The sequence below is a fragment of the Sphingomonas spermidinifaciens genome, from assembly GCF_002351485.1.
In the GTDB taxonomy this organism is placed as follows: Bacteria; Pseudomonadota; Alphaproteobacteria; order Sphingomonadales; family Sphingomonadaceae; genus Sphingomonas; species Sphingomonas spermidinifaciens.
On record NZ_NWMW01000002.1, the window covers coordinates 846,336 to 903,148 of the forward strand.

49 protein-coding genes and 1 other annotated feature (2 of these 50 cut by a window edge) are annotated in these 56,813 nt (G+C 68.3%); of the genes, 21 read left to right on the forward strand and 28 right to left on the reverse strand.

The window, feature by feature from the left end; genetic code table 11:
* Together COC42_RS14040 and COC42_RS14045 are read right to left on the reverse strand one after the other, a co-directional pair.
* Positions 1-86, reverse strand: partial view of a phosphopantetheine-binding protein gene (locus COC42_RS14040; RefSeq protein WP_096343905.1) — the start only. It extends 187 nt beyond the left edge of the window; the window shows 86 of its 273 coding nt (coding positions 1-86); it begins with the start codon at positions 84-86; the stop codon falls past the left edge of the window.
* Between the two features lie 30 nt (positions 87-116).
* Positions 117-1,097, reverse strand: coding sequence for a GNAT family N-acetyltransferase (locus COC42_RS14045; RefSeq protein ID WP_096343906.1), 981 nt, complete (start codon positions 1,095-1,097; stop codon positions 117-119).
* A 50-nt stretch (positions 1,098-1,147) separates the two neighbouring features.
* Between COC42_RS14045 and COC42_RS14050 the strand changes: the two genes are divergently transcribed.
* Positions 1,148-2,662 (forward strand): AMP-binding protein, encoded by a 1,515-nt coding sequence (locus tag COC42_RS14050; RefSeq protein ID WP_176484692.1) that lies wholly within the window; start codon positions 1,148-1,150, stop codon positions 2,660-2,662.
* Positions 2,659-3,873, forward strand: a complete 1,215-nt coding sequence (locus COC42_RS14055) for a pyridoxal-dependent decarboxylase, exosortase A system-associated (RefSeq protein WP_096343907.1) — start codon at positions 2,659-2,661, stop codon at positions 3,871-3,873. Before COC42_RS14050 ends, COC42_RS14055 begins: the two co-directional genes overlap by 4 nt.
* A 217-nt stretch (positions 3,874-4,090) precedes the next feature.
* Here COC42_RS14055 and COC42_RS14060 read toward each other — a convergent pair whose 3' ends face one another.
* Positions 4,091-5,938, reverse strand: a complete 1,848-nt coding sequence (locus COC42_RS14060; RefSeq protein ID WP_096344221.1) for an ABC transporter ATP-binding protein — start codon at positions 5,936-5,938, stop codon at positions 4,091-4,093.
* A 216-nt stretch (positions 5,939-6,154) separates the two neighbouring features.
* Between COC42_RS14060 and recA the strand changes: the two genes are divergently transcribed.
* Positions 6,155-7,228: a recombinase RecA gene (gene recA, locus COC42_RS14065; protein ID WP_096343908.1), complete on the forward strand. Its 1,074-nt coding sequence runs from the start codon at positions 6,155-6,157 to the stop codon at positions 7,226-7,228.
* A 490-nt stretch (positions 7,229-7,718) separates the two neighbouring features.
* A complete protein-coding gene (locus tag COC42_RS14070; RefSeq protein WP_096343909.1) occupies positions 7,719-8,390 on the forward strand; it encodes a YoaK family protein in 672 nt (223 codons plus the stop codon).
* Positions 8,391-8,491: 101 nt separating this feature from the next.
* Here the strand turns inward: COC42_RS14070 and lpdA are convergent, their stop codons facing one another.
* From lpdA to COC42_RS14120, 10 genes are all read right to left on the reverse strand, one after another.
* Positions 8,492-9,886: a dihydrolipoyl dehydrogenase gene (lpdA, locus tag COC42_RS14075; protein ID WP_096343910.1), complete on the reverse strand. Its 1,395-nt coding sequence runs from the start codon at positions 9,884-9,886 to the stop codon at positions 8,492-8,494.
* 124 nt (positions 9,887-10,010) lie between these two features.
* Positions 10,011-11,267, reverse strand: a complete 1,257-nt coding sequence (gene odhB, locus COC42_RS14080; RefSeq protein WP_096343911.1) for a 2-oxoglutarate dehydrogenase complex dihydrolipoyllysine-residue succinyltransferase — start codon at positions 11,265-11,267, stop codon at positions 10,011-10,013.
* Between the two features lie 27 nt (positions 11,268-11,294).
* Entirely contained in the window at positions 11,295-14,270 is a 2,976-nt protein-coding gene (locus COC42_RS14085) for a 2-oxoglutarate dehydrogenase E1 component (protein ID WP_096344222.1), read from the reverse strand.
* Between the two features lie 101 nt (positions 14,271-14,371).
* The gene (gene sucD, locus COC42_RS14090) at positions 14,372-15,256 is read right to left on the reverse strand and encodes a succinate--CoA ligase subunit alpha (RefSeq protein WP_096343912.1); all 885 of its coding nucleotides are present in this window, start codon (positions 15,254-15,256) and stop codon (positions 14,372-14,374) included.
* Between the two features lie 75 nt (positions 15,257-15,331).
* Positions 15,332-16,294 (reverse strand): malate dehydrogenase, encoded by a 963-nt coding sequence (gene mdh / locus COC42_RS14095; protein ID WP_096343913.1) that lies wholly within the window; start codon positions 16,292-16,294, stop codon positions 15,332-15,334.
* Between the two features lie 144 nt (positions 16,295-16,438).
* Positions 16,439-17,257: a shikimate 5-dehydrogenase gene (locus tag COC42_RS14100; protein WP_096343914.1), complete on the reverse strand. Its 819-nt coding sequence runs from the start codon at positions 17,255-17,257 to the stop codon at positions 16,439-16,441.
* Positions 17,254-18,372 (reverse strand): cell division protein ZapE, encoded by a 1,119-nt coding sequence (gene zapE, locus COC42_RS14105; RefSeq protein ID WP_096343915.1) that lies wholly within the window; start codon positions 18,370-18,372, stop codon positions 17,254-17,256. The genes COC42_RS14100 and zapE overlap by 4 nt, the downstream gene beginning before the upstream one ends.
* On the reverse strand, positions 18,369-18,809 hold the full coding sequence (locus COC42_RS14110; RefSeq protein ID WP_096343916.1) for a PaaI family thioesterase: 441 nt from the start codon (positions 18,807-18,809) through the stop codon (positions 18,369-18,371). Before COC42_RS14110 ends, zapE begins: the two co-directional genes overlap by 4 nt.
* Positions 18,810-18,944: 135 nt before the next feature.
* The gene (locus COC42_RS14115) at positions 18,945-19,730 is read right to left on the reverse strand and encodes a succinate dehydrogenase iron-sulfur subunit (RefSeq protein ID WP_096343917.1); all 786 of its coding nucleotides are present in this window, start codon (positions 19,728-19,730) and stop codon (positions 18,945-18,947) included.
* Between the two features lie 104 nt (positions 19,731-19,834).
* Positions 19,835-20,824, reverse strand: a complete 990-nt coding sequence (locus tag COC42_RS14120; protein WP_096343918.1) for a sugar kinase — start codon at positions 20,822-20,824, stop codon at positions 19,835-19,837.
* Positions 20,825-20,912: 88 nt separating this feature from the next.
* Here COC42_RS14120 and uxaC point away from each other — a divergent pair, with 88 nt between their 5' ends.
* Entirely contained in the window at positions 20,913-22,334 is a 1,422-nt protein-coding gene (gene uxaC / locus COC42_RS14125; RefSeq protein WP_096343919.1) for a glucuronate isomerase, read from the forward strand.
* The gene (locus COC42_RS14130; protein WP_096343920.1) at positions 22,331-23,701 is read left to right on the forward strand and encodes a mannitol dehydrogenase family protein; all 1,371 of its coding nucleotides are present in this window, start codon (positions 22,331-22,333) and stop codon (positions 23,699-23,701) included. Before uxaC ends, COC42_RS14130 begins: the two co-directional genes overlap by 4 nt.
* A gap of 85 nt (positions 23,702-23,786) precedes the next feature.
* On the opposite strand, the gene COC42_RS14135 is transcribed toward COC42_RS14130, so the two are convergent.
* Positions 23,787-24,797, reverse strand: a complete 1,011-nt coding sequence (locus COC42_RS14135) for a LacI family DNA-binding transcriptional regulator (protein WP_096343921.1) — start codon at positions 24,795-24,797, stop codon at positions 23,787-23,789.
* Positions 24,798-24,837: 40 nt separating this feature from the next.
* Positions 24,838-26,259: a sigma-54-dependent transcriptional regulator gene (locus COC42_RS14140; protein WP_096343922.1), complete on the reverse strand. Its 1,422-nt coding sequence runs from the start codon at positions 26,257-26,259 to the stop codon at positions 24,838-24,840.
* A 155-nt stretch (positions 26,260-26,414) separates the two neighbouring features.
* Here COC42_RS14140 and COC42_RS18115 point away from each other — a divergent pair, with 155 nt between their 5' ends.
* From COC42_RS18115 to COC42_RS14160, 5 genes are all read left to right on the forward strand, one after another.
* Positions 26,415-26,540, forward strand: coding sequence for a hypothetical protein (locus COC42_RS18115; RefSeq protein WP_281253103.1), 126 nt, complete (start codon positions 26,415-26,417; stop codon positions 26,538-26,540).
* Positions 26,541-26,544: 4 nt separating this feature from the next.
* On the forward strand, positions 26,545-27,663 hold the full coding sequence (locus COC42_RS14145) for an NAD(P) transhydrogenase subunit alpha (RefSeq protein ID WP_096343923.1): 1,119 nt from the start codon (positions 26,545-26,547) through the stop codon (positions 27,661-27,663).
* Positions 27,663-28,034 (forward strand): PH domain-containing protein, encoded by a 372-nt coding sequence (locus COC42_RS14150; RefSeq protein WP_096343924.1) that lies wholly within the window; start codon positions 27,663-27,665, stop codon positions 28,032-28,034. The genes COC42_RS14145 and COC42_RS14150 overlap by 1 nt, the downstream gene beginning before the upstream one ends.
* Positions 28,035-28,085: 51 nt before the next feature.
* The gene (locus COC42_RS14155) at positions 28,086-28,382 is read left to right on the forward strand and encodes a proton-translocating transhydrogenase family protein (RefSeq protein ID WP_096343925.1); all 297 of its coding nucleotides are present in this window, start codon (positions 28,086-28,088) and stop codon (positions 28,380-28,382) included.
* Between the two features lie 64 nt (positions 28,383-28,446).
* Positions 28,447-29,964, forward strand: a complete 1,518-nt coding sequence (locus COC42_RS14160; protein WP_096343926.1) for an NAD(P)(+) transhydrogenase (Re/Si-specific) subunit beta — start codon at positions 28,447-28,449, stop codon at positions 29,962-29,964.
* A 7-nt stretch (positions 29,965-29,971) separates the two neighbouring features.
* On the opposite strand, the gene COC42_RS14165 is transcribed toward COC42_RS14160, so the two are convergent.
* A complete protein-coding gene (locus COC42_RS14165) occupies positions 29,972-31,459 on the reverse strand; it encodes a SulP family inorganic anion transporter (protein ID WP_096343927.1) in 1,488 nt (495 codons plus the stop codon).
* Between the two features lie 58 nt (positions 31,460-31,517).
* Positions 31,518-31,573 (reverse strand) — a sequence feature (sul1 is cis-regulatory element that is thought to sense ions involved in sulfur or methionine metabolism; They are found in Alphaproteobacteria).
* A 100-nt stretch (positions 31,574-31,673) separates the two neighbouring features.
* Between COC42_RS14165 and COC42_RS14170 the strand changes: the two genes are divergently transcribed.
* From COC42_RS14170 to COC42_RS14185, 4 genes are all read left to right on the forward strand, one after another.
* On the forward strand, positions 31,674-32,858 hold the full coding sequence (locus tag COC42_RS14170) for an acyl-CoA dehydrogenase (RefSeq protein WP_096344223.1): 1,185 nt from the start codon (positions 31,674-31,676) through the stop codon (positions 32,856-32,858).
* Positions 32,858-33,997, forward strand: a complete 1,140-nt coding sequence (locus COC42_RS14175; RefSeq protein WP_096343928.1) for a CaiB/BaiF CoA transferase family protein — start codon at positions 32,858-32,860, stop codon at positions 33,995-33,997. The genes COC42_RS14170 and COC42_RS14175 overlap by 1 nt, the downstream gene beginning before the upstream one ends.
* Positions 33,998-34,120: 123 nt before the next feature.
* The gene (locus tag COC42_RS14180; RefSeq protein WP_096343929.1) at positions 34,121-34,534 is read left to right on the forward strand and encodes a TadE/TadG family type IV pilus assembly protein; all 414 of its coding nucleotides are present in this window, start codon (positions 34,121-34,123) and stop codon (positions 34,532-34,534) included.
* Positions 34,531-36,147: a pilus assembly protein TadG-related protein gene (locus COC42_RS14185; protein WP_096343930.1), complete on the forward strand. Its 1,617-nt coding sequence runs from the start codon at positions 34,531-34,533 to the stop codon at positions 36,145-36,147. The genes COC42_RS14180 and COC42_RS14185 overlap by 4 nt, the downstream gene beginning before the upstream one ends.
* Before the next feature lie 67 nt (positions 36,148-36,214).
* On the opposite strand, the gene COC42_RS14190 is transcribed toward COC42_RS14185, so the two are convergent.
* On the reverse strand, positions 36,215-37,063 hold the full coding sequence (locus tag COC42_RS14190) for an outer membrane protein (protein WP_096343931.1): 849 nt from the start codon (positions 37,061-37,063) through the stop codon (positions 36,215-36,217).
* A gap of 171 nt (positions 37,064-37,234) precedes the next feature.
* Here COC42_RS14190 and parE point away from each other — a divergent pair, with 171 nt between their 5' ends.
* Positions 37,235-39,214 (forward strand): DNA topoisomerase IV subunit B, encoded by a 1,980-nt coding sequence (parE, locus tag COC42_RS14195; protein ID WP_096344224.1) that lies wholly within the window; start codon positions 37,235-37,237, stop codon positions 39,212-39,214.
* 458 nt (positions 39,215-39,672) lie between these two features.
* Entirely contained in the window at positions 39,673-39,885 is a 213-nt protein-coding gene (locus COC42_RS14200; protein WP_096343932.1) for a hypothetical protein, read from the forward strand.
* Positions 39,886-39,891: 6 nt separating this feature from the next.
* Here COC42_RS14200 and COC42_RS14205 read toward each other — a convergent pair whose 3' ends face one another.
* The 7 genes from COC42_RS14205 to COC42_RS14235 form a co-directional block, all read right to left on the reverse strand.
* A complete protein-coding gene (locus tag COC42_RS14205; protein WP_096343933.1) occupies positions 39,892-40,722 on the reverse strand; it encodes a TIGR00266 family protein in 831 nt (276 codons plus the stop codon).
* Positions 40,723-40,736: 14 nt separating this feature from the next.
* Positions 40,737-41,546, reverse strand: coding sequence for an ATP-binding protein (locus tag COC42_RS14210; RefSeq protein WP_096343934.1), 810 nt, complete (start codon positions 41,544-41,546; stop codon positions 40,737-40,739).
* Positions 41,547-41,692: 146 nt separating this feature from the next.
* Positions 41,693-42,652 (reverse strand): CDF family Co(II)/Ni(II) efflux transporter DmeF, encoded by a 960-nt coding sequence (gene dmeF / locus COC42_RS14215; protein ID WP_096343935.1) that lies wholly within the window; start codon positions 42,650-42,652, stop codon positions 41,693-41,695.
* An 11-nt stretch (positions 42,653-42,663) separates the two neighbouring features.
* A complete protein-coding gene (locus COC42_RS14220) occupies positions 42,664-42,939 on the reverse strand; it encodes a metal/formaldehyde-sensitive transcriptional repressor (protein WP_096343936.1) in 276 nt (91 codons plus the stop codon).
* Between the two features lie 33 nt (positions 42,940-42,972).
* Positions 42,973-43,431: a vgr related protein gene (locus tag COC42_RS14225; RefSeq protein ID WP_096343937.1), complete on the reverse strand. Its 459-nt coding sequence runs from the start codon at positions 43,429-43,431 to the stop codon at positions 42,973-42,975.
* Positions 43,428-44,318: a hypothetical protein gene (locus tag COC42_RS14230; protein WP_096343938.1), complete on the reverse strand. Its 891-nt coding sequence runs from the start codon at positions 44,316-44,318 to the stop codon at positions 43,428-43,430. The genes COC42_RS14225 and COC42_RS14230 overlap by 4 nt, the downstream gene beginning before the upstream one ends.
* Positions 44,315-44,767, reverse strand: coding sequence for a copper chaperone PCu(A)C (locus tag COC42_RS14235; RefSeq protein ID WP_176484693.1), 453 nt, complete (start codon positions 44,765-44,767; stop codon positions 44,315-44,317). Before COC42_RS14235 ends, COC42_RS14230 begins: the two co-directional genes overlap by 4 nt.
* A 175-nt stretch (positions 44,768-44,942) precedes the next feature.
* On the opposite strand from COC42_RS14235, the gene dnaK reads away from it, so the two are divergent.
* The gene (dnaK, locus tag COC42_RS14240; protein ID WP_096343940.1) at positions 44,943-46,844 is read left to right on the forward strand and encodes a molecular chaperone DnaK; all 1,902 of its coding nucleotides are present in this window, start codon (positions 44,943-44,945) and stop codon (positions 46,842-46,844) included.
* Between the two features lie 102 nt (positions 46,845-46,946).
* A complete protein-coding gene (dnaJ, locus tag COC42_RS14245; protein WP_096343941.1) occupies positions 46,947-48,062 on the forward strand; it encodes a molecular chaperone DnaJ in 1,116 nt (371 codons plus the stop codon).
* Between the two features lie 21 nt (positions 48,063-48,083).
* Here dnaJ and COC42_RS14250 read toward each other — a convergent pair whose 3' ends face one another.
* From COC42_RS14250 to purB, 3 genes are read right to left on the reverse strand one after another with little or no spacing between them, the layout of a single operon-like run.
* Positions 48,084-50,651 (reverse strand): HWE histidine kinase domain-containing protein, encoded by a 2,568-nt coding sequence (locus tag COC42_RS14250; protein ID WP_096343942.1) that lies wholly within the window; start codon positions 50,649-50,651, stop codon positions 48,084-48,086.
* The gene (locus COC42_RS14255; RefSeq protein WP_096343943.1) at positions 50,652-51,188 is read right to left on the reverse strand and encodes a biliverdin-producing heme oxygenase; all 537 of its coding nucleotides are present in this window, start codon (positions 51,186-51,188) and stop codon (positions 50,652-50,654) included. It lies immediately after the preceding gene.
* A complete protein-coding gene (gene purB, locus COC42_RS14260) occupies positions 51,185-52,525 on the reverse strand; it encodes an adenylosuccinate lyase (RefSeq protein WP_096343944.1) in 1,341 nt (446 codons plus the stop codon). Before purB ends, COC42_RS14255 begins: the two co-directional genes overlap by 4 nt.
* A 282-nt stretch (positions 52,526-52,807) precedes the next feature.
* On the opposite strand from purB, the gene COC42_RS14265 reads away from it, so the two are divergent.
* Positions 52,808-53,242 (forward strand): EF-hand domain-containing protein, encoded by a 435-nt coding sequence (locus tag COC42_RS14265; RefSeq protein ID WP_245844150.1) that lies wholly within the window; start codon positions 52,808-52,810, stop codon positions 53,240-53,242.
* 134 nt (positions 53,243-53,376) lie between these two features.
* Here the strand turns inward: COC42_RS14265 and radC are convergent, their stop codons facing one another.
* On the reverse strand, positions 53,377-54,060 hold the full coding sequence (radC, locus tag COC42_RS14270; RefSeq protein ID WP_096343946.1) for a RadC family protein: 684 nt from the start codon (positions 54,058-54,060) through the stop codon (positions 53,377-53,379).
* Positions 54,061-54,160: 100 nt separating this feature from the next.
* On the opposite strand from radC, the gene COC42_RS14275 reads away from it, so the two are divergent.
* Positions 54,161-56,813 carry the 5' portion of an intermembrane phospholipid transport YdbH family protein gene (locus tag COC42_RS14275; protein WP_245844152.1) on the forward strand. It continues 488 nt past the right edge of the window, so the window shows 2,653 of its 3,141 coding nt (coding positions 1-2,653); the start codon lies at positions 54,161-54,163; its stop codon lies beyond the right edge, outside the window.

Below are 56,813 nucleotides of genomic sequence, written 5' to 3' on the forward strand. Positions count from 1 at the left end.
TCGACCTGTGCGTCCGACAAGCCGAGCACGTCGCGCAGGACCGCGCGGACGGTCGCCTCGATCTCGCCATGCTGTTCCGAAATCATCGTCTATCCCCAAGATGTTTTGCCGCGCGCCTAGCGGCCCACCGCGCGCCGGACAAGCGTCGCGGCGATCATCGCGAGCCCGACGGGGTGGCGCGGGTTCGACGCCTCGATCCGCCAGAGCGTGTGCGCGGTGTCCATCCAGTCGGCCTTGTAGGGCTGGTCGCCGGTGCCATAGTCGATGAGCGCGGGGCGATCGCGCTCGATCACATGCGCGAACATCGCGTGGCTCAGGATCGAGCCCGGCGACAGCGCCCTCGCATCCTCGCGATAGGCGAGCTTGTGGATCGTCGCGCGGCCATGCTCGACGGTCCAGAGCTGCGCGGCGAGCGGCTGGCCATTCTTCGATGCGATGCCGAGGCGCAGCGTGCCCGCTGCGCCCTCCGCCTCAGCCATGGCGCGCAGGAACGGCCAGCTGCCTTCCTCGCCCTTCCAGCTCGCGGCATAGATCGCCTCGTAAGCTTTCCAGGCTTCCGACGAGAACGACCGGTGGATGGCGATGTCGAGCTTCGCCTTCTTGCCCTTGCGCTCGACGGTCGAGCGCAGCTTGCCGGGGCGCGCGGCCCAGAACGCGGCGAAGTCGGTGCCCGGGGCGATGCGCCAGTTGACGCTCATCGGCGTGACCGACACGCGCCAGCCCGCGGCGCGAAAGGCATCGGCCAGCGCCTCGGGCTCCTCGACGGGGGAGAGTTCGACATGGCCGATTGCGCCCAGGCAATCGGGCAGCGCGGCGAGTGGGGCGTCCCCGATCGTTACTGCGTCGAAGGCCAGCGTATACCAGTTCGCCAGCGCGCGTGCCCGCGCGCCGCGGCGCATCAGGAACAGCCACGCGGTCCCACCACCGCGCCGGGCACGGGCAATCAGCGGGCGCCCCGACGGGGGGCAATTGCCGAGCGTCCGCTCGAACCATTCGAGCCGGTCGTAAAGCCGCGGTTGGCGCGCCCGGTCGAGCGCACCCGCAGCATCGCGCGCGACCGCGTCCAGATCGGTGAAAAGAGCGCAATCGGCGCGCACAAGGGCCTCGTAATCGGCTTGTTTACCGTGCACGCTTATGGCCGGCAGCGATGAGCATCCCGTTAAATCCCGATCCGCGACCGCTCGACCATCTGACGACGATGGGTGCGGCCGATGCACCCGCGCTGCACGACAAGGGCGGCAGCTGGACCTATGCCGAGCTGGAGGGTGCGGTCGGATCGGCAGCGGCGTGGCTGGCGGAACAGGGACTCAAGCCCGGCGATCGGGTGGCGAGCTGGCTTGCCAAGACGCGAGCGGCCTGCGTGCTGCCGTTGGCGGCAGTGCGCGCGGGGCTGGTGCATGTGCCGGTCAACCCGCTGCTCAAGCGCGGGCAGGTGGCGCATATCCTTGCCGACAGCGGCGCGCGCCTCCTGATCGCGGGCGGGCCGCGGCTGGCGACGCTGGAGGCGGGCGATGTGCCGGGCGGATGCCGGACGGTCGAGGAGGGCGAGTTGTCGCTGGTGGGCGGCGGACTGCCGCCGTCCGATGCCGATCCGCAATCGCTGGCGGCGATCCTCTATACCTCGGGCTCTACCGGGCGGCCCAAGGGGGTTATGCTGAGCCACGCGAACCTGTGGCTCGGTGCGATCAGCGTGGCGCATTATCTGGACGTGACGCCCGCCGACCGCGTGCTCGGCGTGCTGCCGCTGAGCTTCGACTATGGCCAGAACCAGCTGCTTTCGACCTGGGCGGCGGGAGCGAGCGTGGTGCCGCTCGACTATCTGACCGCGCGCGACGTCATCAAGGCGGTCGAGCGGTTCGGCGCGACCAGCCTTGCCGGGGTGCCGCCGCTCTGGGTCCAGCTGCTCGATGTCGAGTGGCCGGCGGAGACCGCCGCGCGATTGAGGCGGCTGACCAACTCGGGCGGTGCGCTGACGCCGCGACTGGTGCGCGCGCTCCGCGAGCGCTTTCCGGCCGCGCGGCTGTTCCCGATGTACGGCCTGACCGAGGCGTTCCGGTCGACCTATCTCGACCCCGATCTGGTCGATGCGCATCCCGATTCGATCGGCCGCGCCATTCCCTTCGCCGAAATCTCGGTCGTGCGCCCCGATGGCAGCCGCGCCGATGCGGACGAGCCGGGCGAGCTGGTCCATGCCGGGCCGCTCGTTGCGCAGGGCTATTGGCAGGACCCCGAGCGCACCGCGATCCGCTTCAAGCCTGCACCTTCCTTCTCCGCCTATCCCGGCATGGCGGTATGGTCGGGCGATACCGTCGTGGCGGATGCCGAAGGGCTGCTGCGCTTCGTCGGGCGCGACGACGAGATGATCAAGTCGAGCGGCAACCGCATCAGCCCGACCGAGGTCGAGGAAGTGGTGCTCGCCGGCGGCGAGGCGGGCGAGGCGGTGGCGCTGGGCGTGCCCGACGAGCGGCTGGGGCAGGCGATCGTCGTCGTCGCCAGCACGAAGGGCGATGCGGCGAATGCGGAGGCGCGGCTTCGCGAGCGGCTGAAGCGCGACCTGCCCGGCTTCATGCAGCCGCACCGCTATGTCTGGCGCGAGGCGCTGCCGCGCAACGCCAATGGGAAGCTCGATCGCTCTGGGCTGAAAGCGGAGGTGCTGTCGTGAAGCCGATGGGACCGATTCCGCCGCATTTCGCTGGGAGCGAGAAGCTGACGATCGCCGGGCACGACGCCGAGCATTGGATCGAACAGGCCGGCGACACGCCGCTGTTCGTCTACGACATGGGCGAGGTGCGCGCGCGGCTGGCGCGACTGCGTGCGGCGATGCCAGCGCGGCTCGACATCCATTACGCGATCAAGGCCAATCCGCACCCGCAAGTGCTCGCGGCGATCGCGCCGCTGGTCGACGGGCTCGACGTCGCGTCGGGGGGCGAGTTGGTCAAGGCGCTCGCAGTCAAGGACGAGAGAGTCATCAGCTTCGCCGGACCCGGCAAGCGCGACGACGAACTGGAACTCGGGATCCGTGAAGGCGCGACGCTCAACCTCGAATCGGAGGGGGAGGGTATCCGTGCGCTGGCGATCGGCGAGCGGCTGGGGCTGCGGCCGCGGCTGGCAATCCGGGTCAATCCCGATTTCGACCTCAAGGGATCGGGGATGAAGATGGGCGGGCGACCCTCGCCCTTCGGCATCGACGCCGTGCGCGTGCCGGCGTTGGTGCGCGAGTTGCTGGCCGCCGGCGCCGACTGGCGCGGCTTCCACATCTATGCCGGGTCGCAGGCGCTGTCGGCGGCGGCGATCATCGAGACGCAGGCGGCGACAGTGGCGCTCGCCCGGCGGCTGGCGGACGAGGCGGGAGCCGAGGCGCCGCACGTCAATCTCGGCGGCGGGTTCGGCATCCCCTATTTCGCGGGCGACGAAGCCCTCGATATCGAGGCGGTCGGCGGCGCGCTGGCCGAGACGCTCGATCGCGACGGGGCAGCGGAGACGCAGTACGCGATCGAACTCGGCCGCTGGATGGTCGGCGAGTGCGGCGTCTACCTGACCCGTGTGATCGACTTGAAGGAAAGCCAGGGCGAGCGCTTCGTCGTCGTCGATGGCGGCATGCATCACCAGCTGGCCGCGAGCGGCAATTTCGGGACGGTGGTGCGGCGCAATTATCCGATCGCGGTCGCCGGGCGGATGACGGGCGAACTCAGCGAGGTGTCGGTGGTCGGCAGCCTTTGCACCCCGCTCGACCGGCTGGGCGACAAGGTGGGCCTGCCCGAGGTGGCGGTGGGCGACGTAATCGCGGTGTTCCTGGCGGGCGCCTATGGGTTCACCGCAAGTCCGGGGCTGTTCCTGGGGCACCCGGCAGCGCGGGAGATCGTGGTGGGTTGAAGGCCGCTGTCGACAAAAGGGCCTTGTCACTCCGTTTGTCCTAAGTAGCGATCGAGCAGCTGCGAAGCGGCGTATCAAAGAATGTGGGAGTCCGTGGTGATTTCTCGATGCACGGCTTTCGCCGCTACTCAGTCTCTACTCAGCATGAAGCGGGGGAGGCGAAGCGCCACGGATAGTCATCGGTCACGGAACACTCCGCGGGTGACGGACACCGACTTCACCCTTTCCCCTGCGCCCGCCGCCACGCCGCCTGCACCCGGCCGTTGAAACCCATCACCGCGTTGCCGCCGATCAGCCGCAGCCGCGGTTCGGGCTTGTTGTTGAGCTCCAGCCCCTGCGCCTGCAGCATCCAGAGGCGGCGGAACTCGCCGTCCTCGCGCATCAGCAGGTGCTGTGGCGCGCCGTCCTCGACGATACGGCCGCGCTCGACCACCAGCACACGGTCGAAATCGGCGATCGTCGATAGTCGGTGCGCGATGGCGAGCACGGTGCGCCCGACCATCAGCCGCTCGAGCCCCGCCTGCACCGCCAGCTCCGACTCGGTGTCGAGCGCCGACGTCGCTTCGTCGAGGAGTACGATCCGCGCGTCTTTAAGGAAGGCGCGCGCGATGCCGATCCGCTGGCGCTGGCCCCCGGACAGCGAGGTGCCGCGCTCGCCGACGATGCTGTCATATCCCTCCGGCAGTTCGGCGATGAAGTCGGCGCAGCCCGCCGCCTCGGCCGCGCGGCGCACGTCCTCGTCGCTCGCATCGGGGCGGGCGAAGCGGATATTGTCCATCACGCTGCGGTGAAAGAGGAGCACTTCCTGCGGCACCATCGCGATCGCCTGGTTGAGGCTTTCCTGCGTCACCCCTGCCGCTGGCTGCCCGTCGATCAGCACGCGGCCGGCGTCGGCGTCATAGAAGCGCTGAACGAGCTGGAGGATCGACGACTTGCCCGCGCCCGAGGGGCCGACAATGCCCACCTTCTGCCCCGCGGGCACGTCGAAGCTCAGGTCGCGCAGGATCGGCCGCGCGGGGTCGTAGCCGAAGCTGACCCCCTCGAACCGCACCGTCCCCGCGCCCGGCACCAGCGCGGGCGCATCGGGTGCATCGGTCAGCGTATGCGGCACGCCGACGATCTCCAGCGTCTCGTCGAGATAGCTGAACTGCTGGCTGGTATCGATCAGCGCCATCGCCAGGTCGCGCGCGCCGTGGAGCATCCGGAAGGTAAGCGTCGTAATGACGACTACATCGCCCGTCGTCACCGCGCCTGCCGACCAGCGGCCGATCGCCCAGATGAGCGTGCCCGCGACCATCGCCGCCATCGCGATGTCGTAGAGGCCGCGGACACGCTCGACGAAGAACCAGCCCTTTCGCTGCGCCTTCGCCTCGTCCTCGAGAATGTCGCCCAGCCGGTCGAGCTCGCGCCGGCGCGCGGCGAACGCCTTTAGCACCCAGATATTCCCGATCAGATCGACCAGCTCGCCGCCGACGACGCCGGCCTTCTGCGCGAACGCCCGGTGATGGACATGGCCCTTGAGCCCGTGGCGCACCAGAATTGCGGTGACGATCAGGAACACCGCGCCCAGCACCGCCGCCATCCGCGCATCAATCGTGAAGAAGATGACGAGGGCACCCGCAAAGGCGACGATCGGCGGCGTCACCTCCATCACCAGCCGGTGGACGAGCGCGCCGAAATTGCCGGCGAGCGAGCCGATCCGGTGGCCCAGCGAACCGGCACGCTGCTGCTGAAAGAAGGGCATCTGGTGCCCGGTCAGATAATCGAACATGTCGAGCCGGATCTGGATGCCCGACCTGACGGTAAGATGGCCGAGCAGGAAGGCGGCGGCGCGCTGAGCCAGGCTCTCGGCGACAACGAGGCCGATGAACAGCGCGAGGCTGGCATAGACCGCGCTCAAGGCCCCACGCATCGTCATCGCATCGACGAGCAGCTTCATCGCATATTGCGTGCCGATCGACCCTGCGCTGCCTGCGACGACGATCAGCCCGAGAAGCAGGAAGCTCCACGGCCGCTCGGCCACATAATGAAACAGGAAGCGGGCTGGACTGCGCAGAAATCGCAACGGATCCGGTCCTTGTTTGATCTGCATCATGCTGCGATGCAGCGATTCCTAACTCGCAAAAGCGGTTTTGGCTGCATCGGGGCGAAACTGCGGGGAAGCGTTCGAGCCGCCGCGACTATCCACGAAGTTCGCGTCTTGTTCTCATCGAACGAATCGGGTACATGATCGGTGCGCGTTGAACGCCGCGCGCGGTTGCTCTAGCGAGGAAAGCGGAAAATGGCAGCGCAGCTCAAGGTGATCGGGAACGACATGGCAACCGCGAACGCAGATCGTCAAAAGGCGCTCGACGCCGCCCTGGCACAGATCGACCGTGCCTTCGGCAAGGGGTCGGCGATGCGGCTGGGCCAGAAGGAGGCGATGCAGGTCGAGGCGATCTCGACCGGCTCGCTCGGCCTCGACATTGCGCTCGGTGTCGGCGGGTTGCCGCGCGGCCGCGTGATCGAGGTCTATGGCCCCGAAAGCTCGGGCAAGACGACGCTGGCGCTCCACTGCATTGCCGAGGCGCAGAAGATGGGCGGTACCGCCGCCTTCGTCGATGCCGAGCATGCGCTTGACCCGGTCTATGCCAAGAAGCTGGGCGTCAACATCGACGAGCTGATCGTGTCGCAGCCCGACACCGGCGAGCAGGCGCTGGAGATCGTCGACACGCTCGTGCGGTCGAACGCCATCGACGTGCTGGTGGTCGATTCGGTCGCCGCGCTGGTGCCGCGTGCCGAGATCGAGGGCGAGATGGGCGACAGCCATGTCGGCCTGCAGGCGCGCCTTATGTCGCAGAGCCTGCGCAAGCTGACCGGCTCGATCAGCCGCTCGCGCTGCATGGTGATCTTCATCAACCAGCTGCGCATGAAGATCGGCGTGATGTACGGCAACCCCGAGACGACGACGGGCGGCAATGCGCTCAAATTCTATGCCTCGGTCCGTCTCGACATCCGCCGCACCGGCCAGATCAAGGACCGCGACGAGATCATCGGGAACGCGACTCGCGTGAAGGTGGTCAAGAACAAGGTTGCGCCGCCCTTCAAGCAGGTCGAGTTCGACATCATGTACGGCGAGGGCATCTCGAAGATCGGCGAGATCCTCGACCTTGGCGTCAAGGCGGGCCTCGTCGAGAAGGCGGGCGCGTGGTTCAGCTACGACAGCGTCCGCATCGGTCAGGGGCGCGAGAACTCGAAGAACTTCCTGCGCGACAATCCCGAGATCACCGCCCGCCTGGAAGCCGCGATCCGCGCGCGCACGGCGGAGGTCGCCGAGGAGCTGATGGTCGGCGAGGGGCCGGACGACGACGTCTGATCGGCGATCCGCACCGGGCATGAACAAGACCCCGCTGCGAGCGATCACGGCGGGGTTTCCCGTTGGGGGATGTTCGGTGGTGATCCGCAGCAGGAAAGATCAGGCGCCCCTGATTGTTGTCTGTAATCGTGAGCAAGTTTTTACCCCGGCGGGGAAGGGAAGGGACTGTCGAAGGCGACAAACGGGTGTTGCCCTCTCGCGTGAAACCGGAGCCAGGCCGCGCCCCACGGCTTTGTGATCCGAGTGGCTACACCTTCGATCCGAAGGGTCTCAGGCGCCGGCGAGCCCTCGCGGGCTCGTCCCTTGGCACCCACAATCTCGCGCGAAGCGCCGCGCTGGATGAGATCGCGCGGCAAGTTTTCTTGGCGCTTGCCGATCGCATCCGCTGGGTGCGCTCAGCGACCTCGACTGATTCCTCGACCCACCCCATCATCACCTTTGCCCTCGCGTACCCTTCAGCTTCGCGCAACAAGCGCCTAGATCGGCAGTCATGCAGCCGCCCCCTTTTCCGTTTCTGCCGCTCGCCGCGGCGATCGCCGCGCTCGCGGGGTTTGTCGATGCCTATGCGTTCGTCCGGCTCGGCAACTTCTTCGTCTCGTTCATGAGCGGAAATGCGACCCGGGGCGGCGTTGCGCTGGGTGGCGGCTATGGCGGAGGCGGGGTGCTCGCGCTGTCGCTGGTGCTGGCATTCCTCGCCGGCGTGATGCTCGCGGCGGTGGCGGCGCGCCGCTTCGAGCGCGTGGGCGCGGCGGCGGCAATGGGGCTCGCGACACTGCTCATGATCGGCGCCGCGGTCGCGGCGGGCGCGTCGGCTGCCCTGTCGATGCCGCTGCTCGCGGCGGCGACGGGCGCGATGAACGGCGTTCGAGCGCCGGACGGCGGGCTGTCAGCCGGCCTCACCTACATGACCGGTAATCTGGTGCGGCTGGGTCAGTCGCTTGCCGACGCCCTCATGGGTGGAGCGTCGCGCTGGGCTTGGCTGCCCTATCTCCTGCTCTGGTTGACCTTCGTCGGCGGTGCGGTCGCGGGGACGATCGTCGAGCGGGCGCTGGGTGACTTCACGCTCTGGTACGCGGCCCTGATCGCCGCGTGGCTCGCGCTGCTGCTGGCAGGCCGAATGGGCCGCGGTGCCGAGAACGCCGCACCATCATCCCGAATTTGACCGGGGATCCCGTTCACTTCCCACGGGTCGGCAGCAAGAACAAGCCGGACCCCGGATCAAATCCGGGGTGACGATGACATGGCGGCCCGCACGCCCCCCGGTCAGACGTGGATCGGCTTGCCCCGCACCGCCATCGCGGCTTCCTTCAGGGCCTCCGAATGCGTCGGATGCGCATGGCAGGTATAGGCGATGTCCTCTGCCGTCGCGCCGAACTCCATCGCCTGCGTCGCCTGTGCGATCATCGTGCCGGCAAGCGAGGTGATGATCCAGACACCCAGCACGCGGTCGGTTTCGGCGTCCGAGATGACCTTCACGAAGCCGTCCGGCTCGTGATTGGTCTTGGCGCGGCTGTTGCCGGCCATCGGGAACTTGCCGACCTTGACCTCGCCCTTTTCGCGCGCGGCCTCTTCGGTGAGGCCGATGCCCGCGATCTCGGGCATCGTGTAGACGACGCTCGGGATAAGGTCGTGGTTCACGATCCCCGTGTGGCCGGCGATGTTCTCGGCAACCGCAATCCCCTCGTCCTCCGCCTTGTGCGCGAGCATCGGGCCGGGGGTCACGTCGCCGATCGCCCAAATGCCGTCAACCTTGGTCGCGAAATCATGATCGACCTCGATCTGGCCGCGCCCATTGAGCGCGACGCCGGCGGCTTCAAGATTCAGCCCCTCGGTATTCGGACGGCGGCCGATCGCGACCAGGACGTTGTCCGCCTCGATCGTCTCGGCCGCGCCGCCGGCTGCGGGCTCGACAGTGATCGTCGCCTTGTCGCCATTCACCGCGACACCCGTGACCTTGGTACCGGTCCTGAATTCGATGCCCTGCTTCTTGAAGAGCTTGGCGCTTTCCTTGCGCACGTCGCCGTCAAAGCCCGGCAGGATCTGGTCGAGATACTCGATCACCGTCACCTTCGCGCCGAGCCGCTTCCAGACGCTGCCGAGTTCCAGGCCGATCACACCACCGCCGATGACGACGAGATGGCCGGGCACGCGGTCGAGCTCGAGCGCGCCGGTCGAATCGACGACGACCTTCTGGTCGACCTCGACACCGGGCAGCGGCGTGACCGACGACCCCGTCGCGATGACGATGTCGCGCGCGGTGACGGTGCGGTCGCCGACCTTGACCGTGCCCGAATCGACGAAGCTCGCGCGGCCCTTCAGCCACTCGACCTTGTTCTTCCTGAACAGATATTCGATGCCGCCTGTCAGGCCCTTCACCGCGTCGATCCGCTGCGCGTGCATCGCGTCGAGGTCCAGGCTGACGCTGTCGAACTTGACGCCGAGCTTCGCGAGGGCGCCACCGGCAGCTTCGGCATAAAGCTCGGAGGCGTGGAGCAGCGCCTTGGACGGAATGCAGCCGACATTGAGACAGGTGCCGCCCAGCGTCTCGCGCGCTTCGGCACAGGCGACGCGCTGGCCCAGCTGCGCCGCGCGGATCGCCGCGACGTAGCCGCCCGGACCGGCACCGATCACCAGCACGTCGAAGTCGTAGTCAGCCATTATCCAAACTCCGTTCGCCCCGAGCCTGTCGAAGGGCCGTACTTTACGCTCATCCGTTCGATGAAGAAGGGTGGTGCTTCGACAAGCTCAGCACGAACGGAAATTGGGGTTGTCTCGCTGAAACTTAAAGATCGATCAGCAGGCGCGTCGGGTCCTCGATCGCATTCTTGAGCGCGACGAGGAAGGTCACCGCCTCGCGGCCGTCGATCAGGCGATGATCATAGCTGAGCGCCAGATACATCATCGGGCGGACGACGACCTGGCCGTCGCGGACGACCGGACGGTCCTCGATCCGGTGGAGACCGAGCACCGCCGACTGCGGCGGGTTGATGATCGGGGTCGACATGAGCGAGCCGAACACACCGCCGTTGGAAATGGTGAAGGTGCCGCCCTTCATCTCTTCCATCTTGAGCGTGCCGTCCTTGGCGCGCTTGCCGAAATCGCCGATCGTCTTCTCGATCCCGGCGACCGACAGGCTCTCGGCATTGCGGATGACGGGGACGACGAGGCCCTGCGGCGCGGAGACGGCGACCGAGATGTCGGCATAGTCGCGATAGACGATCTCGTCGCCCTCGATCGAGGCATTGACGGCGGGGATATCCTTCAACGCCATGCACGCGGCCTTCACGAAGAAGCCCATGAAGCCGAGGCGAACGCCGTGCTTCTTCTCGAACAGGTCCTTGTACTTGGTCCGCGCCTCGATCACCGCGGTCATGTCGACGTCATTGAACGTCGTGAGCAGCGCGGCGGTGTCCTGCGCGTCCTTCAGGCGCTTGGCGATCGTCTGGCGCAGGCGCGTCATGCGGACGCGCTCCTCACGGCGATTGTCGCCGGCCGGGGCAGCAGCCGCAGCCGCGGGCGTGGGCACAGGCGCCGGCGCGGCGGGCGCGCTCGACTTGGCGGAAGCGGCGGCGACGACGTCCTCCTTGGTGATGCGGCCGTCCTTCCCCGAGCCCTTGATCGTCGCGGGATCGACGCCGTGCTCAAGGATAGCGCGGCGCACCGAAGGCGAGAGCGCGGCGGCGTCGACATGCTCGGCGGGAGCCGGTGCCTGCTGCGCCGCCTCGGCAGGCGCGGGGGCCGGGGCGGGCGTCGGTGCCGCCGCGGGAGCGGCCTCGGCCTTCGGCGCCGCCGCCGCACCGTCGCCGGCTTCGATCGTGCCGATCATCGCACCGACATTGACGGTATCGCCGGGCTTCACCGCATGCTGGCCCATCACGCCGGCGGCGGGGGCAGGCACTTCGACCGAGACCTTGTCGGTCTCGAGGCTGGCGACGGGCTCGTCGGCGGCGACCGCCTCACCCGGCTGCTTCAGCCATTCGCCGAGCGTCGCTTCGGTGATCGATTCGCCCAGCACGGGGACGAGGATTTCGGTGGCCATTTCGGTTCGTCCTTCTTCAGGCTTCGATCACGACGCGGCCTTGCCGGTCGCATTGTTGCTGTCGGATTGGCGCGTGCGGCGGATTTCCTCGCGCACGCTGTGGCCGAGCGCGTCGGCGACGAGCGCGCCCTGCTCGGTCTGGTGCCGCTTCATCAGGCCCGTGGCGGGCGAGGCCGAGGCGGCACGGCCCGCGTAGCGCGCACGCTCGACCGGCGAGCCGGCGGCGGCGAGTGCCTCCTCGATCAGCGGCTCGACGAAGAACCACGAGCCGTTGTTCTTGGGCTCTTCCTGCGCCCAGACCACGTCCTCGAGCTGCGGCATCCGCGACAGGCGCGCGGCCAGCGGCTCGCCGGGGAAGGGGTAGAGCTGTTCGACGCGGATGATCTGCGTGGCGGTGTCGCCGGCGGCGTCGCGCGCCTCGATCAGATCATAGGCGACCTTGCCCGAACAGAGCACGACGCGCTTCGTCGCCTCATCTGCCGGGGCCGAGGGGTCGGACAGTAGCCGCTGGAAATGGCTGGTGCCGACGAAATCCTCGGCCTTCGACACCGCCATCTTGTGGCGGAGCAGCGACTTGGGCGTGAAGACGACCAGCGGCTTGCGGAAGTTACGGTGCATCTGCCGGCGCAGCAGGTGGAAATAGTTGGCCGGCGTGGTGCAGTTCGCGACCTGCATGTTGTCCTGTGCGCACAGCTGCAGGAAGCGTTCGAGACGCGCCGACGAATGCTCCGGCCCCTGGCCCTCATAGCCGTGCGGCAGCAGCAGGACGAGGCCGTTGGCGCGCAGCCACTTGGCCTCACCCGACGCGATGAACTGGTCGATCATGATCTGCGCGCCGTTTGCGAAGTCGCCGAACTGCGCCTCCCACAGCACCAGCGTCTTGGGATCGGCGAGCGCAAAGCCGTATTCGAAACCCAGCACCCCATATTCAGACAGCGGGCTGTCGAGCACCTCGAACCGGCCGTGCGGGATTTCAGCGAGGGGCACGTAGCGCCGCTCGTCGTTCTGATCGACCCAGACGGCGTGCCGTTGGCTGAACGTGCCGCGGCCCGAATCCTGGCCCGACAGGCGGACGCCGTAACCCTCGGACAGGAGCGAGCCGAACGCCAGCGCCTCGCCCGTCGCCCAGTCGAAGCCGGAGCCCGAACGGAACATCTCGCGCTTCGCTTCGAGCACGCGGCCAAGCGTCTTGTGCAGCTCGTACCCCTCGGGCGTCTCGGTCAGCGTGCGGCCGAGCGAATCGAACAGCTTCTGCTCGATGCCGGTATCGACGCTCCGCCGCGCGGTTTCGGCATCGACCGGCGCGTGGAGACCCGACCAGCGACCGGCGAACCAGTCGGCCTTGTTGGGCTTGTACCCCTTCGCGCCGTCGAACGACTCTTCGAGAACCGCGGTGAACTCGTCGGTCTTGGCCTTGACGAAGCCGTCGTCGATCACGCCCTCGGCCACCAGCCGCTTGCCGTAGATCTCGCTGACCGGCGGGTGCTGGCGGATCGACTTGTACATGATCGGCTGGGTGAAGCTCGGCTCGTCGCCCTCGTTGTGCCCGAAACGGCGATAGCACCACATGTCGATGACGACGTCGCGCTTGAACGTCTGGCGGAATTCGGTCGCGACCTTGCAGGCGAAGGTCACGGCCTCGGGATCGTCGCCGTTGACGTGCAGGATCGGCGCCTGGACGCCCTTGGCGACATCTGACGGATAAGGCGACGAGCGCGCGAATTGCGGGCTGGTCGTGAAGCCGATCTGATTGTTGATGACGAAATGGACGCAGCCGCCGGTGTTGTAGCCGCGGATGCCCGAAAAGCCGAGGCATTCCCAGACGATGCCCTGGCCCGCGAACGCCGCGTCGCCGTGGATCAGCACGGGCAGCACCTGCTCATGCTTGTCGAGATCCTGGCGGAAGGTCTGCTGCGCGCGCACCTTGCCCAGGACGACGGGATTCACCGCCTCCAGGTGGCTGGGGTTGGCGACCAGCGACATGTGGACGTTGATCCCGTCGAACTCGCGGTCGGTCGAAGTGCCGAGGTGGTACTTCACGTCGCCCGACCCGCCGATGTCGTCGGGATTGGCCGATCCGCCCGCAAACTCGTGGAAGATCACACGATAGGGCTTGGCCATGACGTTGGCGAGGACGTTCAGGCGGCCGCGATGCGCCATGCCGTAGACGATCTCGCGCACGCCGAGCTGGCCGCCGTACTTGATGACCGCCTCCAGCGCGGGGATCATCGATTCGCCACCGTCGAGGCCGAAGCGCTTGGTGCCGACATACTTGCGGCCCAGGAACTTCTCCCACTGCTCGGCCTCGATCACCTTGGAAAGGATCGCCTTCTTGCCTTCGGTGGTGAACTCAATGGCCTTGTCCTGGCCTTCCATCCGATCCTGGAGGAAGCGGCGCTCCTCGACATCGGCGATGTGCATATATTCGAGGCCGACATTGCCGCAGTAGTTCTTCCGCAGCGTGTCGACGACCTGGCGGATCGTCGCGGTTTCGAAGCCGAGCGCGCCGCCGAGATAGACCGGGCGATCGATCTCGCTGTCGTGAAAGCCGTGATATTCGGTCTTCAGATCCTCGGGCATCTCACGCTTGGACAGGCCCAGCGGGTCGAGATTGGCGGCAAGATGCCCGCGCACACGATAGGTGCGGATGAGCATCATCGCGCGGATCGAATCCTGCGCCGCGCGCTGGATATCGGCGGTCGAGGGAACAGGGGTCGCGGCCTTGGGCGCGGGGGCCGGCGCGCCTGAGCCCTTGACCGGCTTGGGCGCAGGATCCATCTGCGTAGGGTCGAGCGCGGCGGTCAGCGCGTCGGTGTCGCTCAGGGGCCAGTTCTTGCGCGCCCAGCTGGGACCGCTAACGACATTCTCCAGCCCGTCGAAGAAGGCACGCCAGCCATCCTCGACCGAAGCCGGATCGGCCTTGTACCGGGCGTAGAGCGTGTCGATGAACGCGGGGCTCACGCCGCCCGCCACATCCGCGAAATCCTGACCTTCGTAACCCATCATGCACCTCGACCCCGCTCGATCGAGACGGGACTGTCAGTGGCCAGCGTTGGCAACGCCGGCCATTCGCCGCTCCCGAACGCCGGGAGCGGCCGAAAGGATCAACCCTTCAGAACCTCGACGAGCGTCTCGCCGAGCAGGCTGGGGCTGGCCGACACCTTGATGCCCGCCGCTTCCATCGCCGCGATCTTGCTCTCGGCGTCGCCCTTGCCGCCCGACACGATCGCGCCGGCATGGCCCATGCGGCGGCCCGGAGGCGCCGTGCGGCCCGCGATGAAGCCGGCCATCGGCTTCTTGCGACCACGCTTGGCCTCGTCGATCAGGAACTGCGCGGCCTGCTCCTCGGCGTCGCCGCCGATCTCGCCGATCATGATGATCGACTTGGTCTCGTCGTCGGCGAGGAACAACTCGAGCACGTCGATGAAGTTGGTACCGTTGACGGGATCGCCGCCAATGCCGACCGCGGTGGTCTGGCCAAGGCCCGCATTTGTCGTCTGGAACACCGCCTCATAGGTGAGGGTCCCCGAGCGCGAGACGACGCCGACCGACCCCTTGGAAAAGATCGAACCCGGCATGATGCCGATCTTGCACTCGCCCGGCGTCAGCACGCCGGGGCAGTTCGGGCCGATAAGCCGCGACTTCGAGCCCGACAGCGCGCGCTTGACCTTGACCATGTCGAGCACCGGGATGCCCTCGGTAATCGCGACGATCAGCGGGACCTCGGCGTCGATCGCCTCGAGGATGGAATCCGCGGCAAAGGCGGGCGGCACGTAGACGACGCTGGCGGTCGCGCCGGTCGTGTCCACCGCCTCGGCCACCGTGTTGAAGACGGGCAGGCCGATGTGCTCAGACCCGCCCTTGCCGGGCGTGACGCCGCCGACCATCTGCGTGCCGTAGGCCAGCGCCTGCTCGGTATGAAAGGTGCCGGTGGCGCCCGTCATGCCCTGAACGATGACCTTGGTGTTCTTGTCGACGAGGATGCTCATCGGAATTCCCTGAAAGTGGCGGCCGGAGGCCGAACGAAAACGAAAGCGGCGCCCGGCCTGGCCGGGCGCGCGGGATCAGTTCAGGCTCTCGTCGATGCCCTTGCACGCAACGAGCAGTTCCTTGACCGCATCGACGCTGACCTGGAGGTTGCCCTTGGCCTCGTCCGACAGGTTGATCTCGATGACCTTTTCGACGCCGCCGGCACCGATCACCACCGGCACGCCGACATAGAGGTCGTCGATGCCATACTGGCCGGTCAGGTGGGCCGCGGCGGGCAGGACACGCTTCTGGTCGTAGAGATAGGCCTCGGCCATCGCGATGCCGCTGGTCGCGGGGGCGTAATAGGCCGAGCCGGTCTTGAGCAGGCCGACGATCTCGCCGCCGCCCGAACGCGTGCGCTGGACGATCGCGTCGATGCGCTCCTGCGTCGAGAAGCCCATCGCGATCAGGTCGCTTACCGGGATGCCGCTGACGGTCGAATATTCGAGGACGGGGACCATCGTGTCGCCATGGCCGCCGAGGACGAAGCTGTTCACGTCCTTCACCGACACGTTGAACTCGTCGGCAAGGAAGTGGCTGAAGCGCGCCGAGTCGAGGACGCCCGCCATCCCGACAACCTTGTTGTGCGGCAGGCCCGAAAACTCGCGCAGTGCCCACACCATCGCGTCGAGCGGGTTGGTGATGCAGATGACGAACGCTTCGGGCGCATTGGCGGCGATGCCCTCGCCCACGGCCTTCATGACCTTGAGGTTGATGCCGAGCAGGTCGTCACGGCTCATGCCGGGCTTGCGGGCGACACCGGCGGTGACGATGATGACGTCGGCCCCGGCGATGTCCTTGTAATCATTGGAGCCGGTGATGGTCGCGTCGAAGCCCTCGACCGGGCCGCACTGGCTGAGGTCCAGCGCCTTGCCCTGGGGGATCCCCTCCGCCACGTCGAACAGGACGATGTCGCCCAGTCCCTTGAGCGCGGCGAGGTGCGCGAGCGTGCCGCCGATATTGCCGGCGCCGATCAGCGCGATCTTCTTGCGAGCCATGGATCCTCCCTAGACGGACCAGAAGTGGCGGACGCACGCAGGAGCGCCCGCGAGAACCGGGGCGACTTAAGCCTTTTGGCTGGACGCGACAACCGCCTATCGACACCAGCGGCAAACTATCTTTGCGACTTGTTCGCAAGTGCATTAAGGCGCGAGCGCGACCTTCGCGGCGGCCTCGACCTCGGCCTCGTCCGGCTGGACGCCGGTGTAGAGGACGAACTGCTCGCGCCCCTGCAGCACTAGCACGGCATCGCCGGTAATGACTTGGCGGCCCGAAGCGCGGGCGGCGCGGATGAGCGGCGTTTCGGGCGGAATGGCGACGACGTCGAAGACGAGCTCGGCTGCCGCGATCGCCTCCGGCGTGAAGGGCAGGGCGTCGGCCTCCGCCCCGCCGGCCATGCCGATCGGGGTGGCGTTGATGAGCATCTGCGTGTCCGCCGGCGCCTCGTCGGCGTCCGTGATTCCGAGCTTCTCGGCCAGCTCGCGGCGCTTTCCAGCATTTCGCGCGACGATGGCGCCATTCGCGTAGCCGTAATCAACAAGCGCCGAGGCGACCGCCTTCGCCATCCCGCCCGCGCCTGCCAGTGCCCAGCGCGTGTCGGTCGGCACCCGATGGCGCTGCATCAACTGGACGACCGCCAGATAGTCGGTGTTGTAGCCCTTCAGATGGCCGTCGGTGTTGACGATCGTATTGACCGCGCCGATCGACGCCGCGGACGGATCGAGTTCGTCGATCAGCGGGATCACCGCTTCCTTGAAGGGCATCGACACCGCGCAGCCGCGGATGCCGAGCGCGCGGATCCCGCGCACCGCCCCCTCGATATCGGTGGTCGTGAACGCCTTGTAGACATAGTCGAGGCCCAGCGCCTCGTAGAGGTGGTTCTGGAACCGCGTGCCGAAATTGCCCGGACGCGCCGACAGCGACATGCAGAGCTGGGTATTGCGATTGATGCGCGCGGTCATGCCGGCTCTCCTTTGCCATGACCGAGCGCCAGATAATCGTCGGACCGCATCTCGTTCAACCGACTGACCGTCCGCTCGAACTCGAATGCCCCGTCGCCGCGCTCGTAGAGCTGCTCGGGCACGGCGTCGGCGGCGGCGAGCAGCTTGACCTTGTGCTCGTAGAGCGCGTCGATCAGCGTGACGAAGCGCGCCGCCTCGTTGCGGTTGTCCGGCCCCAGCTTCGGAATGCCGACGAGGATCACGGTATGGAAGCGCCGGGCGACCGCCAGATAGTCGGGCGCCCCGCGCGCCTCGCCGCAGAGCCGCTTGAAGCTGAACACCGCGACGCCCTTCAGGCATTTGGGAACGTGCAGGCTGCGACCGCCCAGATCGAGGTCGCAGGTCGGCACATGCGCCTTGTCCTCGACCGGATAGTCGGTGAGGCGGAAAAAGGCGTCGGAGAGCTTTGCCGTCGCCTCCGGCCCGTTGGGGACGAGCCAGGTCTCCATGCTGCCCAGCCGGTCGCGGCGGTAATCGACCGGGCCGTTCAGCGACAGCACGTCCATCTTCTCGCGGATCAGGCTGATGAAGGGCAGGAAATGCTCGCGGTTGAGTCCGTCCTTGTAGAGGTCCTCGGGCACGCGGTTCGAGGTCGCGACGACGGTCAGGCCGTGCGCCATCATTGCCGTGAACAGCCGGGACAGGATCATCGCATCGGCCGAATTGTTGATGACCATCTCGTCGAAGGCGAGCAGCCGCGTCTCGCCCACCATCGCCTCGGCCACTGGCGGGATGGGGTCGCCGCTTTCCTTCGCCCGTTCCTTGTGGAGGCGGGCATGAACCTCGATCATGAAGGCGTGAAAGTGGACGCGGCGCTTTCGCCGGATGGGCAGCTGGTCGAAGAACAGGTCCATCAGCATCGACTTGCCACGCCCGACCCCGCCCCAGAGATAGACGCCCTTTGGCGGCGCTGGCGCGCGGCCGAGCATTTTCCAGAGCACGCTGCCGCGCTTGGGCACCGCGGTCAGTTCGGCGGCGAGAGTGTCGAGGCGGGCGGCGGCGGCTTCCTGATCGGCGTCGGGTTTCAGCTCGCCGCGCTGGACAAGGGCACGATAGGCGTCGAGCACTTCGGTCATTTGCGCGCCGTCGCGGTGAAGCTGACGCAGCGGCGGTCGTCTTGCACGATCAGTCCGCGGACGAAGAAGAGGCGGCCGGTCTCGCGCAGCAGCTCGACCTCTGCCTCGATCGGGGCACTCGCATCGGCGCCGTCGATGAATTGCGCGGAAAGATCGACCGTCGAGGCACCGCCCTCGTTCATGATCCCCAGCGCCCGCGCCGCGGCGAAGATCGCCACGTCGGCGAAGCCGAGCAGCGCGCCGCCATGGACGTGATCTCGGATATTCGAGTGGATTCGCTGCGGCACCATCCGCACGCGCACGCGGCCTTCACCCTCGACGCGCACCGACAAGGGCGCAAGAAAGGCGTTATAGCGGGTGGGATCAGTCAGTTCCCAGCGATGCCAGCCGGGCAGGTCCGGGTCGGAGAAGAAGCGGAAGGGGGCAGGGGCGGTCATCAGGTCCTTCGATACGCCATTTCGACAAGCTCAATGGCTACGCAAGACAAGCGGGGTGCAAAAGCTGCCGACCGTTCGTCCTGAGTAGCGACTGAGCGTAGGATAAGCGCGTATCGAAGGAAGGTCCGAGCGAATTCAGACGATCCGCTCGACCTCCATCTTCTTGATCTCGGCGATCGCCTTGGCGGGGTTCAGGCCCTTGGGGCAGACGTTCGCGCAGTTCATGATGGTGTGGCAGCGGTAGAGGCGGAACGGATCCTCGAGGTCGTCGAGCCGCTCGCCCGTCATCTCGTCGCGGCTGTCGGCAAGCCAGCGATACGCCTGGAGCAGGATCGCCGGGCCGAGGAACTTGTCGCTGTTCCACCAATAGCTGGGGCACGAGGTCGAGCAGCAGGCGCACAGGATGCACTCGTAGAGGCCGTCAAGCTTCGCCCGATCCTCCGGCGTCTGGAGCCGCTCCTTGCCCGAGGGCGGCGGCGTCACGGTCTGCAGCCACGGCTTGATCGAGGCGTACTGCGCATAGAAGTGCGTGAAGTCGGGGACGAGATCCTTGATCACGTCCATGTGCGGCAGGGGCGTGATGCGGATATCGCCCTTGATGTCCTCGATCGCCGTCGTGCAGGCGAGGCCGTTCTTGCCCGCGATGTTCATCGAGCACGATCCACAGATCCCCTCGCGGCACGAGCGGCGGAAGGTGAGCGAGGGATCCTGCTCCGACTTCATCTTGATGAGCGCGTCGAGCACCATCGGGCCGCAATCGTCGAGGTCGATCTCGAACGTGTCGTAGCGCGGGTTCGCACCGGCGTCGGGATCGTAGCGATAGATTTTGAAGCGTTTGATCCGCTTGGCACCCGCGGGCGCGCGGTGGACGTGCCCTTCCTTCTTGATGACGCTGTTCTTGGGGAGAGTGAAGGTCGCCATGATCCGTCTCAATCGCTGATGCCCACTGAGGTAGCGCCGCGGGCGCCGCCTTCAAGGCCGACCAAAGCCGATACAGGACCCGTGCTGCAATGCAACCCGCGGTCTCAGCGGCGAACGTCGCGCGCGCCCGACTGGAATGCGGCGAGGTCGGCGCGGGCGAAGCGCGAGAAGTCGCCGGGCAGGCTGTGCTTCAGCGCAGCAAGCGCGAGGCCCGCCTCGACCGTCGCCTGCGGGGACAGGTCGGCGTGCAGGCCGTGGAGGATCCCTGCCGCGAACGCGTCGCCGCCGCCGATGCGATCGACGATGCCGGTGACGGCGATCTCGTCGGCTTCATGTGCCGACTCGCGCATATCGAGCCGCGCCGCGAGGCGGTGGTGGTCGGCGTCGATAACGGTGCGCGATGTCGAGGCGATCGCCGTGAGGTTGGGGAAGGCGGCGAATGCCGCCTCGGCCGCTTCGCGCCCCTTGCCGGCATCGCGGCCGGTCAGCAATGCTACGTCGCGGTGGTTGCCGAAGAACAGGTCGGCCTGCGCGACCAGTTCGGTCAGGGTGGCACGTGGATCGCTGTCCCAGCTTTCCCAGAGGCGTGCGCGGTAATTGCCGTCGAACGACACGGGAACGCCGTCCGCGCGCGCGGCGCGTGCCGCTGCGATCGCATGCGCGGCGCTGGCGGGGCCGAGCGCCGGCGTGATGCCCGAGAGGTGGAGGCGCGCAGCGCCCTCCAGCAGCGTAGGCCAGTCGAAGGCGTTCGCCTGCACGAACGCCGATCCGGCGCGGTCATAGACGATATCGGCGGCGCGCACGCCGGCGCCGGGCGACAGGAAATAGAGGCCCATCCGGCCCGGCCCCGTCGCCACGCGGCTGGTATCGACGCCCGCCGCGCGCATCGCCGCCACGGCGCCGCGGCCGAGGGCGTTGTCGGGGACCACGCTGACGATCGCGGTCGGATGATCGAGCGCGGCGAGCCCCGCGGCGACGTTCGCCTCCGCTCCGCCCACCGCGATATCGAGCCGCGGCGACTGCATCAACAATTCGCGCCCCGGTGCCGACAGGCGCAGCAGCAGCTCGCCGAAGCAGATGATCGGTCCCGACATGCCCTCTTCCTACGCCGTGGCTGCGAACGGCGCTAGTACGTTGCCAGCGCTGGCACAAGCCGCTATCGCCACGCCCGAGGAGAGAAAGATGCGCCCGCTTACGCTCGATCCCGATCGGCTGTTTCCCGCCGAGCCGCGCGCCCGCGAGATCGCCCGCGCGCTCTATGCGGAGGTGGCAGGGCTGCCGATCGTCAGTCCGCACGGGCACACCGATCCCGCTTGGTTCGCGACGGACGCGCCCTTCGCCAACGCGACCGAACTGCTGCTGGCGCCAGACCATTATATCTTCCGGATGCTCTATTCGCAGGGCGTGCCGCTCGAGGCGCTCGGCGTGCCGAGCCGCGCGGGCGCGCCGGCGACCGACCCGCGCGAGGCATGGCGGACCTTTGCCACGCGTTATTACCTGTTCCGCGGTACGCCGTCGCGGCTCTGGCTCGACCACGTGTTCGCCGAGGTGTTCGGGATCGAGGTCGCGCTCGATGGCGAAAGCGCCGACCTCTATTTCGATGCGATCAACGAGGCGCTGGCGACTCCCGGCTTCCGCCCGCGCGCGCTGTTCGAGCGGTTCGGGATCGAGTTCCTCGCGACGACCGAGGGCGCGGACGATCCGCTGGCGCATCACCGCGCGATCCGCGCCTCGGGCTGGCGGGGGCGGGTGGTCAGCACCTATCGCCCCGACGCGGTGATCGATGCCGAGCATGAGGGGTTTCGACCCGCGCTCGAGCGGTTCGGCGACCTGACCGGCGAGGATGTGATGCGCTGGGACGGCTATCTCGCCGCGCATCGCCGCCGCCGCGCCGACTTCCGGGCGCTGGGCGCGACCGCGACCGACCACGGCCATGCCAGCGCGCGGACGGCGAACCTGTCAGCATCGGAAAGCGCGGCGCTGTTCGACCGGATCGTGTCGGGCCGGTTCGACCCCGCCGATGCCGAGCTGTTCCGCGCGCAGATGCTGACCGAGATGGCGAGGATGAGCGTCGAGGACGGTATGGTAATGCAGATCCATCCCGGCAGCTTCCGCAACCACAATGCCGCGCTGTTTGCCAGCCACGGGCGCGACAAGGGCGCCGACATCCCCGCGCGGGCCGGGTTCGTTGCGGAACTGAAGCCGATGCTCGACGTGGTGGGGAACGAGCGCGACCTGACGGTCATCCTCTTCACCCTCGACGAATCGACCTATGCGCGCGAGCTGGCGCCGCTCGCGGGGCATTATCCCTGCCTGCGGCTCGGGCCGGCCTGGTGGTTCCACGACAGCCCCGAGGGAATGCGCCGGTTCCGCGAGATGACGACCGAGACGGCGGGCTTCTACAACACGGTCGGCTTCAACGACGACACGCGCGCCTTCCTGTCGATCCCCGCGCGGCACGATGTCGCGCGGCGGGTGGATTGCGCGTTCCTCGCCCGGCTGGTGGCGGAGGGGCGGCTCGCCGACTGGGAAGCGGCCGAGCTGGCCGAGGAACTGACGGTGGACCTCGTCCGGCGCGCCTATAAGCTGGGGGATGGGGCATGACGCGATTGACGGAAGCAGCGCTGGGATCACTGCCCGCAGCGGTCGGGCGGCCGCGCTATGACCGCGCGGCGCTTCGCACGGGGATCGTCCATTTCGGGCCGGGGGCGTTCCACCGCGCACACCAGCTGCCCGTCTATGACGCGCTCAACGCCGCCGAGCCGCGCTGGGGCGTAGTGGGCGTCAGCCTGAACTCGCGCTCGGTGGCCGAGGCGCTCAATCCGCAGGGCGGGCTCTACACGCTCGCGCTGCTCGACGCGGCGCCGAGCTTCGAGGTGGTGGGCGCGCTCCGCCGCGTGCTGGCCGCGGGGGAGGGAGCGGCGATCCTTGAGGCGATCGCGGCGGCGGACACCCGCATCGTCAGCTCGACGGTGACGGAGAAGGGCTATTGCCTCACCGCCGACGGCAGCCTCGACATGGGCCATCCCGCGATCGTCCACGACCGCGTGGGCGAGGGCGCGCCGCAGTCGCTGGTCGGCTGGCTCGTCGCGGGGCTGGCGGCGCGGCGCGCGGCGGGCGCGGGCGGGCTGACCGTGCTGTCGTGCGACAATCTGGCCGACAACGGTGCCAAGCTCGGCCGGGCGGTCGCGGCGCTGGCGGCGACGCGCGGCGACGATCTGGCCGCTTGGATCGAAGGCGAGGTACGCTTCCCCTCGACGATGGTCGATGCGATCACCCCCGCGACCGACGATGCGCTGCGCGAGCGGGTGCGCGAGGTCGCTGGCGTGGACGATGCCTGGCCGATCCAGCGCGAGCGCTTCTGGCAGTGGGTGGTCGAGGACGATTTCGCCCCCGGCGCGCGCCCCGACCTGGCGGCGACGGGCGTCACCCTGACCCATGACGTGCGGGGGTATGAGCTGGCCAAGCTCCGCCTGCTCAACGGCGCGCATTCGTCGCTCGCCTATCTCGGCATCGAGCGCGGGCACGGCGTGGTGGCGGAAGCGATGCGCGACGCGGCGCTCGCCGGTTTCGTCGAGCGGCTGATGCGCGAGGATATCGCGCCGCTGCTCACCGCGCCCGTCGGGCTCGATGTGAGCGGCTATATTGCCGCGATCCTCGAACGCTTTTCCAACCCCGCGATCCGCCACCAGCTGATCCAGATCGCCGCCGACGGGTCGCAGAAGCTACCCTATCGCCTGCTCGACACGGTGCGTGCGGCGCGGGCAGGCGGGCGGTCGATCGAGCGACTGGCGATGCCGATCGCCGCCTGGCTGCGTTTCGTCGAGCGCGGCGAGGGCGTGGCCGATCCGCTGGCGGCGAAGCTGGTCGGGCGACCGGCGCGCGAGGTGCTGGGCCTGCGCGAGGTGTTCGGCGAGCTGGTCGACGATGCGGTGTTCGTGGAGACGGTGCTCGCGGCCAAGCCGCTCTGAGCCAGCCGACATCCCGGCGAAGGCTGTGATCGCTCGGTTGCAGCAAGTCACGCCCGCGGCCACAGCCTTCGCTGGGCCGCCGTCATTATGCGGGCGCCGGCCCGGTCGACTCGCCGACACTCAGCGTCAGCGTCGCCGACAGGTCCCCCGTCGCCTCGCCACCCTCGATCCTGTCGATCAGCCGGTCGGCGGCGCGGGCGGCCATGTCGGCGAGCGGGCGGACGACGGTGGTTAGCGCGGGGGTCAGCATCGTCGCCAGCGCGCTGCCGTCGAACCCTGCCACCGACAGCGCGCCCGGCACCGACAGGCCGCGCCGCGCCGCGACCTTGAGCACGCCCGCTGCCATCATGTCGTTCGAGGCGAAGATCGCGGTCGGGCGGTCGGACCGCACGAGCAGCGCTTCGCCCGCCGCCACGCCGCTGTCGGAGCGATAGTCGCCAGCGACGCTCAGCGCCGGGTCGAGCGGCACGCCCGCGGCGGCGAGCGCATCGGCGAACCCGGCGCGGCGCTCGCTGGCGGAGAGCAGCGTCGGGGGGCCGCTCACAAAGCCGATCCGGCGATGGCCGAGCGACATGAGGTGCCGCGCCACCGCGCCTGCCGCCTCGCGCTCGTCCGATACGAGCATCGTCGCAAAACCCTCGATCCGTGCCGCCGCGAGGGCGATGGCGGGGGTTGAGAGGCTGACGGCGAGGCCGGGTGTCTCGCACACCGGCGGCAACAGGATCAGCCCGTCGACGCGCGTGCGATGCGTGAAGGCAGCGATGTCCGCGACCAGCAAGTCGCCGGCCCCTTGCGCGGGATGGACGACCATCTCGTACCCCCGAGCCGAAGCGGCGGCGACGAGGCCGCGCTGCACGGCGTCGAGCACGAGCGCGTTGGGATCGTCGTGCACAAGGCCGATCAGGAACGATCGTCCCGTTGCTAGTGCTCGCGCGCGCAGGCTGGGGACGAAGCCGAGCGCGGCGATCGCCGCCTCGATCCGCCCCCGCGTCTCGCCATTGACCTTGGTCGATCGGTTGAGGACGCGCGACACCGTGCGGATCGACACGCCCGCGCGCGCCGCGACGTCGTGGATGGTGGGCGCGCCGCCGGTCATGCGACAGCGCTAGCGCGGATCGGCAGGCGCGCGAAGAGGTTCAGGCCGCCGACTGGTCGATCCCGAGTTCGCCGAGCTTGCGATAGAGTGTCGACCGGCCGATCCCGAGCCGCCTCGCGACCTCGGTCATGCGGCCGCGATAATGGCCGATGGCGAGGCGGATGACGTCGGCCTCGATCTCTTCGAGCGCGCGCAGGTTGCCGTCGGCGCGGAACAGCGTGACGCCGCCCGAAGGGGCCGGCCCCTGTACTGCCGACGCGCCGCCATTGGCGGCCATGTGCGCGATCTGCGGAAAGTCGCCGCGGGTGAGCGCGTCGCCGTCGCAGAGCACGGCGGCGCGGAACAGGGCGTTCTGAAGCTGGCGGACATTGCCGGGCCAGTCATAGCTGCCGAGAAGTGCCAGCGCCTCGTCGGTGATGCCGAGCGGGCGAAGGCCCGGCTGCTCGGCGATCCGCGCGAGCAGGTGACGCGCGAGCGGGGCGACGTCGCCGGGACGGTCTCGCAGGGGCGGGATCGTCACCTGGACGACGTTGAGCCGGTAATAAAGGTCCTCGCGGAAGCGGCCGGCCTCGACCTCCTCGGTCAGGCGCTTGTTGGTGGCGGCGACGACGCGGACATCGACCTCGCGGACATGGCGTGCGCCGAGCGGCTGGAGTTCGCCGGACTGGAGGACGCGCAGCAGCTTGACCTGCGCCTCCAGCGGCATCTCGCCGATCTCGTCGAGGAAGAGGGTGCCGCCATCGGCCTCCTGGAAACGGCCGATCTTGCGCTCGAACGCGCCGGTGAACGCGCCCTTCTCGTGCCCGAACAACTCCGATTCGACGAGGTTGCCGGGGATCGCGCCGCAATTGACACGGATCAGCGCCTTCTTGGCGCGCGGGCTGGCGGCGTGGATCGCCTCGGCCACCACTTCCTTGCCGACGCCGCTCTCGCCCTCAATCAGCACGGGGATACGCGCGCGCGCGGCCTTGGCAGCGATGGCAAGGGCGGCGCGGAACTGGGGGGCGGAGCCGACGATCTCGTCAAAGGCGAGCGGCATCGACAGCTTTTCGGTGAGCGGGCGGAGCTCGCCCGCCGCCTTGCCGGCCACCGCTGCTTCAAGCGCAGAGAGCAGGCGCTCGGCCGCCAACGGCTTGGTGAGGAAATCGGTCGCGCCCGCACGCATCGCGTCGACTGCGCTTGCTACAGATCCATTGGCGGTGAGCATCAGGATGGGAAGCGCCGGGCGGTTGCGGCGCAATTCGGCGATCAGGCCGCTGGCGTCGCAATCGGGTGCCCAATGGTCGAGGACGATGGCGTCGAGGCCCATGCCGTCCTGCGTGCCCAGCATGGCGAGCGCGGTCTCGTGATCCCCCGCGAAGATCGTCCGCCATCCCCGACGCGACGCGATCGCGGCGATCAGCCGGCGCTGCGCCGGTTCGTCGTCGATCAGCATCAACAGGCGCTGTCCATTGCGTGTCATCGCGAAATCTTTGTCCCCATCGTCCCGCTTGTAGACAGGGTGGATAGCGCCGAAGCGTAAAGCGCGGCTTAAGCGCGCTGGGCGTGGCGGGCTCTTGCCGAGAAGGGCGGGCGCTCGCTAAGGGTGGGGCACGCTGGATTTCACATGGGGATTGCATGGCCGAGCACACCGAAACGCCGCTGCGCGAGGACACTTATTCAAGCTTCATCGGCCTCGTGAAGATCACCTCGGTCATTGTCGCGATCGCCGCCGCGGTCGTCGTCGCGCTGATCGCCAGCTAGCCCCATGAAAATCGCTGTCTTGCGCGAAACCGTCCCCGGCGAAGCCCGTGTGGCGGCGACGCCAGAGACTGTGAAGAAGTTCGTGGCCCTCGGCGCCACCGTCGCGGTCGAAGCCGGAGCGGGCGACGGCGCCTCGATCGCCGACGCCGCCTTTGCCGAGGCGGGCGCGAGCGTGGGCGACCGTGCCGCGGTCCTCGCCGATGCGGGGATCGTGCTGGGCGTGCAGGGGCCGGTGCCCGAGGGGTTGCCGCGCGGCGCGATGGTCGCCGCTGGCCTCAATCCGTTTGGGGAACGCGCGCGCGTCGATGCCTATGCGGCTGCGGGGGTCGAGGCGCTGGCGATGGAATTCATGCCGCGCATCACCCGCGCGCAGTCGATGGACATCCTCTCCTCGCAATCGAACCTGTCGGGGTACAAGGCGGTGCTCGATGCGGCCGCCGAATATGGCCGCGCCTTCCCGATGATGATGACCGCGGCAGGCACGGTCAGCGCCGCGCGCGTGTTCGTGATGGGCGTCGGCGTGGCGGGGCTTCAGGCGATCGCCACCGCCCGGCGGCTGGGCGCGCAGGTTTCCGCAACCGACGTGCGCGCCGCGACGAAGGAGCAGATCCTGTCACTGGGCGCCAAGCCGATCTTCGTCGAGGCGGTGAAGGGCATCGAGGGCGAGGGCACCGGCGGCTACGCGACCGAGATGAGCGACGAGTACAAGGCCGCGCAGGCCGAGCTCGTCTCGTCGCACATCGCCAAGCAGGACATCGTCATTACGACGGCGCTGATCCCCGGCCGGCCCGCCCCGCGACTGATTTCGGACGCCCAGGTGGCGAGCATGCGGCCGGGCAGCGTGATCGTCGACCTTGCGGTCGAGCAGGGCGGCAATGTCGAGGGCGCTGTCGCCGGCGAAGTCGTCGTTCGCCACGGCGTCAAGATCGTCGGCCACCGCAACGTGCCCAGCCGGCTGGCGGCGGACGCCTCCGCCCTGTTCGCCCGCAACCTCTTCAACTTCCTCTCCGCTTTCTGGGACAAGGAGGCCGGTCGGCCGGTGCTCGACGAAGAGATCGGCGATGCCATCCGGCTGACGAAGGACGGGCAGGTGGTGAACCCGCGGCTTCTCGGCGCCGCCTGATGGGCCTGTTCAACGCGACCGAAACGAATTCCGAGACGGTCGCGCGCGACTATGCGCCGGTGCTGATCGAGGGCGAGCGGGTGCTGATCGCTTTCAAGACGATGCGCGACCTCGTCTTCCTCACCAACTACCGCCTGTGCACGGTCAACGTGCAGGGTCTGACCGGGCGCAAGGTCGAGATCGAGAGCATCCCCTACAGGTCGATCACCCGCTGGGCGATCGAGCGGGCGGGGACGTTCGACATGGACGCCGACCTGACGGTGTGGGTCGCGGGCAGCGACGAGCCGCTGGAGGTCAAGGTGGCGGCGAGCGCCAACATCGTCGGCGTTCAGCAGGTGCTGGCGAGGGCGATCCTGGGGGGCGGGCGGTGAGGGCAACACCTGCCCGCAATGCCGGTGCCGGGGAGGATGAAAGGTAGCGTCATGGACTTCATATCGATCCTGTCGATCTTCGTGCTGGCCTGCTTCGTCGGCTATTATGTCGTCTGGTCGGTGACGCCGGCGCTGCACACGCCGCTGATGGCGGTCACCAATGCGATTTCGTCGGTCATCATCGTGGGGGCACTGGTGGCGAGCGCGGCGGCCGGGTTCGCTGTGTCGAAATGGCTGGGGCTGCTGGGCGTGGTACTGGCGAGCATCAACATCTTCGGCGGCTTCGCGGTCACGCAGCGGATGCTCTCGATGTACAAGAAGAAGGAGCGGCCGGCGGTCAAATCCTGACCGTTTTTTCGGCCTTCGCCGGGCTGCGCCTGAATTACGTGAAGAATGAGACAAGGGGTTGGGGATGGAGCACGTAACCGCCGGCAATTCGTTCGCGGCGCTCGCCTATCTGGTGGCGGGCGTGTGCTTCATCCTGGCGCTGCGCGGGCTGTCGTCGCCGGCGACCAGCCAGCGCGGCAACCGCTTCGGCATGATCGGCATGGCCATCGCGGTCGTGACGACGCTGGTGACGCATATTCCGATGCAGGGCGTGGGTCTGGTGCTGGAGGGCCCGCAAGGCACCGTCGCTGCGACGGGGCCGCTGTTCGAGCGGATCGACCTGATCGCCGTCCTCGAAATTCTCGCCGCGATCGGCCTCGGCGCGGTCATCGGCATCGTCACCGCGCGGCGGATCGCGATGACGGCGATGCCTCAGCTCGTCGCCGCCTTTCACAGCCTCGTCGGCCTCGCCGCCGTGTTGGTCGCGGTCGCGGCCTATCTCAACCCGATGGCGTTCGGGATCGCGCAAATGGTGATCCCGATGATCGGCGACCCGTTCGCGGTCATCAACCCGGTGAGCAAGGTCGAGATGGGCCTCGGCGCGGCGATCGGCGCGATCACCTTCTCGGGCTCGGTCATCGCGTTCCTCAAGCTCAACGGCAACATGTCGGGCAAGCCGATCCTCCTGCCCGCGCGCCACGCGATCAATCTGGCCGTGCTGGCGACGATCCTGCTGCTCGTCGCTCAGTTCGCGCATACGCAGGATGGCTGGCCGTTCTGGGTGCTGCTGGCATTGAGCTTCGTGATCGGCTTCCTGCTCATCATTCCGATCGGCGGAGCGGACATGCCGGTCGTGGTGTCGATGCTCAACAGCTATTCGGGCTGGGCGGCGGCGGCGATGGGCTTCACGCTCCACAACACCGCGATGATCATCACCGGCGCGCTGGTCGGCAGCTCAGGCGCGATCCTCAGCTACATCATGTGCCGCGCGATGAACCGCAGCTTCCTCAGCGTCATCGCCGGCGGCTTCGGCGCGGAGGCGGCGAGCGGCGGCGGCGAGGCGAAGGAACAGCGGCCGTGGAAGCGCGGCTCCGCCGACGACGCCGCCTTCCTGATGCAACAGGCCGAGCAGGTCATCATCGTCCCCGGCTACGGCATGGCGGTGGCGCAGGCGCAGCATGTGCTTCGCGAGATGGCCGACAAGCTCAAGGAACACGGCGTCCGCGTGAAATACGCGATTCATCCCGTCGCAGGCCGCATGCCGGGGCACATGAACGTGCTGCTGGCCGAGGCGAACGTCCCCTATGACGAGGTGTTCGAGCTGGAGGACATCAACTCGGAGTTCGCGCAGACCGACGTTGCCTTCGTCATCGGCGCCAACGACGTGACCAATCCGGCGGCCAAGACCGACAAGAGCTCGCCGATCTACGGCATGCCCGTGCTCGACGTCGAGAAGGCCAAGACGGTGCTGTTCATCAAGCGGTCGATGGGCGGGGTGGGCTATGCCGGCGTCGACAACGACGTCTTCTACATGGACAACACGATGATGCTCCTCGCCGACGCCAAGAAGATGGTCGAGGAGATCGTCAAGGCGCTGGATTGACGCTCAGTCAGTGGGGGGCGATGCCGAGTTCGACCCCCGTCTTGTCATGCAGGGCGAATCGATCGACGATATCGGCACTGGCGCGGTTGTAACCGACGACCTCTACCGTCGCGCCGCCCTGTCGCAGTCGCGCCACGATCTTGTCGAGCGCGCCGACTCCTGAAATGTCCCAGAAGTGCGCTGCGGACACGTCGATCGTCACGTCCGCCGCACCTTCGCTTTGAAAAGCGCGCGTAAATCGATCGACCGAGGCGAAGAAGATCTCACCGGACACGGCATAGGTCACGTTGTCATCACTGTCGCGCCGCTCGACCGCGAACATCCGCTGCACCTTGCCGGCGAAGAAGATGCCGGACAGCAGCACGCCCGCGGCGACGCCCAGCGACAGATCGTGCGTCGTGACCACCACGATGACGGTTGTCATCATGACGATCGAGGAGGTCGGCGGATGGCGGCGAAGGTTGGGGATCGAATTCCAGCTGAACGTGCCGATCGACACCATCACCATGACCGCGACCAGCGCTGGCATCGGCACGCGCCCGACGAGCGGTCCGAGTGCGGCGAGCAGCACCAAGAGGACCGCGCCTGCGACGAAGGTCGACAATCGCCCGCGCCCGCCGGAGGTGACATTGATGACCGACTGGCCGATCATCGCGCAGCCGCCCATGCCGCCTATCAGCGCGGCGACGATGTTTGCGCCGCCCTGGCCCGCGCATTCGACCCGCTTGTCACTGTCGCTGTCGGTCATGTCGTCGACGATCTGTGCGGTCAGCAGCGATTCGAGCAGGCCGACCGCCGCCATCGTCAGCGAATAGGGAAGGATGATCCGCAGCGTCTCGAGGTTGAGCGGCACGCTCGGCCAGGCGAAACTCGGCAGGCCGTCGGGCAGTCGGCCCATGTCGCCGACGGTGTTGACCGGCAGGCCGAACGCGATGCTGACCGCGCTGAGCACTAGGATCGCCACCAGCGGCGAGGGGACCGCCGTCGTCAGGCGCGGCAGCAGGTAGATGATCGCAAGGCCCCCCGCGACCATCGCATAGGTGTGCCAGGTGACGCCGGTCAGCTGCGGGAGCTGCGCCATGAAGATCAGGATCGCGAGTGCGTTGACGAAGCCGGTGATGACCGACCGCGACACGAACTGCATGACGAGATCGAGGCGCGCCAGCCCCGCGCCGATCTGAATCAGTCCCATCAGGATCGTTGCAGCAAAGAGATATTCAACGCCATGCTCGCGGACCAGTGGCACAACCAGCACGGCGACAGCGGCGGTGGCGGCGGAGATCATCCCCGGCCGCCCGCCGACCAGTGAAATGACGATCGCGATCGCGACCGAGGCATAGAGTCCGACGCGCGGGTCGACGCCCGCGATGATCGAAAAACCGATCGCTTCTGGGATAAGCGCCAGCGCGACGACGATGCCGGCGAGCACGTCGCGGCGGGCGGCGGCGCCAGTGGTGAACCACTGGCGGCGATAGGCGGTGAGGTCGAGTTTCATTGGGAATCCACAACAGGGCACAGGCGCGGCTTTGGCGCGCTTCGAAATCGGTGCGTTGTGTTGTCCGGCGGATCGGCGGCCGGAATAGCCACCCGGAATTGCACCGGGTCCTTGCGAATGGTGAGCCTGTAATCACGCGAAGGGGTGGTTGGCAACCGCTGGCATATTTGACCCCCGCATCCTTTTGGCCGAAATGACGGGTCAGGAGGATGCCATGACCGGAATGACGCGCTTCGATCATACCGATGCGCTTCGGCTCGACGCCGAACTGACCGACGACGAGCGGATGATCCGCGACGCCGCCCACGCCTTCGCTCAGGACCGGCTGCAACCGCGCGTCGCCGACGCGTTCGAGCGTGAGCATACCGATCCGGCCATCTTCCGCGAGATGGGCGAGCAGGGGCTGCTGGGCGTCACCATCCCTGAGCAGTTCGGCGGCGCGGGCGCAGGCTACGTCGCCTATGGCCTCGTCGCGCGCGAGGTCGAGCGGGTGGACTCGGGCTATCGCTCGATGATGAGCGTGCAGTCGAGCCTCGTCATGTATCCGATCCACGCCTATGGCTCGGACGAGCAGCGGCAGAAATATCTGCCCGGTCTTGCCCGCGGCGAGCTGATCGGCTGTTTCGGCCTGACTGAGCCCGATGCCGGTTCCGATCCCGGCGGGATGCGGACGCGCGCGAAGAAGGTCGATGGCGGCTATGTCCTGTCGGGCGCCAAGACCTGGATCAGCAACTCGCCGATCGCCGATGTTTTCGTCGTCTGGGCCAAGTCCGACGCGCATGACGGCAAGATCCGCGGCTTCATCCTTGAAAAGGGCATGAAGGGGCTGTCGGCGCCCAAGATCGAGGGCAAGATTTCGCTCCGCGCCTCGATCACCGGTATGATCCAGATGGACGAGGTGTTCGTGCCCGAGGACGCGCTGCTGCCCGGCGTCGAGGGGTTGAAGGGGCCGTTTGGCTGCCTCAACCGCGCACGCTACGGCATCAGCTGGGGCGTGATGGGCGCGGCGGAGTTCTGCTATCATGCGGCGCGGCAATACGGTCTCGACCGGCAGCAGTTCGGCCGGCCGCTGGCGGCGACGCAGCTCTATCAGAAGAAGCTCGCAGACATGGCGACCGAGATCGCGCTGGGCTTGCAGGCCAGCCTTCAGGTTGGGCGGCTGATGGACGAGGGGCGGTTCGCGCCCGAGATGATCAGCCTCGTCAAGCGCAACAACTGCGGCAAGGCGCTCGATATTGCCCGCGTCGCCCGCGACATGCACGGCGGCAACGGGATTTCGGGCGAGTACCACGTCATCCGCCACATGGTGAACCTGGAGACGGTGAACACCTATGAGGGCACGCATGACGTCCATGCGCTGATCCTCGGCCGCGCGATCACCGGCCACGCCGCTTTCTGATGACGGGACCACTTGCCGGGGTGCGCGTCGTCGAGCTGGCGCGCATCCTCGCCGGCCCCTGGGCGGGGCAGGTGCTCGCCGATCTCGGCGCCGAGGTGGTCAAGGTCGAGAGCCCCGAGGGTGACGACACGCGCCGCTGGGGGCCGCCGTTCGTCGACAATCCCGACGGCAGCCGCGACGCCGCCTATTTCCACGCCACCAATCGCGGCAAGCGTTCGGTCGTCGCCGACTTCGCGACCGAGGAGGGCCGGGCGAAGGTCCGCGCGCTGATCGCCGACGCGGACGTGGTGATCGAGAACTTCAAGGTCGGCGGGCTCGCCAAATACGGGCTCGATTACGCGACGCTGTCGGAAGAACGACCGGGCCTCGTCTATTGCTCGATCACCGGGTTCGGACAGGACGGGCCCTATGCCACTCGCGCCGGCTACGATTTCATCGTCCAGGGCATGAGCGGGATCATGAGCCTGACCGGCGAGCCCGACGGTGCGCCGCAGAAGATCGGCGTCGCCTATGCCGACATCCTGACCGGTCTCTATGCCGTGATCGCCATCCAGGCGGCACTTGCCGAGCGGGCGCGGACGGGGCGGGGCGCGCATATCGACATGGCGCTGTTCGACGTGATGACGGGGACGCTCGCCAATCAGGCAATGAATTACCTCGTCTCGGGCACCGCGCCCATGCGGCTTGGCAACGCGCACCCCAATATCGCGCCCTATGCCGCCTATCCAACGCAGGACGGGTGGATCATCCTCGCGGTCGGCAACGATCGCCAGTTCGAGCGGGCATGTACGGTGCTGGGCCTCCCCTGCGACGAAACGCTCGCGACCAATGCGCTTCGGGTGGCGCAGCGCCCGGCGGTGGATGCGATGATCGCGGCCGCGACGCGCGGATGGCAGCGCGAGCCGCTGCTCGCTGCGCTCGAGGCGGCAGGCGTGCCGGCGGGGCCGATCAACGATGTGGCGCAGGCCTTTGCCGACCCGCAGATCGTCCATCGCGGTCTCGCGATCGAGGCGGCGCGGCCTGACGGATCGTGCGTGCCGAGCGTCGCTACGCCGATCCGCTTCGTCGGGCGAGACCGGCCCGCGGCGCGCGCGTCGCCGATGCTGGGCGCCGACAACGCCGAAATGGCGGGAGAATAGCGGAAAGTCCGCAAGCGGGCGCGATTGCGGAGGCAAATCAGGGGGTTTCAGTCACGCAATCCGCGTTGCGAGTGGATGGACCGACGATCGGGGCGCTAATCTCGATCGCGCTATCCAGACCGCATGGCCCGGCTATTTCCTGTTGCAAAAGACCGGCGGGGCAACGCGCTCGTCGAATTCGCCCTGCTGGCTCCAATCCTGATCATGCTGCTGGTGGGGATGCTCGCCTACGGCCAATATTTCCTCGCCGCGCACACGCTCCAGCAGCTTGCCAACGATGCCGCCCGCGCCGCGATCGTCGGGCACAGCGAGGCGGAGCGCACGACTCTGGCGCAGGCCAGCGTGACGCAAGGGCTGGCGCGCTCGGCGGTGGCGCGGCCCGAGACGGTCATCCGCTCGATCGAGGAGCGCGATGGGCGCATCACCGTGCGGCTGTCGGTCGATACACACGCGCTGCTGCTGCGCTCGGGGCTGGTCCCCATGCCCGACAAGGTGATCGAGCGGCGCGCCGTCGCCGAACTGGCAGAGATCGCATGATCCGCCTGCTGCGCGATCGTCGGGCCGCTTCGGCGGTGCTGGTGGCGGGGGCAATGCCGATGCTGTTCGGCGTCGCGGCGCTCGCGGTCGATCTGGGTCTCGTCCAGCTCGAGCGGCGGCGGCTTCAGGGCGTCGCCGACGCCGCCGCGCTCTCCGCCGCACGCGACACCGGCCAGGCGACGGCCCTCGCGGAGGCGATGGTCGCGGCGAGCCCCGGCCGGTTCCCGGTGACGAGCACCGCCGTCGTCGGACGCTATCGCGGCGAAGCGGCCCCCGCAGCGCGTTTCGTGGCGGGCGGGGCCGATGCCGACGCGGTGCGCGTGGACGTCCGCGCCGAGGTGCCGACGGTGTTCGCCGCGATCTTCGGCACGCCGTCCGTCGCGGTCGAGCGGCGGGCGACCGCGCGGCGGATCGACCTTGCCGCCTTTGCCGTCGGTTCGCGGCTCGCCAGCCTCGACGGCGGCGTCGCCAATGCGCTGCTTTCGGCGCTGACCGGGGGCAGCGTCTCGCTGTCGGTCATGGACTATCGGGCGTTGGCGGGCGCGAAGGTCGATCTAGTTCCGTGGCTTGCGGTGCTCGGCGCCGATGCTGGAGTTCAGGTCGCCAGTTTCGACGAGCTGCTGGCCTTGCAACTGCCCGCGGGTACCGTGCTGGGCAGCCTGTCGCGCCGCGTCGTCGATCCCGCCGCGCAGGCCGCGCTCGCCAGTCTGGCGGCCGCGGCCAAGGGGACGATCCGCCTCGCCGACCTCGTCAGCCTGGGCGAGCTTGGCCGGCAGCGGGACGGCGGTGCCGGGCTGGTGACGTTGAACGCGCTCGACCTGGCGAGCAATGTCATCCAGGGGAGCGCCAGCGGGCGACAGGTCGCGGTCGACCTCGGTGCACAGCTGCCGGGCCTCGCCCGCACCCGGTTGTGGGTCGCGATCGGCGAGCGGCCGAACAAGTCGCCCTGGGTGGCGGTGACGCGCGATCGAGCGACCGTGATCCGCACGGCGCAGACGCGCGTCTATCTGGAAGCGACGCTCAGCGCACAGCCGCTGCCGGGCATCAACCTCGTCTCGATCGAGCTGCCGCTGTTTGTCGAACTGGCGAGCGCGGAGGCGCGGCTGGAGGGAATCGAATGCCGGCCCAACGCCGTGACGTTGGCTGGCCGGCCAGGACCGGGGCAGGTGGCGATTGCGCGCATCGACCCGGCATCACTCGGCACCTTCACGTCGCCGATGGCGCTGAGCGACGCGCGGCTGCTGGATACGCTGCTGCTGCGGGTCGCGGGCCGTGCGACGATCGACCTCGGCGCGGACGAGGGCTTTCAGACCCGCCGCTTCGACGCCGCGGCGATCGCCGAAGGTACCGTGCAGACGCTCCGCAGCAGCGCGCCGGTCGGCGGCATCGCAGCCAGCCTGATGCAGAAGGTCGAGCTCAAGGCAAAGGCGCTCGGCTTCCTGCCGGTACCGCTCGACCCCGTTGTGCGCGGCGTCGGTGCCCAGCTGTCGCTGGTTGCGCCGGTTCTCGATCCGGTGCTGATGTCGGTGACGGGCGTATTGGGCGTCGGCGTCGGTGAGGCCGATCTGTGGGTCACTGGCCTGCGCTGCGGCCAGCCGGTGCTGATCGAATGAAAATGCCCCGCCGCTCGGGTGAGCGGCGGGGCGGTACGCTACGCAACCAGATTACAGGATCGCGCGATCAGAAGCGGAGGGCCGCCGTCGCGCGGATCGAGTGGAAGCGGAAGTTGCTGTCGCTGCGGACGATGTCCGTGCCGCCCGCGCCGCCCAGCAGGAACGGGTTGGTGGCGGGCGCCGTGCCCGGCCCGACGCGGACCGAATAATCGTCGTCCTTGTAATCGTTGTACATATATTCGAGGCCGAACGACAGGTTCTTGGTCACCGACTGTTCGACGCCACCGCCGGCGGTGTAGCCCCAGCTGTTATGCTTCTCGTTGGTCGAAGTGAACGAGTTCGCCCCGTTCGACGTCGTGAAGCTGTTGTTGATCCGCGCATAGGCCGGGCCGCCCGCGACGTAGAACAGCGTCTTGCCGCCCGCGGCATAGCCCGCGCGCCCGCGAATGCTGGCGTTCCAGTCGAAGCTGCGGCCGAACTGGTAGAAGGCGGGCGTGGTGCTGTAGCCGGTCACATAGTCCTTGGCCTCGCTCTTGCCGAACTCGCCCACGACGCCGATCACGACATTGCCCATCTGGCTATCCCAGCCAGCGCGGGCATAATATTCGATATCGTCCTTGTCGTTGAAGCAGCCGCCCGCCGGGGTCGCACCGCGCGCGCCGCCGTTGCAGAAGCCGGGCGAGAAGGCATTGGCACCGCCCGTGGTCGTGATGGTGTCGCCGAAGCGGCCGTCCAGATTGCGGTCGAAGATGATGCTTTCGCCCACATCATTGCCCTGAACGCTGGCACCGATCGACCCGCCGACATAGGGGCCGTCGAAGCGCTTCTCGCCATCGGCCGTCTGGGCAAGGGCGGGAACCGCCACGATCATGGCCGACACGGCGATTGCGGCGCGGACGAACTTGCGCTGACGCATGGAAATGCACTCCTCTTATTGATTACGCTACAGATACGTGCCGCCGAACGTGCTTGATGCGCTTTAGCTGCATTGCGGCGAAATTAAGATCGGACCTCTGTGGCATTCGTGCAACAGATCACGCCGACGGTGCCGCTTTGTTCGCGCGCCTTGCGGCTCTATAGCAGGGTCATGTCCGACGACCTGTTCGCCAGCCCGCCTGCGCCCCCGACCGACTACAACGCCGCCTCGATCGAGGTGCTGGAAGGGCTGGAGCCGGTCAGGCGGCGGCCGGGCATGTATATCGGTGGCACCGACGAGCGTGCGCTTCACCACCTCGCCGCCGAAGTGCTCGATAATGCGATGGACGAGGCGGTGGCGGGGCATGCCACCCGGATCGAGATCACGCTGGGCGAAGGCAATCGCCTGACCATCGTCGATAACGGCCGCGGCATGCCCGTCGACCCGCACCCGCGCTTTCCCGACAAGTCGGCGCTCGAGGTCATCCTGTCGATGCTCCATTCGGGCGGCAAGTTTTCCGGCAAGGCATACGCCACCTCGGGCGGGCTGCACGGCGTCGGGGTCAGCGTCGTTAATGCGCTGTCGGTGGAAACGGTCGTCGAGGTCGCGCGCGACCGCCAGCTCTATCGCCAGCGCTTTTCGCAGGGGCAGACGCTCGGCCCGCTCGAGCATCTTGGCAGCACCCCCAACCGGCGCGGCACCTCGGTCAGCTTCACCCCCGATCCCGAGATCTTCGGACCGGAAATGCACTTCAAGCCTGCGCGTCTGTACAAGCTGGCGCGGTCGAAGGCTTATCTGTTCGCGGGCGTCGAGATCCGCTGGCGCTGTGCACCCGGTCTCGCCAGCGACGACGTGCCGGCCGAGGCGGTGTTCCAGTTTCCCGGCGGCCTCGCCGACCATCTGAAGGAGCAGGTGGGCGCCCGCGAATGCGCGACCGCCGACTTCTTCGCGGGCACGCAGGAATTCGCCGACGGCGCGGGCAAGGTCGAATGGGCAGTTGCCTGGCCGCTGTGGAGCGACGGCTCCTACAGCTGGTACTGCAACACCATCCCCACGCCCGATGGCGGCACCCACGAACAGGGCCTCCGTCAGGCGCTGGTTCGCGGCCTGCGCGCGTTCGGCGATCTGGTCGGGCAGAAAAAGGCCAAGGACCTGACCCCCGACGACGTGATGGTCGGGTCCGAGCTGATGCTGTCGGTCTTCATCCGCGAACCGCAATTCCAGAGCCAGACCAAGGATCGCCTGACCAGCCCGGAGGCCGCCAGCCTCGTCGAAAAGGCGGTGCGCGACCATTTCGACCATTATCTGTCCGACCGGATGGACCGCGGCAAGGCGCTGCTCGGCTATGTCCTCGAACGCATGGACGAGCGGCTGAAGCGCAAGGCCGAACGTGAGGTGAAGCGCAAGACCGCGACCAGCGCGCGTAAGCTCCGCCTGCCCGGCAAGCTCACCGACTGCGCCGCCGACAGCCCCGAGGGAACCGAGCTGTTCATCGTCGAGGGGGATTCCGCAGGCGGCAGCGCCAAGCAAGCGCGCGACCGCAAGACGCAGGCGATCCTGCCGATCCGCGGCAAGATCCTGAATGTGGCGAGCGCGACCAGCGCCAAGATCCTCGCCAATCAGGAGATCGCGGACCTCATCCAGGCATTGGGTTGCGGGACGCGCAAGGACTGCCTGCCCGACAATCTCCGCTACGAGCGGATCGTCATCATGACCGACGCCGATGTCGACGGCGCGCATATCGCGACGCTGCTCATGACCTTCTTCTTCCAGGAAATGCCCGAACTCGTTCGCCGCGGTCATCTCTATCTCGCCCAGCCGCCGCTCTATCGCCTGACCATGGGGGCGAAGTCGCTCTACGCCCGCGACGACGCGCACCGGGCGGAGATCGAGGCAACGGCATTCAAGGGCAAGAAGGTCGACGTTGCGCGGTTCAAGGGGCTAGGCGAGATGAACCCGGGGCAGCTGCGCGAAACAACGATGGACCCCTCGACACGCAGCCTGATCCGTATAACCCTGCCGCAGGAATATGAGGAACGCGCGGGCGTGAAGGATCTGGTCGACCGGCTGATGGGCAACAATCCCGCCCACCGCTTCGCCTTCATCCAGGAGAATGCGGCCCGGCTGGAGGCAGAGGAGCTCGACGCTTAGGTTCGCGTGCAGAGAAGGGGGCGAGTTCGCCCGGGCTCGTGGGCGTTCGTCACTTCATCGGCGCGCCCGGCGTGACGCTGTTGGTCGCGGTGCCGCCTGCCGCGGTGATTCCGATGGCCACGACGCGCGCGGCACTGTCACCCTCGGGGGTCACGATCGGTGCGATCGAAGTCGCTTGGAGTGCTGCCGCGGCGCAGGTCTTCCTTGGTCCGGTCGAACCCCGCACCGGGTCGCTCGAGGGGCCGGGTAGCGCAACCTTGTCCGGGCCACCCCCGTCGAGATCGACTTTGCACTTGTCGGGCAGATCGTGCGCGCCGCGAGCGGGTGCGAGCGCGGGCTTCTGGCGGGGTGGGGCTTTGCGCCCGATGGGCCGATGTCGGTCGCGACGCCGCCCCTCGCCGCGAACCCGGGCTGGCCGGGGATCGACGACGTACCGCCTCGCGACCTGGACATGGTCAATGGCCGCTTCACGACAGTGGCATGGCGTCAGCACCGATGCGCGCATCACCGACTGCCATTTCGTCGAAACCTTGGGTGTCGCGCGCCTCGACGCGACCGGCTGTTTGGCGCTCCGCCGACGCCTGTCCTATCGTGCGCCGGTACGCGATGCGGCGGGCAAGCCGGTCGAGGCGGTGCTCGTCCGCCGCATCCGCTGGGGACCGATCGAGTGACGCCGATCAGTCATTCCCCCCTATAAAGTCCCCCAGCCCGCCCAGCACCGATCCCTCGCCGCGATTGCCGCCGCGGCCACCCGCCGCCGCGAGCATGCGGCCGGCAAGGCGCGCGAAGGGAAGCGACTGGATCCAGACCTTGCCCGGCCCGCGCAGCCGCGCGAAGAACGCGCCTTCGCCGCCCGAGAACATCGTGCGGATGCCGCCCACCGTGACCAGGTCGAAATCCACCGACGGTGTATAGGCGGCGAGGCAGCCGGTATCGACGTGCAGTTCCTCGCCGGCGCGGAGTTCACGCTCGACCACCGTGCCGCCCATCTGGACGAACACCCAGCCGTCGCCGTCGAGCTTCTGCATGATGAAGCCCTCGCCGCCGAACAGCCCGGTCATGACCTTGCGCTGGAAGGCGACACCGATCGACACGCCTTTGGCCGCGCACAGGAAGCTGTCCTTCTGGCAGATCAGCGTGCCGCCGACCTGGTCGAGCCGGATCGGCAGGATCGAGCCCGGCGTGGGGCTGGCGAACGCCACGCGCGCCTTGCCCGATCCATTGTGGGTAAAGACGGTGGTGAACAGGCTCTCACCCGTGACCAAGCGTTTGCCGGCACCCAGAAGCTTGCCCATGAAGCCGCCATCGGCGCCGCCCGATCCGTCGCCGAACACCGTCGTCATGCCGATGGCTGCGTCCTTCCAGACGAGCGCCCCCGCCTCCGCCACCGCGCTTTCGCCGGGATCGAGCTCGATCTCGACGAACTGAAGCTCCTGTCCCTTGATCTCGAAATCGATATCGTCGGCAATGCCGGCGCGGCGGTGATGGCTCCAGGGGCTGGTGGTCATGGCGTGCTCTCCCGTTAGATCGGCTTGCCCGCGCGGCCGGCGAGCTCGGTCACATAATGCCAGGCGACGCGACCCGACCGGCTGCCGCGCTGCGTCGCCCACCGGATCGCGTCGGCAGGCTCGAAATCGAGGCCCAGCGCGGCGGCATAGCCAGCGACGATCGCCAGATAGCCGTCCTGGTCGAGCGCATGAAAGCCGAGGCTGAGGCCGAACCGGTCGGCGAGTGCCAGTTGGTCGTCGATCGAATCGCGTGGATTGATCGCGCTTTCCTGCTCGGCGATGTCGCGCGGCATCAGGTGGCGGCGGTTTGAGGTGACGACGATACGGGCGTTCGTGGGCCGTGCCTCCGCCCCGCCCTCAAGCAGTGAGCGGAGTGCCCGCGCCTCGCCCGCGGCGTCGAAGCCGAGATCGTCGAGGAAGATGGCGTAGGCGCGCGGGGCATCGGCGATCAGCGCGAACAGCCGGGGCAGGGTGTCGAGGCGGTCGGTGATGACCTCAATTAGCGCGATCGAGTGCCCCTGGACCTGAAGCGCGCCGACGACGCTCTTCACCAGCGCCGACTTGCCGGTGCCGCGCGCGCCCCAGAGCAATGCGTCCTGCGCCGCGACGCCGCTGGCGAGGCGGGCGAAATTGTCGAGGAGGACGGCCTTGTTGCGCTCAACACCCTTCAGCCGGTCGAGCGGCTGCGGCGCGAAGGCCCGCACCGGCCGCAGGTTCGCGCCGTCCCAGATATAGGCGGGGTGCGCCAGCGGATCGGCGGCCGGCGGCGGCGGCGGGGCCAGCCGCTCAAGCGCATCAGCGATGCGAGCGAGGGAATCGGTCATCGCGGGCGTGCGTGCAGCGCGCGAGCGTCTTCGGTCAAGCGAATAGCCACGTTGCGTTCAGGGGCGACGTGGCATCAGGCCCGGCAGGGAGAGGACAAGAGGGGAGGGCGCCGGGTACCAGCTCCCGCCCGGCGCCCAGCCGCCCTTCAGTCGCCGCATGCGACCGTGAGGTGTGCAACCGCGCGGACCGATGCGACGCGGCTGCGGATCGCGGCGGCGCTTGCCAGCCCCTCGGTCTCGACGATCGCCGCGTGCGCCTGTGGGCCGACGCGCCAGACGTGCAGGTCGACGATGTGCGCGTCGCCGGGCGCCTCGACCGCGGCGCGGATCGTCTCGGCGAGGCCGGGTTCGGCGCGGTCGAGAAGGACGCGGGCGGTGTCGGTCAGCAGCCCCCAGGACCAGCGAGCGATGACGATCGCGCCGAGGATGCCGACCACCGAATCGAGCCAGCCCCAGCCGAGATAAGCCCCCGCCAGCAGCGCCGCGATCGCGAGTACCGAGGTAAGCGCATCGGCGAGCACGTGGAGATAGGCCGAGCGCAGGTTGTTGTCGTGCGCATGGCCATGGTCGTGGCCGGCATGGGCATGACCATGGCCGACGCCGAGGAGCGCGATGCTGGCGATGTTGACCGCAAGGCCGATCACCGCGACCAGCGTCGCCTCGCCGAATGCGACCGTCCCTGGCTCGATGATGCGGCGGACACTTTCGATGCCGATGCCGATTGCGAACAGCGCGAGGACGAGCGCCGAGGCGAACCCGGCGAGGTCGCCGACCTTGCCCGTGCCGAAAGTATAGCTTGGGTCGCGCGCATGGACGCGGGCGTAGCGATAGGCGAGCGCGGCGACGCCGAGCGCACCGGCATGCGTCGCCATGTGGAACCCGTCGGCGAGCAGCGCCATGGACCCGGTCCAGTAGCCCGCGGCGATCTCCACCGCCATCGTCGCCGCGGTCAGCCAGACGACCCAGATCGTGCGCCTGGCATTCGCCTCGTGCGCGTCGCCCAGATATTCGTGGGTGCGCGAACAGGGGTGGCCGGCGTCGCGCGCCGGCGCGGCGGCGTGCGTGTGGCCGTGGTGGTGATGGTGGTGGCCCGAATGGGGAGGCATCGGCGGCGCTTTCAGCGGAAATGGCGGCGAAGGACGGTGGCGAGCTCGTCGGCCCCGGCGGCGCGCTGCTCGGGGGTGAGGGCATCGGCGGCGACATGCTCGCGCAGATGCTCCTCGACCAGCTCGTCCATCAGCCCGCCGACGGCCCCGCGGACGGCGGCGGCGAGGTGCAGCGTCTCGGCGCAGGGTGCCCCCGCCTCGATCGCGCGCTCGATCGCGGCGACCTGTCCGGCGATGCGGCGGACGCGGCCGAGCAGCTTCTTCGAATGCTGATGGACATGCGACATAGGATAGGGGGGTATCCTATATGCTCCCCACGATCAACCCGGCCCGAACGGCAGGATGACCCGATATTGCTCGAGCGGCGGCGCCCCCGGCACCACGCGGTTGCGGCGGAGAAGAAAGACGTGACGGACGATCTCGGCCTGTTGCTCGAGCCCGTATCGTTCGAGCCGCCAGCCGGGCTTGAGGCTGTAGTCGTAGCGGCAGAAGGGGTGGCGCTTGAGCGGGAGGAAGATGCCCCGCTGATGCTGCCAGACATGCACCATTTCGTGGATGAACAGCCCCTGCGCGTCGGGGTGCGTGCAGGCGAAATCGTCGCAGTACAGCCCGCCCTTGGGGTGGAAGTGAATGTTGCCGCGCGGCGCCATCGTCACGTTCCGCGGCTGGAAGAACGCCCATTTGCGGTTCTCGACGCCGACCGCGGCATAGTCGATCGCGTCGCCGAACTCGCTGCGCGCGAGCGCAACTTCACCCGTGGTCAGCGGGCGGCCCCTCATTTCGGCCGCACCCCGCCCGCGAGCGCGTCACAGCGCGCGGCAAGGTCGTCGGCGACCGGCCAGATGCAGACGGTTCGGATATAGCCGCCGCCGGGCTTCAGCCGGAGATGCTGGCGCATGGCGACGACGCGGGCGCGGTCGACTGCGGTGCCGGCGGCGACCACCGTGTCGCCCTTGCGGGTGAGCGACTTGAGCTCGATCCGGGTGAAGCCCGTCTGCGCGCCGAACATATGGCGGGCCGATGCCTCGGGATCGAGGATCGGGCGTGCATCGACGCTCGCGGCGACGATGGCGAGCGGCTGGGCGCCATCGGGGTCGGTGTCGCGCGGCCCCTCGGTCAGCATCAGCGCCGATCCCATCAACGTGCGGACGGGGCGGAAGCCGGCGCGGTCGGCGACGATGAAGGGGAGGGCGGTGATCGCCGCATCGAGCCCGGCAGGCGCCTGGAAGCGGACCGAGCCCAGCGCCGCCTCGATCGCGGCGGCGCTCGCCGCGGCGCGCGGCTCGGCGACCTGTGCGGTGACGATCGCCGTCGCCGATAGCCCTTCGGCGAGCAGCAGCCACTTGGCGAAGCGCGTGCCTGCGACGCTCTGGTGCCCACGCCAGCGCATCGCCCGGACGCCGCCCGCCAGCGTCACCGCCGTGCCCGCACCGTCGAGCGTCACGCCGTTGGGCAGCGGCTGTCCCGCGGGCGTGGCGGCGATCCGCCGGACAAGCTCGGCATAGGCCTCGCGGGGCAGCTCGGCGATCAGGATGCTGTCGCCCGCGTCGTTCTCGAACCCGGTGAAGCCGGCCGACGGGCGCATGTCCGGCGGCGGGGCAAGGCCGATCGCGCCCTGCTGCGGAAAGACCGCCGCCTGTAGGGCGAGGGCGGCGAGGGCGATCATTCGGGCTTGGCGCCGCCCGGCGCGACGAGCGTCGCCTCGAGTTCAATCGCAGGCGCGCGGTCGAACATCAGCGTCATGCGCGTGGTGCCGCCGGCCTTGAGTGCCGGGTCGAGGTCGAACAGCATCGCGTGCATGCCGCCGGGCTCGAGCGAGACGGTGCCGCCCGCAGGCACGTCAATCCTGTCGATCGGCGTCATCGACATCATGCCCCCGTCCGACATCGAGCGGTGCAGCTCGACCCGGCGTGCGGCGGGGACCTGCATCGTCTTGAGCTTCACCGCCTCGCGCCCGCCGCGAAGCGTCACATAGGCCGCGGCGGGACGGCCAGCCACGGCGGGCAGGCGTACCCAGGCACCCTCCGCCCGCGGTTGGCCCGACCCCCCATCGCACCCCGCCAGCAGTGCCGCCGCCGCGAGCGCCGACAGCCTGCACCAAATCCCGCATCGCATTGTCATTCCCCTCGTGGGACAAAGTAGTATCCGACGCAACGCGCCTATAATCGCGGCAATCTTGCGGCAAGGCGAACCCCCACTATATCCCGTTTCGCATTTGGTTCCGTCGCCTACTCAAAGGGGCGGGACCGTTTTCGGACGCACCTAGAACCCGGGGGCCAAACGAGGGACCATGGCTAAAGTAATTGGTATCGATCTCGGCACGACCAACAGCTGCGTGGCTGTGATGGAGGGCGGCAAGCCCAAGGTGATCGAGAATGCGGAGGGCGCACGGACCACGCCCTCGATCGTCGCCTTCGCCAAGGATGGGGAGCGACTGATCGGCCAGCCGGCCAAGCGCCAGGCGGTGACCAATCCCGACAACACGATCTTTGCGGTCAAGCGCCTGATCGGCCGCCGCTTCGACGATCCCGTGACCAAGAAGGACACCGAGCTGGTGCCCTATACGATCGCGCGCGGGTCGAACGGCGATGCGTGGGTGACCGCGGGCGGTCAGGATTATTCGCCGTCGCAGATCTCGGCCTTCATCCTTCAGAAGATGAAGGAAACCGCCGAGGCGTATCTGGGCGAGACGGTCAGCCAGGCGGTCATCACGGTGCCCGCCTACTTCAACGACGCCCAGCGCCAGGCGACCAAGGACGCGGGCAAGATCGCGGGCCTGGAAGTCCTGCGCATCATCAACGAGCCCACGGCGGCGGCGCTCGCCTACGGTCTCGACAAGAACGAGAACAAGACGATCGCGGTCTATGACCTGGGCGGCGGGACGTTCGACATCTCGATCCTCGAGGTCGGCGACGGCGTGTTCGAGGTGAAGGCGACTAACGGCGACACCTTCCTAGGCGGCGAGGATTTCGATTCGAAGCTCGTCCAGTATCTCGCCAGCGATTTCCAGAAGGCCGAGGGCATCGACCTCACCAAGGACAAGCTCGCGCTCCAGCGGCTGAAGGAAGCGGCGGAAAAGGCGAAGATCGAGCTTTCTTCGGCGCAGACGACCGAGGTCAACCTGCCCTTCATCACCGCCGACCAGAACGGGCCGAAGCACCTCGTCAAGTCGATCACCCGCGCCGATCTGGAGCGGCTGGTCGAGGACCTGATCCAGCGCACGCTCGAACCCTGCCGCAAGGCGATGGCCGATGCCGGCGTCAAGAACGAAGGGATCGACGAGGTCGTGCTGGTGGGCGGCATGACGCGCATGCCCAAGGTGCGCGACGTCGTGAAGAGCTTCTTCGGCAAGGACCCGCATACCGGCGTCAACCCCGACGAGGTGGTGGCGATCGGCGCGGCGATCCAGGCGGGCGTGCTGCAGGGCGACGTCAAGGACGTGCTGCTGCTTGACGTGACCCCGCTGAGCCTGGGCATCGAGACGCTGGGCGGCGTCTTCACCCGGATGATCGACCGCAACACGACGATCCCGACCAAGAAGAGCCAGGTCTACTCGACCGCCGACGACAATCAGGGCGCCGTCACGATCCGCGTGTTCCAGGGCGAGCGCGAGATGGCGGCGGACAACAAGCTGCTCGGCCAGTTCGACCTGGTCGGCATCCCGCCGGCACCGCGCGGCGTGCCTCAGATCGAGGTCACGTTCGACATCGACGCCAACGGCATCGTCAACGTGTCGGCCAAGGACAAGGGCACTGGCAAGGAGCAGCAGATCCGCATCCAGGCCTCGGGCGGTCTCAGCGACGCCGACATCGAGGGCATGGTCCGCGATGCCGAGAAGTTCGCAGACGAGGACAAGAAGCGCCGTGCGGCGGCAGAGGCGAAGAACAACGCCGAGAGCCTGATCCACACGACCGAGCGTCAGCTTGCCGACAATGGCGACAAGGTGGATGCGTCGCTCAAGTCCGAGATCGAGGCCAAGATCGCCGAGGCCAAGTCGGCGGTCGAGGGCGGCGATGCCGATGCGATGCAGGCCAAGACCCAGCAGCTCGCGCAGGTCGCGATGAAGCTGGGCCAGGCGATCTACGAAAAGCAGCAGGCGGCCGAGAGTGCCGACCCTGCGCAGGGAAACAAGGCCGACGACGACGTCGTCGATGCCGAGTTTTCCGAGGTGGACGACAGCCAGAAGGCGTAAGGCAATGTCGATCAAGCGTCATGCCAGCGAAAGCTGGCATCTCCCCGCCGCGGGAGACCCCAGCCAAGGCTGGGGTGACGCGCCGATCGGCAGGGGGCGTGTATGACCACGGAAGTCGACTATTACGAGGTTCTTGGCTGCGCCCGCGATGCCGATGGCGCGACACTCAAGTCCGCCTATCGCAAGCTCGCGATGCAGTATCACCCCGACAAGAACGGGGGCTGCAAGGACCATGAGGCCAAGTTCAAGGCGATCAGCGAAGCCTATGAGGTCCTGAAGGATCCGCAGAAGCGCGCAGCATATGATCGCTACGGGCATGCGGCGTTCCGCAACGGCGGCGCGGGCGGGGCGGGCGGCCATGCCGATTTCGCCGGCTTCTCCGACATTTTCGAGAGCGTGTTCGGCGAGTTCATGGGTGGCCAGCGCGGCGCGCGCCAGCCGCGGCGCGGCGCCGATCTGCGCTACGACATGGAAATCAGCCTCGAGGACGCCTTTCACGGCAAGGCGACCGAGATCACCGTCGATGTCTCGGGCACGTGCGACACCTGTGAGGGGACCGGGGCGAAGCCCGGCACGATGGCGCGCACCTGCGGCACCTGCGGCGGGGCGGGCAAGGTCCGCGCGCAGCAGGGCTTCTTCGTCGTCGAGCGGACATGCCCGACCTGCATGGGCGCGGGCGAGACCATCGCTGATCCGTGCGGTACCTGCCGCGGCGACGGGCGCGTCGACAAGACCAAGACACTGAGCGTCAACGTGCCGCCGGGCGTCGACGAGGGCACGCGCATCCGTCTGTCGGGCGAGGGCGAGGCGGGACCGCGCGGCGCACCGGCGGGCGACCTCTACATCTTCCTCCACGTCGCGCGGCATCCGGTGTTCCAGCGGGAGGGCACGACGCTCCATGCGCGCGCGCCGATCAGTTTCGCGACGGCGGCGCTCGGCGGCGAGTTCAGCATCGAAGGTCCCGACGGCGAGACGCACGTCGTCCGCATCGCCCCCGGCACGCAGTCGGGACGCGAGATCCGCCAGCGCGGCGCGGGCATGCCCGTGCTGCAGGGGCGTGGTCGCGGCGACATGGTCATCCATGTCGATGTGCAGGTGCCGACCCGGCTCAGCCCCCGCCAGCGCGAGCTTCTCGAAGCGCTGCGCGAGGTCGAGGGCGAGGTCGTCGAGGAGGACCCCGGCTTCTTCTCGAAGATGAAGGCGGCGTTCGGCGGCTGATCCCGCCCACGCCGCCGCGTCTCAGGCCGCCGGCGCGCCCACCGCATCGCCCAGCAGGCGCCGCATACCGAGCGCGGTATAGGGCTTTTTGAGCACGCCGCGGGCTTCGATCTCGGGCGGCAGCACCAGCTGTTCGCCATAGCCGGTCGCGAACACGAACGGGATGCCGCGGCGGTCGAGCTCGAGTGCGACAGGCAGGCTCGTCTCCGACCCCAGGTTGAAGTCGAGCACCGCGACCGCGATCTGCTCGCGATCCAGCTCGAGCAACGCCTGCGCAACGCCGTTGGCCGTCACCACCCGCTCGGCCCCGAGCGAGATCAGGATGTCCTCGGCATCCATCGCGATGATGAGGCTATCCTCGACCAGCAGAACGACGCCGCCGATCGTCGGTGCCTCGGGCGCGCTTGCCGTGTCGCGCGGATCGGCGACGGGCAGCGCGTGCTGCGCCGCCGACGCCTCGCCGCCCGTGCTGACATGGCGGGCCGGGATCAGGAAATCGGCCTCGAGCCCGCCCAGCGCATAGCGGATCGCCGCGCGCCCGCCGAGGTCGTAGGGCACCGATCGCTGGATGATCGTCGTGCCGAAGCCCTGCCGCGTCGGCGCCTGCACCGCCGGCCCGCCGCGCTCGCGCCATTCGATGCACAGGTCGCCCATCGCATCGACATGCCAATCGACCGCCACCGTGCCACTGTCCGACAGCGCACCGTACTTGGCCGAATTGGTCATCAACTCGTGCAGCACCAGCGCCAGCGTCGAAAAGGCCTGGGGGCTGAGCAGCGCGGCCTCGCCGTTCGTCTGCAACCGGCTCGCGCGGCCGCCCAGATAGGCCGCCGCCTCGGTCTCGATCAGCCGCCTCAGCGGGGCGGGCGACCAATTGTCCTGCGTGATCTGGTCGTGCGCGCGCGCCAGCGCCTCGATCCGGCCCTCGAGCATGCGCATATAGGTGTCGGTATCGGCCGCCGGATCGCGCGACTGGCGGACGAGGCCGCGGATCAGCGACAGGATGTTACGGACGCGGTGGTTGAGCTCGGCGATCAGCAATTCCTGCCGCTCGGCGGCACGGCGCCGTTCCTCCTGCGCGTCGTCGGACAGGCGCAGCACCACTTCAATCAGCGAGGCGCGCAGCATCTCGGCAACGCGCAGTTCCGCTTCGTTAAAGGGTTCGGCGCGGCCGCGCACTTCCTCGCGCCACGCCTCGAAGCTCTTCCGCGGGGACAGGCGCGCGCCATTCGGCCCCCAGGTGGCGGGCTTGTGTGGATCGCCGCCCCAGGTGACGGCGCGCACCCGCTCTTCGCGGAACAGCATCACATAGTCACGGGGGCTTCGCGAAAGCGGCAGCGCGAGCAGGCCCGCGCCCTGATCGGCCCAGCGCTCCGCCTGCGGCAGCACGCTCGCCAGATGATCGGTGGCGAAGATCTGTCCCGGCGTCATCGCGTTAAGACGGCGGGCGATCACCGGGATCGCGTCGGGCGGTGGCGTGCGACCCGACAGCGCCACGCGCCCTTCGAGCCAGATGGCGATGCCGTCGCAGGCGATCGTCGTGCGCAGCATTTCGCCGAGATAATCGGGGTTGTCGAGCAGCGCCTTGTTGCCCGCGATCGCGGCGAGCAGCCGGTCGGAGGCGGCGCGCGCCGAAATCTCGTACGCTGCCATCGTCTTGCGCTCGCGGCTTTCGAGCTTGAAGGCGAACATCTGCCCGAACAGTTCGGCGATCGAGCGGCGTTCGAACCCCGGCCGGCGGGGGCCGTAGTGGTGGCAGGCGAACAGGCCCCACAGCTTGCCCTCGACGATGATCGAGATCGAAAGCGACGCGCCGACGCCCATGTTGGCCAGATACTCGACATGGATCGGGCTGACCGAGCGAAGCACCGACAGCGACAGGTCGATCGGCTCGCCCCGCTCGTCGAGGATCGGCAGCACCGGCGACGGCTCCGCCTCGATATCGGCGATGATGCGGAAGGGCGTGCGCAGGTAAAGCGCGCGCGCCTGCTTGGGAATGTCGGAGGCGGGATAGCGCAGGTCAAGGAAGCTGCCGATGCCCCCGCGCACCGCCTCTGCCACCACCGTGCCGCTGCCGTCATTGTCGAAGCGATAGACCATGACGCGGTCGAAGCCGGTGAGTGCACGCACCTGCCGGGCGCCTTCGCGGAAGAAGGCGGCGAGGCTGTCGGTGCCGTCGAGCCGGCCGATCATCGCGCGGATGGTGCTGGCGGTGTCGCCGACGCCGGCATCCTCGCTCGGCTCGCCCTCAAGCACGATATCGCCGCCCGACATGTGCATCGCGAAATCGAACCGCCGGTCGCCGGCGGCGGCGACGCCGAACACGCGCTCGACCGCATCGGGGCCGCGCAGCAGGGTCATGCGATTGCGCAGCAGGTGGACCGCATCCTCGCCCAAGAGGTCCAGGGCCGAGGTGCCCAGCGCCGCGTCGGCGTCGATGCCGAGGAAGGCGGCGAGGTTGGCGCTCGCACGCCGGACGATCCAGTCGGATGACAGCGCGAGAAGAAAACCGAAGGGCTGGACGGCACCGAGCAGATGGATCGGTTCCCGATCGCAATTACCGAGATCGACCGGGACGACTTCCTGCATCTACGCTTTCATCCAAACACGACCCGCTGTTGCGAACAGATCAAAGATGTCGAGCGCGGACCGGATCGCCGCCTCTTCAGCCTCCGGCTGGTAGAGGATCGGGTCGATCCGGTCGAGCAATTTCGGCCAACTCCCGGGAGCTTGATCTGCATCAAGGAAAGCGGTGGGCAGGCCGTCTGCGACCTGACGGCGAAGGAAGCGGGCGCCGTGACGAGACCCTTCGACGACATAGAGCGCGCCGGCGATCGCCGCCTCGCCCGCCAGCGCTGGCGGGTCGAGCGGGTGCGGCTCGATCCCGAGCGCGGCGGCGTCGCGGCGGAGTGCGTCGCTGCGACGCCGCGCGGGCCAGTCGTCGATCACGCGCTCTGCGCCGGCGGCGTCGAGCGCGGCCTCGACCGCCATCATTGCGCTCGCCTGTGCGCCGATGAATCCGGCATAGCCGTCGCGCGTGGCAAGGTCGAAGCCGGCGAACTGCGCGTCGAGCCGCTCATGCGCCTCGCGCGTGGCGTCGCGAAGCAGACGGTGCGCGTCCCTCACGTTGCGGGAAACACGCGCGCGAAGATCGTGTCGACGTGCTTGAAATGATAGTCGAGGTCGAAGCGTGCCTCGATCTCGTCGGCTGGCAGCGCGGCGGTCACTTCGGGATCGGCCTTGAGAAGTTCGAGCAGCGAGAGCTCGCCATCTGATTCCCAGACCTTCATCGCGTTGCGCTGGACGAGGCGGTACGAATCCTCGCGGCTGACGCCGGCCTGTGTCAGCGCCAGCAGCACCCGTTGCGAGTGGACGAGCCCGCCCATGCGATCGAGGTTCTTCTGCATCCGCGCGGGGTAGACGACCAGCTTCTCGACCACACCGGTCAGCCGGGCGAGCGCGAAGTCGAGGGTGATCGTCGCATCGGGGCCGATATAGCGCTCCACCGACGAATGGCTGATGTCGCGCTCATGCCAGAGCGCCACATTATCGAGCGCCGGCGTCACATAGCCGCGGACCATGCGGGCGAGGCCGGTCAGGTTCTCGGTCAGCACCGGATTGCGCTTGTGTGGCATCGCCGACGAGCCCTTCTGGCCCGGCGAGAAATATTCCTCCGCCTCGAGCACCTCGGTGCGCTGGAGATGGCGGATTTCGGTCGCGAGCCGCTCGATGGAGCCGGCGATGACGCCGAGCGTGGCGAAGAACATCGCGTGGCGGTCGCGCGGGATGACCTGGGTCGAGACGGGCTCGACCGACAGGCCGAGCTTCTCCGCCACATGTTCCTCGACGCGCGGGTCGATGTTGGCGAAGGTGCCGACCGCGCCCGAGATCGCGCAGGTGGCGATGTCCGCGCGCGCGGCGATCAGGCGCTCGCGATTGCGGCTGAACTCGGCATAGGCCTGCGCCAGCTTGAGGCCGAAGGTGACGGGTTCGGCATGGATGCCGTGGCTGCGCCCGATCGTGGGCGTGTATTTATGCTCGTGCGCGCGCTTCTCGATCGCCGCCAGCAGCGTGTCGAGGTCGGCGATCAGGATATCGGCGGCGCGCGAGAGCTGGACGGCGAGGGCGGTGTCGAGCACGTCGCTGCTCGTCATCCCCTGATGCATGAAGCGCGCTTCCGGCCCCACCTGTTCGGCGACCCAGGTGAGGAAGGCGATTACGTCGTGCTTGGTCACGGCCTCGATCGCGTCGATCGCGGCGACGTCGATCGGCGCCTCGCCATCGGGACTGGCGGCCTTGGCACCGTCGTACCAGCGCCACAGCGCGGCGGCCGCGTCCTTGGGCACCACGCCCAGTTCGGCAAGGGCGTCGGTCGCATGCGCCTCGATCTCGAACCAGATGCGCAGGCGCGTCTCGGGCGACCAGATCGCCGTCATTTGCGCGCGGGCGTAGCGGGGGACCATTTTTTTCCTTTCGCTGCCGGAATCATCTCGTCGCGAAAGCCTCACGCAACTGCGACGAGCCGTGCGCTAGCAAAGGATGAACGAGCAGGCAAACCGGCTGATGCTGGGAACATGAACATATTACAACGCATTGATAACTGGCAATCCGAAGCCCGATGCCTATCTAAGGCATCGCGCACCATGATGTGAACAACTAGGAGAAACCCGATGTTGAAGCCCATTCTTCTGGCCAGCGCCATGATGATTTCGGCTCCTGTTCTTGCGCAGGACGCGACGGGTCAAATGACGACTTCGCCGCAGGCGCAGGCGACTGTCCCGGCGCAGGATGCAACCACGACCCAGAGCGCCCCGGCCGACGCCGCCGCCCCGCAGGATTCGACAGCGACGACGGACTCGGCTGCCCCGGCGGAACAGAGCGCCGACGCCGCCCCCGCGCAGGCGAGCGGCCAGCCGCAGCAGGCGAGCGCCACCCAGATCGCGCAGATCGTCGAAACCGAGTTCCCGACCTATGACGGGGACAAGGACGGTGAGATCACCAAGGACGAATTCGGCAAGTGGATGGTCGCGCTGCGCAGCGCCAGCGAGCCGGGTACCAACGCGCAGAGCGCCGAGGTCCAGACTTGGGTCGGCAACGCCTTCGCCACCGCCGATGCCGACAAGTCGACAAAGGTGTCGAAGGCGGAACTGACGAGCTTCCTGTCGCAGGGCGCTTCGTAACACCCGACGCTACTCGATAGCGGACGCGGCCGCCGGTCCCCACGGATCGGCGGTCGTTGCCATTTCGGGCGACCGCGTCCTCTTCCTCGTCAACCCGGATCAAGTCCGGGTGAAGTTCAATTTGCGGTGCCGAGCTACATCAGCCCCAGCGCGCGCAGGCTGGCGTGGCCCTCGGTTCCGATGATCAGATGGTCATGGACGGCGATGCCAAGCGGTTTGCCCGCGGCAACGATCGTGCGCGTCAGGTCGATGTCGGCGCGGCTGGGCTGCGGATCGCCCGAGGGGTGGTTGTGGACGAGGATGATCGACGCGGCGTTCATCTCGAGCGCGCGCTTGATGACCTCGCGCGGGTGGAGAACCGCCTGATCGATGGTTCCTTCGCTCATCTTGTCGTCGAGGATCAGCCGGTTGCGGCTGTCGAGATGGAGGACGCGCACGCATTCGGTCGCCCGGTGCGCCATGTCGGCGCGCAGGTAATCTAGCAGCGCCTGCCAGTTGGACAGGATCGGGCGCTCGGCCACCTCGCTCGCGAGCATCCGGATCGCGACGGCATGGGCGATCTTGAGCGCGGCGGCGGAGGTCTCGCCCATGCCGTCCACCCGCGACAACGCAATCGGATCGGCGGCCAGCACGCCGCCGATCGTCTTGAATTCGCGGAGCAGGTCCTTGGCGATCTTCTTGGTGTCGCGGCGCGGGATGACGTTGAACAGATAATATTCGATCAGCTCGTAATCGTGAAAGCCCTCGCCCCCATGGTCGAGCAGCCGCGAGCGCAGGCGTGCGCGGTGCCCGGCGGCGTCATTCGGCTCGTCCCCCATCGGTCGAGGGGTAGCAGAGGCGCGTCGCCGCGCAAGCCGCGGACTTGACCCGATAGGCCCGTGCGCGCAACGATTTGTCCGGTCGGCGGTTCGAGGGTTTGTGACGGCAGAAGGGGAAGACGCGCCGGGACCCGCGCCCGCACGGTTCCGGCGGCGATGGATCGCCCTGCCGCGCCGCGGCCGCGTGCCGTTCGTCATCGCGATTGTGCTGCTCGTGTTGCTGTCGATCCTGTGGCTCCAGCGCCGGCCGCTGGCCGAAGGGTTCATCGACCGCGAACTCGCGGCGCGGGGCGTCACCGCCCGCTATGAAGTCGCCGAGATCGGCACGTCGAGCCAGGTGCTGCGCAACCTCGTCATCGGCGATCCCGCCGCGCCCGACCTGATCGCCGATCGGGTGGTGGTGCGCACGAAGCTCGGCTTCGGCGTGCCCGAGGTGACGGGGATCGAGGCGGGGAAGGTGCGGCTGCGCGCGCGCTGGGTGGACGGGCGGCTGTCGCTCGGCGCGCTCGACAAGCTGTTGCCGCCGCCCTCGGGCAAGCCGTTCGCGCTGCCCGGGTTGCGCGTCGCGATCGAGGACGGGCGAGCGCGGGTCGAGACGCCGGCCGGTGTGATCGGCGCACGACTGAGCGGGCGGGGGCAGCTCGAGGACGGGTTTCGCGGGCGGCTGGCGCTGGTCGTGGACCGGCTGGACACGAGCGGTTGCAGCGCGGTGCGGCCGGAAGCTGCGCTGGGGATCGCGATCGAGCGGCGGACGATCCGGCTCACGGGGCCGGTTCGCGGGGCGACGCTGGGTTGCGGCGAGCAGCAGGGTCGCAAGCTCGCGGCGACGATCGACGCGCGCCTGCCAGAGGCGTTCGATCGCTGGTCGGGCAGCGCAAAGCTGGCGCTGGCGGCGTTCGATAGCCCGGCGGCGAAGGTCGCGGGGCTGGCGGGGACGATCAGCTTCGGCGGGAGCGCCGCCGCGACCGAGGGGACGGTTGCGTTGACCGCCACGCAAGCGCTGGCGGCGCAGGGGCAGGCGTCGGGCCTCGGTTTCGACGGCCGCTATCGCGTGGCGGGCGGTGACGTGAGGTTGGCCGGGCGGGCGCGGGTCGAGCGGGCGCGGCCCGAGTTTGGCGCGATCGATCTGCGCCTTCCACAAGGAACGCCCGGTGCGTCGCTAGCGGCGGGGCTGAACGCGGCGCTTCGGTCGGCGACACGGGCGGTCGGTGGCAGTGCCGACGTGGCATTGCGCGTCGCGGGCGAACGGGGCGCAGTGGTGATAAGGGGCGCCTCGCTGTCGGCCGAAAGTGGGGCCCGGATGAGCTTCTCGGCCGCGCGCGGGTTCGGGCTCGGCTGGCCGGGCAATCGGGTGATGCTTGACGGAACGCTGCGTGGTCAGGGCGGCGGCCTGCCGGCCTTTGCGCTGTCGCTGGCGCAGGTGCGGCCGGGCAGGCCCGTCGAGGGGCGCCTGACGGCGGAGCGGTTTGCCGCGGGGGGCGAGGCGCTGGCGCTGGCGCCGGTGCGCTTCACCCGCTCGGCGACCGGGGCGACGCGGATTATCGGCGGCGCAAACGCCGATTTGCAGCTGCCCGGCGGGCGGGTCGATGGGCTGAGGGTGCCGTTCGACCTCGAATGGGACGGGGGCCGGCGGCTGGCGCTGGCGCCGGGCTGCACGCCACTTGCCGCAGATCGCCTGCTGCTCTCGAGTCTTGACCTTCGCCGCGTGGCGCTCCGGCTTTGCCCGACCGGCGACCGGTTGCTGCGCGCCGGGGTCGAAGGGCTGCGCATTGGTGCGCGGATCGCCGAGCCGCGGCTTGCCGGGACGCTCGGCGGCTCGCCGATCGTGATCGCTGCGAGGGGCGCGACGGTGGCGGTCAGCCGCGCGACGGACTTCGCCGTGGATGGAACCGAAGTGCGGCTTGGCGCGCCCGAGCGTGTGTCGCGGCTGTCAGTTGCGCGCCTGACGGGCGGGGTGGTGCCGGGCGGCGCCGAAGGGCGGTTCGAGGGCGCCGCGGGCGCGATCGGCAACGTGCCGCTCGACCTGACGCAGGGCGCGGGCGCCTGGCGCTTCGTCGGCGGGCGCCTGAGCCTCAAGGGCGAGGCGCTGCGCGTCGCCGATGCGGCCGCCGAGGCGCGGTTCGAGCCGCTCGCCGCCAATGACTTCGTGCTGACGCTGGAGGGCGGGCGAATCGACGCCAGCGGCACGCTCACCGCTCCTGCCAGCGGCGCGCGGGTGGCGGGCGTGAGGATCGCCCACCTGCTGGCGAGCGGCAGCGGCGATGCGGTGCTGTCGGTCGACAATCTCCGCTTCGACGACAAGCTTCAGCCCGACGCGCTGACCCGCCTCGTCTTCGGCGTGGTGGCCGATGTGAAGGGAAGCGTCACCGGCACCGGCAACATCCGCTGGTCGCCCGATGGCGTGACCAGCGACGGCGTGTTCCGCACCGCCGGCACCGACCTTGCCGCTGCGTTCGGGCCGGTCAGCGGCCTGTCGGGCGAGATCCGCTTTACCGACCTTCTGGGCCTCAAGACCGAAACTGCAGTGGGTACGATCGCGAGCGTCAATCCGGGCATTCCCGTTGAAAATGGCGAGGTGCGCTATCGCCTGATCGGCGAGCAGCGCGTCGCGGTCGAGGGCGGACGATGGCCTTTCGCGGGCGGGGCAATGATCCTCGAGCCCACGATCCTCGATCTGTCGAGTGGCAAGGAGCGGCGACTGACCTTTCGGGTCGAGGGCGTCGATGCGGCAGGCTTCCTCCAGCAGTTCGACT

Coding starts and splice junctions, on each gene's coding strand:
- COC42_RS14050 (WP_176484692.1), top strand. CDS start 1,148: ATGAGCATCCCGTTAAATCCCGATCCGCGACCGCTCGACCATCTGACG.
- recA (WP_096343908.1), top strand. CDS start 6,155: ATGGCAGCGCAGCTCAAGGTGATCGGGAACGACATGGCAACCGCGAAC.
- COC42_RS14070 (WP_096343909.1), top strand. CDS start 7,719: ATGCAGCCGCCCCCTTTTCCGTTTCTGCCGCTCGCCGCGGCGATCGCC.
- lpdA (WP_096343910.1), bottom strand. CDS start 9,886: ATGGCTGACTACGACTTCGACGTGCTGGTGATCGGTGCCGGTCCGGGC.
- odhB (WP_096343911.1), bottom strand. CDS start 11,267: ATGGCCACCGAAATCCTCGTCCCCGTGCTGGGCGAATCGATCACCGAA.
- COC42_RS14085 (WP_096344222.1), bottom strand. CDS start 14,270: ATGGGTTACGAAGGTCAGGATTTCGCGGATGTGGCGGGCGGCGTGAGC.
- sucD (WP_096343912.1), bottom strand. CDS start 15,256: ATGAGCATCCTCGTCGACAAGAACACCAAGGTCATCGTTCAGGGCATG.
- mdh (WP_096343913.1), bottom strand. CDS start 16,294: ATGGCTCGCAAGAAGATCGCGCTGATCGGCGCCGGCAATATCGGCGGC.
- COC42_RS14100 (WP_096343914.1), bottom strand. CDS start 17,257: ATGACCGCGCGCATCAATCGCAATACCCAGCTCTGCATGTCGCTGTCG.
- zapE (WP_096343915.1), bottom strand. CDS start 18,372: ATGACCGAAGTGCTCGACGCCTATCGTGCCCTTGTCCAGCGCGGCGAG.
- COC42_RS14110 (WP_096343916.1), bottom strand. CDS start 18,809: ATGACCGCCCCTGCCCCCTTCCGCTTCTTCTCCGACCCGGACCTGCCC.
- COC42_RS14115 (WP_096343917.1), bottom strand. CDS start 19,730: ATGGCGACCTTCACTCTCCCCAAGAACAGCGTCATCAAGAAGGAAGGG.
- COC42_RS14120 (WP_096343918.1), bottom strand. CDS start 20,824: ATGTCGGGACCGATCATCTGCTTCGGCGAGCTGCTGCTGCGCCTGTCG.
- uxaC (WP_096343919.1), top strand. CDS start 20,913: ATGCGCCCGCTTACGCTCGATCCCGATCGGCTGTTTCCCGCCGAGCCG.
- COC42_RS14130 (WP_096343920.1), top strand. CDS start 22,331: ATGACGCGATTGACGGAAGCAGCGCTGGGATCACTGCCCGCAGCGGTC.
- COC42_RS14135 (WP_096343921.1), bottom strand. CDS start 24,797: ATGACCGGCGGCGCGCCCACCATCCACGACGTCGCGGCGCGCGCGGGC.
- COC42_RS14140 (WP_096343922.1), bottom strand. CDS start 26,259: ATGACACGCAATGGACAGCGCCTGTTGATGCTGATCGACGACGAACCG.
- COC42_RS18115 (WP_281253103.1), top strand. CDS start 26,415: ATGGCCGAGCACACCGAAACGCCGCTGCGCGAGGACACTTATTCAAGC.
- COC42_RS14145 (WP_096343923.1), top strand. CDS start 26,545: ATGAAAATCGCTGTCTTGCGCGAAACCGTCCCCGGCGAAGCCCGTGTG.
- COC42_RS14150 (WP_096343924.1), top strand. CDS start 27,663: ATGGGCCTGTTCAACGCGACCGAAACGAATTCCGAGACGGTCGCGCGC.
- COC42_RS14155 (WP_096343925.1), top strand. CDS start 28,086: ATGGACTTCATATCGATCCTGTCGATCTTCGTGCTGGCCTGCTTCGTC.
- COC42_RS14160 (WP_096343926.1), top strand. CDS start 28,447: ATGGAGCACGTAACCGCCGGCAATTCGTTCGCGGCGCTCGCCTATCTG.
- COC42_RS14165 (WP_096343927.1), bottom strand. CDS start 31,459: ATGAAACTCGACCTCACCGCCTATCGCCGCCAGTGGTTCACCACTGGC.
- COC42_RS14170 (WP_096344223.1), top strand. CDS start 31,674: ATGACCGGAATGACGCGCTTCGATCATACCGATGCGCTTCGGCTCGAC.
- COC42_RS14175 (WP_096343928.1), top strand. CDS start 32,858: ATGACGGGACCACTTGCCGGGGTGCGCGTCGTCGAGCTGGCGCGCATC.
- COC42_RS14180 (WP_096343929.1), top strand. CDS start 34,121: ATGGCCCGGCTATTTCCTGTTGCAAAAGACCGGCGGGGCAACGCGCTC.
- COC42_RS14185 (WP_096343930.1), top strand. CDS start 34,531: ATGATCCGCCTGCTGCGCGATCGTCGGGCCGCTTCGGCGGTGCTGGTG.
- COC42_RS14190 (WP_096343931.1), bottom strand. CDS start 37,063: ATGCGTCAGCGCAAGTTCGTCCGCGCCGCAATCGCCGTGTCGGCCATG.
- parE (WP_096344224.1), top strand. CDS start 37,235: ATGTCCGACGACCTGTTCGCCAGCCCGCCTGCGCCCCCGACCGACTAC.
- COC42_RS14200 (WP_096343932.1), top strand. CDS start 39,673: ATGGCCGCTTCACGACAGTGGCATGGCGTCAGCACCGATGCGCGCATC.
- COC42_RS14205 (WP_096343933.1), bottom strand. CDS start 40,722: ATGACCACCAGCCCCTGGAGCCATCACCGCCGCGCCGGCATTGCCGAC.
- COC42_RS14210 (WP_096343934.1), bottom strand. CDS start 41,546: ATGACCGATTCCCTCGCTCGCATCGCTGATGCGCTTGAGCGGCTGGCC.
- dmeF (WP_096343935.1), bottom strand. CDS start 42,652: ATGCCTCCCCATTCGGGCCACCACCATCACCACCACGGCCACACGCAC.
- COC42_RS14220 (WP_096343936.1), bottom strand. CDS start 42,939: ATGTCGCATGTCCATCAGCATTCGAAGAAGCTGCTCGGCCGCGTCCGC.
- COC42_RS14225 (WP_096343937.1), bottom strand. CDS start 43,431: ATGAGGGGCCGCCCGCTGACCACGGGTGAAGTTGCGCTCGCGCGCAGC.
- COC42_RS14230 (WP_096343938.1), bottom strand. CDS start 44,318: ATGATCGCCCTCGCCGCCCTCGCCCTACAGGCGGCGGTCTTTCCGCAG.
- COC42_RS14235 (WP_176484693.1), bottom strand. CDS start 44,767: ATGCGATGCGGGATTTGGTGCAGGCTGTCGGCGCTCGCGGCGGCGGCA.
- dnaK (WP_096343940.1), top strand. CDS start 44,943: ATGGCTAAAGTAATTGGTATCGATCTCGGCACGACCAACAGCTGCGTG.
- dnaJ (WP_096343941.1), top strand. CDS start 46,947: ATGACCACGGAAGTCGACTATTACGAGGTTCTTGGCTGCGCCCGCGAT.
- COC42_RS14250 (WP_096343942.1), bottom strand. CDS start 50,651: ATGCAGGAAGTCGTCCCGGTCGATCTCGGTAATTGCGATCGGGAACCG.
- purB (WP_096343944.1), bottom strand. CDS start 52,525: ATGGTCCCCCGCTACGCCCGCGCGCAAATGACGGCGATCTGGTCGCCC.
- COC42_RS14265 (WP_245844150.1), top strand. CDS start 52,808: ATGACGACTTCGCCGCAGGCGCAGGCGACTGTCCCGGCGCAGGATGCA.
- radC (WP_096343946.1), bottom strand. CDS start 54,060: ATGGGGGACGAGCCGAATGACGCCGCCGGGCACCGCGCACGCCTGCGC.